The organism is Saccharopolyspora antiqui (assembly GCF_052246905.1).
Lineage (GTDB): Bacteria > Actinomycetota > Actinomycetes > Mycobacteriales > Pseudonocardiaceae > Saccharopolyspora.
Genome location: NZ_JBQQBO010000005.1, coordinates 280,157 through 334,697, shown reverse-complemented (window position 1 = coordinate 334,697; position 54,541 = coordinate 280,157). Strand labels below are relative to the sequence as shown.

General features: G+C 69.9%; 51 protein-coding genes and 1 pseudogene (1 of these 52 only partly in view). 28 read left to right on the top strand and 24 right to left on the bottom strand.

Features of this window, described 5'->3' with window-relative positions; translation table 11 throughout:
* Positions 1-158: 158 nt before the first annotated feature.
* Together ACTWQN_RS12090 and ACTWQN_RS12085 are read right to left on the bottom strand one after the other, a co-directional pair.
* Positions 159-1,331, bottom strand: a complete 1,173-nt coding sequence (locus tag ACTWQN_RS12090; protein WP_443203494.1) for an LLM class flavin-dependent oxidoreductase — start codon at positions 1,329-1,331, stop codon at positions 159-161.
* Between the two features lie 256 nt (positions 1,332-1,587).
* Complete coding sequence (locus tag ACTWQN_RS12085) at positions 1,588-2,247, bottom strand: 3,4-dihydroxy-2-butanone-4-phosphate synthase (protein WP_443203493.1); 660 nt, start codon at positions 2,245-2,247, stop codon at positions 1,588-1,590.
* 252 nt (positions 2,248-2,499) lie between these two features.
* Between ACTWQN_RS12085 and ACTWQN_RS12080 the strand changes: the two genes are divergently transcribed.
* Both ACTWQN_RS12080 and ACTWQN_RS12075 read left to right on the top strand, forming a co-directional pair.
* Positions 2,500-2,580, top strand: coding sequence for a putative leader peptide (locus tag ACTWQN_RS12080; RefSeq protein WP_443203507.1), 81 nt, complete (start codon positions 2,500-2,502; stop codon positions 2,578-2,580).
* A gap of 146 nt (positions 2,581-2,726) precedes the next feature.
* Positions 2,727-4,058, top strand: a complete 1,332-nt coding sequence (locus ACTWQN_RS12075; protein WP_443203492.1) for an MFS transporter — start codon at positions 2,727-2,729, stop codon at positions 4,056-4,058.
* Between the two features lie 13 nt (positions 4,059-4,071).
* On the opposite strand, the gene ACTWQN_RS12070 is transcribed toward ACTWQN_RS12075, so the two are convergent.
* Positions 4,072-4,965: a LysR family transcriptional regulator gene (locus ACTWQN_RS12070; RefSeq protein ID WP_443203491.1), complete on the bottom strand. Its 894-nt coding sequence runs from the start codon at positions 4,963-4,965 to the stop codon at positions 4,072-4,074.
* Positions 4,966-5,087: 122 nt separating this feature from the next.
* On the opposite strand from ACTWQN_RS12070, the gene ACTWQN_RS12065 reads away from it, so the two are divergent.
* From ACTWQN_RS12065 to ACTWQN_RS12050, 4 genes are all read left to right on the top strand, one after another.
* Positions 5,088-6,158, top strand: a complete 1,071-nt coding sequence (locus ACTWQN_RS12065) for an alpha/beta fold hydrolase (RefSeq protein ID WP_443203490.1) — start codon at positions 5,088-5,090, stop codon at positions 6,156-6,158.
* Between the two features lie 125 nt (positions 6,159-6,283).
* On the top strand, positions 6,284-7,573 hold the full coding sequence (locus tag ACTWQN_RS12060) for a flavin monoamine oxidase family protein (protein WP_443203489.1): 1,290 nt from the start codon (positions 6,284-6,286) through the stop codon (positions 7,571-7,573).
* A 159-nt stretch (positions 7,574-7,732) separates the two neighbouring features.
* Positions 7,733-8,353: a TetR/AcrR family transcriptional regulator gene (locus tag ACTWQN_RS12055; protein WP_443203488.1), complete on the top strand. Its 621-nt coding sequence runs from the start codon at positions 7,733-7,735 to the stop codon at positions 8,351-8,353.
* 74 nt (positions 8,354-8,427) lie between these two features.
* On the top strand, positions 8,428-9,609 hold the full coding sequence (locus ACTWQN_RS12050; protein WP_443203487.1) for a macrolide family glycosyltransferase: 1,182 nt from the start codon (positions 8,428-8,430) through the stop codon (positions 9,607-9,609).
* A gap of 29 nt (positions 9,610-9,638) precedes the next feature.
* Here the strand turns inward: ACTWQN_RS12050 and ACTWQN_RS12045 are convergent, their stop codons facing one another.
* Positions 9,639-10,877 carry a cytochrome P450 family protein gene (locus ACTWQN_RS12045; RefSeq protein WP_443203486.1) on the bottom strand — a complete coding sequence of 413 codons (1,239 nt, stop codon included), beginning with the start codon at positions 10,875-10,877 and terminating at the stop codon, positions 9,639-9,641.
* 96 nt (positions 10,878-10,973) lie between these two features.
* Here ACTWQN_RS12045 and ACTWQN_RS12040 point away from each other — a divergent pair, with 96 nt between their 5' ends.
* Positions 10,974-11,567: a TetR/AcrR family transcriptional regulator gene (locus ACTWQN_RS12040; RefSeq protein WP_443203485.1), complete on the top strand. Its 594-nt coding sequence runs from the start codon at positions 10,974-10,976 to the stop codon at positions 11,565-11,567.
* A gap of 323 nt (positions 11,568-11,890) precedes the next feature.
* Here ACTWQN_RS12040 and ACTWQN_RS12035 read toward each other — a convergent pair whose 3' ends face one another.
* Positions 11,891-12,082 carry a hypothetical protein gene (locus tag ACTWQN_RS12035; RefSeq protein ID WP_443203484.1) on the bottom strand — a complete coding sequence of 64 codons (192 nt, stop codon included), beginning with the start codon at positions 12,080-12,082 and terminating at the stop codon, positions 11,891-11,893.
* Positions 12,083-12,375: 293 nt separating this feature from the next.
* Between ACTWQN_RS12035 and ACTWQN_RS12030 the strand changes: the two genes are divergently transcribed.
* From ACTWQN_RS12030 to ACTWQN_RS11980, 11 genes are all read left to right on the top strand, one after another.
* A complete protein-coding gene (locus ACTWQN_RS12030) occupies positions 12,376-13,245 on the top strand; it encodes a HalD/BesD family halogenase (RefSeq protein ID WP_443203483.1) in 870 nt (289 codons plus the stop codon).
* A gap of 30 nt (positions 13,246-13,275) precedes the next feature.
* The gene (locus ACTWQN_RS12025) at positions 13,276-14,076 is read left to right on the top strand and encodes a class I SAM-dependent methyltransferase (RefSeq protein ID WP_443203482.1); all 801 of its coding nucleotides are present in this window, start codon (positions 13,276-13,278) and stop codon (positions 14,074-14,076) included.
* An 8-nt stretch (positions 14,077-14,084) separates the two neighbouring features.
* The gene (locus tag ACTWQN_RS12020) at positions 14,085-15,899 is read left to right on the top strand and encodes a choline/carnitine O-acyltransferase (RefSeq protein WP_443203481.1); all 1,815 of its coding nucleotides are present in this window, start codon (positions 14,085-14,087) and stop codon (positions 15,897-15,899) included.
* Positions 15,900-15,966: 67 nt separating this feature from the next.
* Positions 15,967-19,020, top strand: a complete 3,054-nt coding sequence (locus ACTWQN_RS12015; protein WP_443203480.1) for a sensor domain-containing protein — start codon at positions 15,967-15,969, stop codon at positions 19,018-19,020.
* Between the two features lie 677 nt (positions 19,021-19,697).
* Complete coding sequence (locus tag ACTWQN_RS12010; RefSeq protein ID WP_443203479.1) at positions 19,698-20,075, top strand: ArsR/SmtB family transcription factor; 378 nt, start codon at positions 19,698-19,700, stop codon at positions 20,073-20,075.
* Positions 20,076-20,153: 78 nt separating this feature from the next.
* Positions 20,154-20,639, top strand: coding sequence for an NADH-quinone oxidoreductase subunit B family protein (locus tag ACTWQN_RS12005; RefSeq protein WP_443203478.1), 486 nt, complete (start codon positions 20,154-20,156; stop codon positions 20,637-20,639).
* Positions 20,636-22,651 carry a proton-conducting transporter transmembrane domain-containing protein gene (locus tag ACTWQN_RS12000; protein WP_443203477.1) on the top strand — a complete coding sequence of 672 codons (2,016 nt, stop codon included), beginning with the start codon at positions 20,636-20,638 and terminating at the stop codon, positions 22,649-22,651. The genes ACTWQN_RS12005 and ACTWQN_RS12000 overlap by 4 nt, the downstream gene beginning before the upstream one ends.
* The gene (locus ACTWQN_RS11995; RefSeq protein ID WP_443203476.1) at positions 22,648-23,595 is read left to right on the top strand and encodes a respiratory chain complex I subunit 1 family protein; all 948 of its coding nucleotides are present in this window, start codon (positions 22,648-22,650) and stop codon (positions 23,593-23,595) included. Before ACTWQN_RS12000 ends, ACTWQN_RS11995 begins: the two co-directional genes overlap by 4 nt.
* 15 nt (positions 23,596-23,610) lie before the next feature.
* On the top strand, positions 23,611-24,273 hold the full coding sequence (locus tag ACTWQN_RS11990; RefSeq protein WP_443203475.1) for a hypothetical protein: 663 nt from the start codon (positions 23,611-23,613) through the stop codon (positions 24,271-24,273).
* Positions 24,273-25,742, top strand: coding sequence for a proton-conducting transporter transmembrane domain-containing protein (locus ACTWQN_RS11985; protein ID WP_443203474.1), 1,470 nt, complete (start codon positions 24,273-24,275; stop codon positions 25,740-25,742). Before ACTWQN_RS11990 ends, ACTWQN_RS11985 begins: the two co-directional genes overlap by 1 nt.
* Complete coding sequence (locus ACTWQN_RS11980; RefSeq protein ID WP_443203473.1) at positions 25,739-27,247, top strand: hydrogenase large subunit; 1,509 nt, start codon at positions 25,739-25,741, stop codon at positions 27,245-27,247. Before ACTWQN_RS11985 ends, ACTWQN_RS11980 begins: the two co-directional genes overlap by 4 nt.
* 60 nt (positions 27,248-27,307) lie before the next feature.
* On the opposite strand, the gene ACTWQN_RS11975 is transcribed toward ACTWQN_RS11980, so the two are convergent.
* The gene (locus ACTWQN_RS11975) at positions 27,308-27,550 is read right to left on the bottom strand and encodes a hypothetical protein (protein ID WP_443203472.1); all 243 of its coding nucleotides are present in this window, start codon (positions 27,548-27,550) and stop codon (positions 27,308-27,310) included.
* Positions 27,551-27,636: 86 nt separating this feature from the next.
* On the opposite strand from ACTWQN_RS11975, the gene ACTWQN_RS11970 reads away from it, so the two are divergent.
* Complete coding sequence (locus ACTWQN_RS11970; protein WP_443203471.1) at positions 27,637-29,457, top strand: phosphoenolpyruvate carboxykinase (GTP); 1,821 nt, start codon at positions 27,637-27,639, stop codon at positions 29,455-29,457.
* A 48-nt stretch (positions 29,458-29,505) separates the two neighbouring features.
* Here the strand turns inward: ACTWQN_RS11970 and ACTWQN_RS11965 are convergent, their stop codons facing one another.
* The 3 genes from ACTWQN_RS11965 to ACTWQN_RS11955 form a co-directional block, all read right to left on the bottom strand.
* The gene (locus ACTWQN_RS11965) at positions 29,506-30,393 is read right to left on the bottom strand and encodes a universal stress protein (protein ID WP_443203470.1); all 888 of its coding nucleotides are present in this window, start codon (positions 30,391-30,393) and stop codon (positions 29,506-29,508) included.
* Positions 30,394-30,451: 58 nt separating this feature from the next.
* Positions 30,452-30,961, bottom strand: coding sequence for a universal stress protein (locus ACTWQN_RS11960; RefSeq protein WP_443203469.1), 510 nt, complete (start codon positions 30,959-30,961; stop codon positions 30,452-30,454).
* A 141-nt stretch (positions 30,962-31,102) separates the two neighbouring features.
* Positions 31,103-31,438 (bottom strand): cupin domain-containing protein, encoded by a 336-nt coding sequence (locus ACTWQN_RS11955; protein ID WP_443203468.1) that lies wholly within the window; start codon positions 31,436-31,438, stop codon positions 31,103-31,105.
* A gap of 232 nt (positions 31,439-31,670) precedes the next feature.
* Between ACTWQN_RS11955 and ACTWQN_RS11950 the strand changes: the two genes are divergently transcribed.
* Positions 31,671-32,768 (top strand): isocitrate/isopropylmalate dehydrogenase family protein, encoded by a 1,098-nt coding sequence (locus ACTWQN_RS11950; RefSeq protein ID WP_443203467.1) that lies wholly within the window; start codon positions 31,671-31,673, stop codon positions 32,766-32,768.
* Between the two features lie 226 nt (positions 32,769-32,994).
* On the opposite strand, the gene ACTWQN_RS11945 is transcribed toward ACTWQN_RS11950, so the two are convergent.
* From ACTWQN_RS11945 to ACTWQN_RS11915, 7 genes are all read right to left on the bottom strand, one after another.
* A complete protein-coding gene (locus ACTWQN_RS11945; protein ID WP_443203466.1) occupies positions 32,995-34,605 on the bottom strand; it encodes an ABC transporter permease in 1,611 nt (536 codons plus the stop codon).
* The gene (locus ACTWQN_RS11940) at positions 34,602-35,513 is read right to left on the bottom strand and encodes an ABC transporter ATP-binding protein (protein WP_443203465.1); all 912 of its coding nucleotides are present in this window, start codon (positions 35,511-35,513) and stop codon (positions 34,602-34,604) included. The genes ACTWQN_RS11945 and ACTWQN_RS11940 overlap by 4 nt, the downstream gene beginning before the upstream one ends.
* Complete coding sequence (locus tag ACTWQN_RS11935) at positions 35,506-36,189, bottom strand: TetR/AcrR family transcriptional regulator (protein WP_443203464.1); 684 nt, start codon at positions 36,187-36,189, stop codon at positions 35,506-35,508. The genes ACTWQN_RS11940 and ACTWQN_RS11935 overlap by 8 nt, the downstream gene beginning before the upstream one ends.
* 597 nt (positions 36,190-36,786) lie before the next feature.
* Positions 36,787-37,395 (bottom strand): DsbA family oxidoreductase, encoded by a 609-nt coding sequence (locus ACTWQN_RS11930; RefSeq protein WP_443203463.1) that lies wholly within the window; start codon positions 37,393-37,395, stop codon positions 36,787-36,789.
* A gap of 60 nt (positions 37,396-37,455) precedes the next feature.
* A complete protein-coding gene (locus ACTWQN_RS11925) occupies positions 37,456-38,877 on the bottom strand; it encodes a selenium-binding protein SBP56-related protein (protein WP_443203462.1) in 1,422 nt (473 codons plus the stop codon).
* A gap of 136 nt (positions 38,878-39,013) precedes the next feature.
* A complete protein-coding gene (locus ACTWQN_RS11920) occupies positions 39,014-39,247 on the bottom strand; it encodes a LapA family protein (protein ID WP_443203461.1) in 234 nt (77 codons plus the stop codon).
* 14 nt (positions 39,248-39,261) lie between these two features.
* The gene (locus ACTWQN_RS11915) at positions 39,262-39,870 is read right to left on the bottom strand and encodes an HdeD family acid-resistance protein (RefSeq protein ID WP_443203460.1); all 609 of its coding nucleotides are present in this window, start codon (positions 39,868-39,870) and stop codon (positions 39,262-39,264) included.
* A gap of 228 nt (positions 39,871-40,098) precedes the next feature.
* Here ACTWQN_RS11915 and ACTWQN_RS11910 point away from each other — a divergent pair, with 228 nt between their 5' ends.
* The 5 genes and pseudogenes from ACTWQN_RS11910 (at position 40,099) to ACTWQN_RS11890 (ending at position 45,213) form a co-directional block, all read left to right on the top strand.
* The gene (locus tag ACTWQN_RS11910) at positions 40,099-40,506 is read left to right on the top strand and encodes an Hsp20/alpha crystallin family protein (protein WP_443203459.1); all 408 of its coding nucleotides are present in this window, start codon (positions 40,099-40,101) and stop codon (positions 40,504-40,506) included.
* A gap of 182 nt (positions 40,507-40,688) precedes the next feature.
* Positions 40,689-42,743: an NAD(+) synthase gene (locus ACTWQN_RS11905; RefSeq protein WP_443203458.1), complete on the top strand. Its 2,055-nt coding sequence runs from the start codon at positions 40,689-40,691 to the stop codon at positions 42,741-42,743.
* A 416-nt stretch (positions 42,744-43,159) separates the two neighbouring features.
* Positions 43,160-44,725, top strand: a complete 1,566-nt coding sequence (gene otsB / locus ACTWQN_RS11900; RefSeq protein WP_443203457.1) for a trehalose-phosphatase — start codon at positions 43,160-43,162, stop codon at positions 44,723-44,725.
* Positions 44,726-44,737: 12 nt separating this feature from the next.
* Positions 44,738-45,061, top strand: a pseudogene (locus tag ACTWQN_RS11895) (glycoside hydrolase family 65 protein); the annotation flags it as partial.
* Positions 45,058-45,213: a hypothetical protein gene (locus tag ACTWQN_RS11890; protein WP_443203456.1), complete on the top strand. Its 156-nt coding sequence runs from the start codon at positions 45,058-45,060 to the stop codon at positions 45,211-45,213. The pseudogene ACTWQN_RS11895 and the gene ACTWQN_RS11890, both read left to right, overlap by 4 nt.
* Positions 45,214-45,240: 27 nt before the next feature.
* Here ACTWQN_RS11890 and ACTWQN_RS11885 read toward each other — a convergent pair whose 3' ends face one another.
* From ACTWQN_RS11885 to ACTWQN_RS11870, 4 genes are all read right to left on the bottom strand, one after another.
* Entirely contained in the window at positions 45,241-45,525 is a 285-nt protein-coding gene (locus ACTWQN_RS11885; protein WP_443203455.1) for a DUF1540 domain-containing protein, read from the bottom strand.
* Positions 45,526-45,750: 225 nt separating this feature from the next.
* The gene (locus tag ACTWQN_RS11880) at positions 45,751-46,017 is read right to left on the bottom strand and encodes a DUF3040 domain-containing protein (protein ID WP_443203454.1); all 267 of its coding nucleotides are present in this window, start codon (positions 46,015-46,017) and stop codon (positions 45,751-45,753) included.
* A 229-nt stretch (positions 46,018-46,246) separates the two neighbouring features.
* Entirely contained in the window at positions 46,247-47,338 is a 1,092-nt protein-coding gene (locus ACTWQN_RS11875; protein ID WP_443203453.1) for a lysylphosphatidylglycerol synthase transmembrane domain-containing protein, read from the bottom strand.
* A 250-nt stretch (positions 47,339-47,588) separates the two neighbouring features.
* On the bottom strand, positions 47,589-47,783 hold the full coding sequence (locus ACTWQN_RS11870) for an SHOCT domain-containing protein (protein ID WP_443203506.1): 195 nt from the start codon (positions 47,781-47,783) through the stop codon (positions 47,589-47,591).
* A gap of 314 nt (positions 47,784-48,097) precedes the next feature.
* Here ACTWQN_RS11870 and ACTWQN_RS11865 point away from each other — a divergent pair, with 314 nt between their 5' ends.
* Positions 48,098-49,072, top strand: coding sequence for an Acg family FMN-binding oxidoreductase (locus ACTWQN_RS11865; protein ID WP_443203452.1), 975 nt, complete (start codon positions 48,098-48,100; stop codon positions 49,070-49,072).
* 47 nt (positions 49,073-49,119) lie between these two features.
* Here the strand turns inward: ACTWQN_RS11865 and ACTWQN_RS11860 are convergent, their stop codons facing one another.
* From ACTWQN_RS11860 to ACTWQN_RS11845, 4 genes are all read right to left on the bottom strand, one after another.
* Positions 49,120-50,652: an acyl-CoA synthetase gene (locus ACTWQN_RS11860; protein WP_443203505.1), complete on the bottom strand. Its 1,533-nt coding sequence runs from the start codon at positions 50,650-50,652 to the stop codon at positions 49,120-49,122.
* A 94-nt stretch (positions 50,653-50,746) separates the two neighbouring features.
* Entirely contained in the window at positions 50,747-51,205 is a 459-nt protein-coding gene (locus ACTWQN_RS11855) for a MaoC family dehydratase (protein WP_443203451.1), read from the bottom strand.
* A gap of 9 nt (positions 51,206-51,214) precedes the next feature.
* Complete coding sequence (locus ACTWQN_RS11850) at positions 51,215-52,093, bottom strand: amidohydrolase family protein (protein WP_443203450.1); 879 nt, start codon at positions 52,091-52,093, stop codon at positions 51,215-51,217.
* A gap of 149 nt (positions 52,094-52,242) precedes the next feature.
* The gene (locus ACTWQN_RS11845; RefSeq protein ID WP_443203449.1) at positions 52,243-53,154 is read right to left on the bottom strand and encodes an SDR family oxidoreductase; all 912 of its coding nucleotides are present in this window, start codon (positions 53,152-53,154) and stop codon (positions 52,243-52,245) included.
* Between the two features lie 105 nt (positions 53,155-53,259).
* Between ACTWQN_RS11845 and ACTWQN_RS11840 the strand changes: the two genes are divergently transcribed.
* Together ACTWQN_RS11840 and ACTWQN_RS11835 are read left to right on the top strand one after the other, a co-directional pair.
* A complete protein-coding gene (locus ACTWQN_RS11840; RefSeq protein ID WP_443203448.1) occupies positions 53,260-54,114 on the top strand; it encodes a PaaX family transcriptional regulator in 855 nt (284 codons plus the stop codon).
* 218 nt (positions 54,115-54,332) lie between these two features.
* A protein-coding gene (locus ACTWQN_RS11835) for an IclR family transcriptional regulator (protein WP_443203447.1) crosses the window boundary here: on the top strand, positions 54,333-54,541 show its 5' portion. The gene runs 550 nt beyond the window's last position; only the first 209 of its 759 coding nucleotides appear in the window; it begins with the start codon at positions 54,333-54,335; its stop codon lies beyond the right edge, outside the window.

Genomic DNA, 54,541 nt, shown 5'->3' with positions numbered 1-54,541 from the left:
TTACCCACAAACGACCACATTCAGGTGAGGGGTGAGGGGCACCCTTTACCAAGTAAGTTGGTGAAGGGTGCCCCTCACCCCGTTCCTCTTCATCTTGTGGTGCAACAAAGTGTGGTTGGGGCCAGCACGGTTGAGCACTCACGGCCGTTGGAATGCGGTCAGGACGTGGCTGCGGGCTCGCGCGACACCCCGGCGAACGGGATGCTCGCCGGGCTCGACTCCACCGCACCGGCCGGGTGCCGCCACAGCCCCTTGCGGGCCAGGATCGGCAGCACACCTTCGCCGAACCAGTACGCCTCCTCCAGGTGCGGGTGCCCGGAGAGCACGAACTCGTCGATGCCGAGCGCGTGGTACTCCTCGATCCGCTCGGCCACCTCGGCGTGGCTGCCGACCAGCGCGGTACCGGCGCCACCGCGCACCAGGCCGACACCGGCCCACAGGTTCGGGTAGATCTCCAGGTCCGCCGTCGAGCCGCCGTGCAGGTCCAGCATCCGCCGCTGCCCCTCGGACTCGCTGCGCGCCAAGCCCTCCTGCACCCGCGAAATGGTCGCCGGGTCGAGGGCGTCCAGCAGTCGCCGCGCCTCCGCCCATGCCTGTTCGCTGGTGTCGCGGCTGATGACGTGCAACCGGATCCCGAAGCGCGGCGTGCGCCCCTGCTCGGCGGCCAGCGCGCGGATCCACTTGACCTTCTCGGCGACCTTGCTCGGTGGTTCACCCCAGGTCAGGTACACGTCGGCGTGGTTGGCGGCGACGGTACCGGCGGCCGGTGACGAGCCGCCGAAGTACAGCGTCGGCACCGGATCCGGGGTGCGGGCCAACTCCGCGCCTTCGACCCGGATGTGCGCGCCGTCGAAATCGACCCGCTCCCCGCGCCACAACGCCCGCACGACGTGCAGGAACTCGTCGCAGCGCGCGTAGCGGGCCTCCTTGTCGAGGAAGTCGCCGTAGGCGCGCTGCTCGCTGCTCTCGCCCCCGGTCACCACGTTGAGCAGCAGGCGCTGCCCGGAGTGCCGCTGGAACGTCGCCGCCATCTGGGCGCCCAGCGTCGGCGACAACAGGCCGGGCCGGAAGGCGACCAGGAACTTCAGCCGCTCGGTGACCTCCGCCAGCATCGCCGTCGATAGCCACGCGTCCTCGCACCACGCCCCGGTCGGTGTCAGCGCACCCTCGAAGCCGAGCTGTTCCGCGCTGCGGGCGATCTGGCCGAGGTAGGCCAGCGTCGCCGGGCGGGATCCGGCCGCCGTGTTGGTGGTCGCCACACCGTGGCCACCGCCGACGAGGTACCGGCTGTCGCCGTAGGTCGGCAGAAACCAGTGGAACGTCAAAGACATCTGTTTCTCCAGGGGAAGGCGGGACCGGCGGCGGGGCCAGCTCGTCGGGACGACCGAAGAGTCCAATATGGACAGATATGGCCCGGCGCCGCACCGCTTGCCGGGGCAGTTGGCGGTGCTGTCGGATCAGGGACGACACGCTTGCGACGCCACGCGTTGGAAATCCACGTGGCGACGCTTGGTGAACAACGCCGCAACCAGCACGGATCAATCGCAGCAGAGCCCACCAGGGGTGTCAACCGGCCCTGTGGCCGTCTCACCTGGCGGAACGGCGCGCGGCTGCGATCTCCGCCACCCCGACGGACGCGATGTGCTGCGCGGCGGCGAATCGGCGCAGTTCGTCGTCGGTGGCCATCCTGGTCGCGTCCGTCGGGCTGACCAGGTGGGCGAACACCGCGACCGGCGGTCCACCGGCGAAGCCGACCAGGTCGGCGGCTGCCTCGGCGAGCCCCGGGTGGTCGAGCACTCCGCCGTCGCCGACGGCCACCGGCACGACGTGCCCGGGGCGCGTGAAGTCGGCGGGCACGGCATCCTCGGCCGCGAGCGCGCGGGCGGTCCTGGCCCGATCCGACGCGGAAATGCCGGTGCTCACGCCCACGCTGGCGTCCACCGCGACGCACACCGTCGCACCAGGATCCTCCCCCGCGCGGGGGAAAACCGGCGGCAGCGCGAGCGCGTCGCAGCGCTGCCCGGGCAGCGCGACGCACAGGAAACCGGACGAATGGCGGACGGTGAAAGCTGTCAGCTCGGTGCTCGCTCGGGAAGCCGCGAACACGATACCGCCGTCGCCGTGCGCGAAGCCGTACACGATCGCCGCCCGCCCCGCCGCGATCTCCTCCGCGGCCAGGTCGATCAGTCCGATCCCGCCCGGACGACCGGCATCCAGGACTGCCGCGCTGTCCCGTTGATCGATCAACTCGTCCCCTTCGAAAACCGGGCGCTCGCCCAGCAATGACCCGCGCGAATCGGGCGGGAGCCACCGTCTACATCAGACCGGCCGTGGCACCGCGCGGTGCGGCGCATCCGGTCCCATCAAGGATTGCCACCTCGGCCGACCAACGTCAACGATGTAGGTCGCCGTCCCAACAACTGGAAACCGCACTCCTGGCGGACGTGATGTGCGTGGCCGTGCTTGACACCGCGCCGAACGCCTCCATAGCGTCAACGCGTGCTCCGACCGGTGCTGCTGACCAATCGTCACCACGTGGATCTGCTGCGGGTGACTTCGGCGGCGTGTCCGCTTTCCTGATCGCTCCAGCTCTTCAACACCGCTGCTGATCCGGTTCGGACGACGAGGTCGAAAATCCGGCGCTGATGACGCGCGCCGATCGGATTTCGCGCCCGGCACGACCATTCGCCCGGCGACCAGCGGCGGCCGATTCCCAGGAGGCAGGAATGACCGCGGGTCTGCACGTCGACCCTCCCGCATCGCGGCCGGTGCCGTTGCGGCAGATCCGCACGGTGATCGCGTCCAGCCTGGTGGGCACCACCGTCGAGTGGTACGACTTCTTCCTGTACAGCACGGCCGCCAGCCTGGTGTTCAACAAGCTGTTCTTCCCCACCCAGAACCCCACCGTGTCGACCATGCTGGCGTTCGCGACCTTCTTCGTCGGCTTCGTCGCGCGCCCGCTCGGCGGCATCCTCTTCGGGCACATCGGCGACCGCATCGGCCGCAAGCGGACCCTGGTGACCACGATGCTGCTGATGGGGGTGGCCACCGCCGCGATGGGTGTGCTGCCGACCTACGCCGAGATCGGCCTGTTCGCGCCCGTGCTGCTGGTGCTGCTGCGCGTGGTGCAGGGCCTGGCGATCGGCGGCGAGTGGGCGGGTGCGGTGCTGATGGCCGTGGAGTACGCGCCGCCGGGCAAGCAGGCCAAGTACGGGGCGTGGCCGCAGGTCGGGCTCGCGCTCGGACTCGGCCTGGGCACCGGGTTGTTCGCGCTGCTCGGTCTCGTCCTCGACGAGGACCAGTTCCTCAGCTACGGCTGGCGGATCGCGTTCGGGCTGAGCATCGTGCTGGTCTTCGTCGGGCTGGTGATCCGGCTGCGGGTCGCCGAAACCCCGGCGTTCGAACAGGTGCGCGCGGCGCGGGACACCTCCAGCGCACCGTTCCTGGATCTCTTCCGCGATCGCACCGCCCGCCGCAACACGCTGCTCGGCCTGCTCTCCCGCTGGGCGGAGGGCGCGGCCTTCAACACCTGGGCGGTGTTCTTCCTGTCCTACGCGACCGACACGCTGCGGCTGCCGCGCACCGATGTCCTGGTGGCCGTCATGGTGGCCGCGATCACCTTGGCCGTGCTGCTGCCGGTGTTCGGCCAATTCGCCGACCGGTGGACGCCGCGCCGCGCCTACGCGCTGGGCGCGGCGCTGTTCGCGCTGTCGGTCTATCCGGCGTTCCTGGCGTTCCAAACCCGCGATCCGCTGTTGATCGGCCTGGTGATCGTGCTGGTGCTGGGCGTCATCCACGCGGTCCTCTACGCACCCCAGGGCACCCTGTACGCGCAACTGGCACCGGTCCGGCTCCGGTACACCGGGATGTCGTTCGTGTACCAGTTCTCCGGGATCTACGCCTCGGGCCTCACCCCGCTGATCATCACCGCCCTGCTGGCGGCCAGCGGCGGTTCGCCGTGGTGGGCGTGTGCGTACCTGGTCCTCACCGGAGCCATCGGCACTGCGGCGACGCTGGCCCTGCGGCCCCGCGACCTGTACTTCGGCACCCGGCACTGACAGCTGGACGGCGTCACGGGGTGACGAGTTCCTGGATGATGGTGCGGAAGTTGCGGGCGGCCGGGTTGAGGTTGTCGGGCCGGTGCGCCGCGCCGAGGTGCACGATCCGGGTCGCCGGACGCAGCTGGCGGTACACCACGTCAGGACGACGCTGCCGCGCGACCGATGACGGCACCATCGAGATGCCCAGTCCACCCGCGACGAGCGCCACGATCGTCTGCATCTGCACGGCTTCCTGCGCGATGGTCGGGGTGAACCCGACTTCGTTGCAGTAGCTGAGGATCTGATCGTGCAACCCGGCCCCGAGTTCGCGCGGGAACAGCACGAAGGGTTCGGCGGCGAGCCGCTGCGCGGCGATGCTGCGCTCGGCGGCCAGCGGGTGGTCGGTGGGCAGTGCGACCAGCAGCCGTTCGCTTCCCACCGACTCGACGTCGATGGTCTCGGTGTCCCCCAGCGGCAGCGGCGGACGCAGCAGGCCAACGTCCAGGATCCCGTCGCGCAGCGCCCGGACCTGCTCGGCGGTGGTCATCTCGCGCAGGGTCAGCACCACCCTCGGGTAGCGGTCCCGGAACCGGCGCAGCGCGAGCGGAAGCAGCGTCAACGTCGCGGATCCCACGAAGCCGACGACCAGTTCGCCGGTTTCGCCGCGCCCGGCGTTGCGGGTGACCTGGCGGGCCGACTGAGCCGCCGTCAGTATCTGCCGGGCGGCGGGCAGCAGCGTCGCGCCGGCCGGGGTCAGGCGCACCCGACGGCTGCTGCGGTCGAGCAGCGCCACACCCAGATCGTCTTCCAGGGCGCGGATCTGCTGGCTCAGCGGCGGCTGCTTGATGCCCAACTGCTGCGCGGCGCGACCGAAGTGCAGTTGCTCGGCCACCGCCACGAAGTACCGCAAATGCCTGAGCTCCACGACCTACCCCCTTTCGATATCCACAGCATATCGAAAGGCATGAATTCGCCTATGCCACATATCGATGGGCCGTTTTGCGGCGAACATCGAGGGAGTTCGACTTGGTACCGAGGAGGGACTCCATGCTGCGCAGAATCGCGTCCGTGGCCGTCGCGATCGTCGCGGCGCTGATGCCCGGCACGGGCAGCGCCGAAGAGAGCTTGGTGCGCCGCGACTTCAGCGTGCGCAGCGACCCAGGAGTGCACATCGCGGTGCGCGAGGTCCGCAGCGCTGCGGGCCAGCCGCCGAAGCGTCCCGTCCTGCTGCTGCACGGCGCCCGGGTGCCCGGCATCGCCAGCTTCGACCTACCCGTCGCGGGTGGGTCGCTGGCCGCTGACCTCGCGCTCGCCGGGCATCCGGTCTTCATCGTGGACGCCCGCGGCTACGGCGGTTCCACCCGGCCGCAGGCCCTCGCACTCCCCCCGGACGCGGGTCCACCGGCCGTCCGCTCCGATGCCGTGGTCCGCGATGTCGCCGCCGTCGTCGACCGCATCGCGCAGCACTCCGACGACGGCAAGATCGCGCTGCTCGGCTGGGCGACCGGCGGCCACTGGCTCGGGCAGTACGCCGCCGCGAACCCGGATCGGGTGAGCCACCTCGTGCTGTACAACACCCTGTACGGACCGTCCGACGGGCACCCGACAATGGGCCGCGGCAGCGACTCCGAAGACCCCGACCACCCCGGTCGGTTCAACGCGGCCCGATTCGGCGCCTACCGGTTCAACACCGCCGACAGCCTGCTGCCGTCCTGGGACAGCAGCATCCCCGTCGAGGACAAGGCCGCGTGGCGCGACCCGGCCGTGTTGGACGCCTACCAGACCGCCGCGCTGGCCTCCGACCCCACCAGCGACACCCGCACCCCGGCCAGTTTCCGCGCGCCGTCGGGCGCCATGGAGGACAGCTTCTACCTCACCACCGGCCGCCAACTCTGGGACGCCAGCCTGATCACCGCGTCCACCCTGATCCTGCGCAGCGAAAATGACTTCTGGAGCCGCCCGGCGGACTCCGAACTGCTGGCCTCGCACCTGGTGCACGCCCGCGCGGTCCGCAACGTCCAGCTCGCCGACGCCACGCACTACGTCCACCTCGACCGAGCCGAACGCGGCCGCGCCCAATTCCTCACCGAGGTCCGCGAGTTCCTGGCCAGCCGCTGACGGCGGCCGGTTCCCCCGACGCACTTCCGGGCTGATGCGGGGTTCAACCCTCGACCGGCGGATCGAAGGGCTGCGATCATCCCAACCGGAACGCGCAACGGACAACGCGAAAACCGGGGGCGTGCATGGACTCCTACGACGTCGTCATCGTCGGCGCTGGATTCGCCGGGCTGACCGCCGCGCGCGAGCTGTCGCTGCGCGGCTGGTCGGTGGCGGTGCTCGAAGCCCGCGACCGCATCGGTGGTCGAACCTGGACCGACGAACGGCTGGGCCGACGCCTGGAGATGGGCGGCACCTGGGTGCACTGGCTGCAACCGCACACCTGGAGCGAGATCACCCGGTACGGGCAGGAAATCGAGCCGAGCCCGAGTTCGACGACCGTCCTGTGGATCGCCGACGGCACGGTGCACCGCAGCAGCCCCGAAGAGTTCGACGCCCTGATCGAACGCGGCATGGACCGGCTCGCCGAGGACAGCCGGATCTGGTTCGAGCGCCCCTACGAGCCGCTGCGCCGAGCGGATCTCGACCGGATCGATCACCAGTCCGTCACCGACTACTTCAACGGGCTCGAACTCACCGCCGCCGAGCGCGAGGTGAGCATCGGCGTGTGGGCGGAGCACTTCAACGGCCCGGCCGCGGTTTCCGGTCTCAGCCAAGCCATGCGGTGGTGCGCGGCGGCTTCCGGGAACTGGCGGCTGCTGCACGAGGCCACCTCCGGCTACCGGCTCACCGCGGGCACCGCCGCTTTGGCGGGCGCGATCGCGACCGACGGCACCGCCGACATCCGCCTCGGCACGGTCGTCACCGGCATCGCCCGAACCGACACCGGCACGACGGTCACCACCGCCGACGGCACCCGCCTCGCCGCGAAGCGGGTGATCTGCACCCTGCCGCTCAACGTGCTCGACAGCATCGACTTCCAGCCCGCACTTCCGTCCGCCAAGTTGGCCGCCAGCGCCGAGCGCACCGCATCGCAGGGCCTCAAGACCTGGATCCGGGTGCGCGGCGAAATCCCCGCGTTCACCGGCTACGCGCCGGACGACCACGACCTGACCTTCGTCCGACCGGAGTACACAGTGGACGGCGACACGATCCTGGTCGCCTTCGGCACCCGCGCCCACGACCCCACCGACAAGGCGGGCGTCGCACGCGCGCTGCGCGCGTGGCGGGACGATCTGGAGGTCGTCGACGTCACCGGGCACAACTGGATGACCGACGAGTTCTCCCGGGAGACCTGGCCGATGCAGCGCCCAGGCCAGCTCACCAAGTACCTGGCGGCCCTGCGACGCCCGCACGGCCCGGTGCACTTCGCTGGCTCCGACATCGCGGACGGTTGGGCGGGATTCATCGACGGCGCGGTGGAAACCGGGCTCCGCTCCGCCCGGGAGGTGCACGCCGCGCTGCGCGGCTCGTGACCAACGACCGCAGTCGCGTGCTGGTGCGTCAGGCGATTCCGCCCGAAATCACCGCGTTCGCCGCATCGGACCGAGCCAACCGGCTTGGCCCGTGTGAGCGCCTGCACATTTCATGGGTGAGCATTGCATGAGTGAGCGCTCACTCATAGACTCGACGGCGTGAGCGAAGCGCCCTCCCGGCGCCGGGCACCGGCGATGAGTCCCGACCAACGGCGGTCGGCGATCGTGCGGGCCGTTCTGCCACTGCTGGCCGAGCACGGCGCGAACATCACCACCCGGCAGATCGCGCAGGCTGCCGGGATCGCCGAAGGCACGGTCTTCCGCGCCTTCAAGGACAAGGACGAGCTGCTGCGCGCGTGCGTCGCGGAGGCCTTCCGGACCGACCAGGTGTGCGCGGCGATCCGGCAGGTGCCCCGCGACGGGGATCTCACCGACCGGCTGGGCGAGATCGGGGCGCTGTTCCTCGACCACTTCACGCAGCTCGGCAACCTGATGCAGACCCTGGTCACCTCCGGCTACGACCTCCAACGGCACCGAGCCCACCACGGCCGCAACCCGTCCGACGTCAGGGCGGAGTTCATGCGGAACCTCTCCGGAGCGATCACCGACGCTCTCGCCCCGGACGAACCGCGACTGCGAATCCCCGTCGAGGACTTCGCCCAGCTGCTGCTCGCGCTGGTGGTGGGGGTGCGCTTCGACGAGAAACCCGGCGCAGACCACCAGGAGGGCATCCGCAAGCGCGTCGACGTGCTGCTGCACGGCGCCCTGGCCGAGACCTGATCCGGCGCGCTCACCTCGGGGCGCCCGCCGCCCACCGCAATCGTCCACCGCAGATCGAGAAGTTTGGAACTCCCGTGCACATCACATTCGTCAGCATTCCCGGCTACGGGCACGTCAACCCGACGCTGCCGCTGGTGCAGGAGCTGGTGCGGCGCGGCCACCGCATCTCCTACGCCACGAGCGAGAAGTTCCGCGACGCCGTCGAATCCACCGGCGCGAAGCTGCTGCCCATGCCCGGTGAAATGCCCAACCGTCCGCCGGGCCTCGACCCGGCCGAAATGGCGAAGGTGTTGGAGGGCTTCGTGACCACGGCCCGCGAGGGTGTCGCCGTCCTCGAACAGCAGTTGGCCGGGGACCGCCCGGACGCGCTGTGCTACGACGCGATGACGATGGCGGGCCGGTTCGTCGCCGAGCGCCTGGGCCTGCCCGACATCGCACTGCATCCCACCTACGCCAGCAACGAGCGGTTCTCGCTGCGCGGCCAGCTGATGTCGAACTCGAACCAGGAATTTCCCGCGGAATACGTGCAGCTCTTCCAGCGGTTGCGGGAGATCTGCGATCAACTCGCCGCGGAGCTGGGCGTCAAGCCGGGCAATCCGCTGGAGGGCGCGCCCGCATCGCTGAACATCGTGTTCATCCCCCGGGAGTTCCAGTTCGCCGGTGACACCTTCGACGACCGGTTCCGCTTCGTCGGCCCATCGCTGGGCTCCCGGGTGGTCGACACCAGCTGGCAGCGACCCGACGGCGCCAGGCCACTGCTGTTCATCTCGCTCGGCACCGCCTTCAACAACCGGCCGGAGTTCTTCCGGAACTGCCTGCGGGCCTTCGAGGACGGCCGGTGGCAGGTGGCGATGGCCGTCGGCGAGCAGGTCGACCCGGCCGATCTCGGCCCGATCCCGGACAACTTCGAGATCCGCACCTACTTCCCGCAACCCGCCGTGCTCCAGGAAGCCGACCTGTTCCTCTCGCACACCGGCATGAACTCCACCTTGGAATCGCTGTACTCCGGCGTGCCGATCGTGGCCGTGCCGCAGCAGCCCGAGCAGGAGGCCAACGCGCGCCAGGTCGAGCAGCTGGGTCTGGGACGGCGGCTGGACGGCGACGACCTCTCGGCGGAGGTGCTTCGCCAGGCCGTCGACGAGGTGCACGACGACCAGCGGATCCGGGCCAACATCGCGGAGATGAGCGAGAAGCTGCGGGGCGTCGACGGCGCGGTCGCCGCCGCCGACGCCATCGAAGCCCACCTGAACAGCTAGCGGCCCTGAACAGCTAGAGACCCGAACAGCTAGAGACGCAGTGGCAGGGTTTCCAAGCCCCTGAACACGTTGGCCGCACCACCGGGTCGCCACTGAAGTTCTTCGGGCGGGCAGGCGAGGGCCATGTTCGGGAAGCGCTCCAGCATGGTGCCGATCGCGATCCGGCCTTCCAACCGGGCCAGCGATGCGCCCAGGCAGTAGTGGATGCCGTGGCCGAAGGCGAGGTGCCCGCGGTCGGTGCGGGTGATGTCGAGTCGGCTCCCGTCGGCGATGTGCGCGGAGTCGTGGTCGGCCGAGCCCAGCACGATGGACACGACGCTGCCCGCCGGGATGGTCACGCCGCCGATCTCGACGTCCTCGATGGCGAACCGAGGCGTGGCCCGTTCCACCGGACCGTCGAAGCGCAGCAGCTCTTCGACCGCCGAAGGCAGCAGTTCGGGCTGTTCGCGCAGCAGCTTCAGCTGGTCGGGGTTCGTCAGCAGGGCGAGCATCCCGTTGCCGATCAGGTTGACCGTGGTTTCGTGGCCGGCCAGCAGCAGCAACTGGATGGAGCCGAGCAGTTCCCGCGCGGACAGGCGGTCGTGCTCGTCGGCGGCCACGATCAACGCGCTCACCAGGTTCGGCTGGTCATCCACCGCGACGGTCGGGTCGAGCCGCGCTCGGGTGCGCTCGATCAGGCCGGTGAGGTAGTTCTCCCTCGACACCCGGGCCTGCTCGCGTTGGACAGCGCCTTGCTCGGTGAGCGGAGCGGAGGCGAACACCCTGGCCCAGGAGCGGAAGTCGGCGCGATCGTCGTTGGGCACACCGAGGAGTTCGCAGATCACCGTGATCGGCAGCGGGAAGGCCAGCGCGGCGAGCAGGTCGATTTCCTGCCCCTGCGCTGGCATGTCGTCGACGAGCGCGTCGGTGATCTCCTGGACGCGCGGCCGCAGCTGCTCGATGCGGCTCCGGGTGAACGCCTTGACGACGAGCTTGCGGAGCCTGGTGTGGTCGGGCGGATCGGTGCTGAGCATGTTGGTGCCCAACGGACCTTCGCCCTCGTCGCTCACCACGCCCTGCTCCCGCATCCACTTCGGGGCGTGCGCCATGTTCCGCACCAGCCGCGGATCGGCGAGCGCGGCACGCGCGTCCTCGTAGCGGGTGACCAGCCAGGCTTCGAAACCCATCGGCCCGACCAGCCGGTGGACCGGCGAATTCGCGCGCAATGCCGCGTACGCCGGGTACGGGTTGGCCTGGAACTCCGGACTCCACAGATCTACGTCGGTCATCATGACCCCTCATAGAGACGTATAGTCGCCTAATTGAGGCTATTACCGGTCTATAAGATACGCAATAGTTTCTTAAAAGGGACGTATGATGCTCGCGTGACTTCCGCACCGGAGACCCGTCAACGTCGGCGCGGCCAAGCTCTGGAGACTGCGATCTACGACGCCGTGCTGGCCGAGCTCGCCGCCGTCGGCTACGGACGACTGACCATGGAGGGCGTCGCGGCCCGCGCGCGCACCGCGAAGTCGTCGCTGTACCGGCGGTGGAACTCGCTGGAGGACCTGGTCATCGCGGCGGTGCACCACGAGCTGCCGGACGTCGCCACGGTCGCGGAGACCGGCGACGTCCGCGAAGAGCTGCTCGCCGCCCTGACGTTGATCGCCGACACGCTCACCGGTCCGATCGGGCCAGCGGTCACCTCGATCCTCGGTGGCATGAACCAGTCACCGAACCTGCAGGCCGCAGCCCGGGAGCGGATAGTCGCGCCCCGAGTACGCGCCCTGCAAACCGTCTTCGAACGGGCGGCGGCCCGGGGCGAAATCCGAGCCGGTGCGGCCACCCCGTTCGTCGTCCAGACCGGACCCGCCATCGTGATCCACACCTGCCTGGTGCGCGGCCTGGAACTGTCCACCCAGGACATCGAGGACATCGTGGACCAGGTGATCCTGCCCGCGGTCCGGCCCGCGTCCTGAGAAGCCCGTCGCTGAACTCGTTCTGCCTCGCGGTGCGGATCGGGCCCCCTGGCGGGGAGTTGCCGTCGCCGTCTCGATTCCGCCGAACCCGACTCCGCGCATCCCTGTGCACCACGTCGCGCCTGTCCCCGCGATGACCTCGGCGGGCGTCCCACAATGAACGACGCAATGCCCACAGGTGCGGGGTGTCCCCGCAAGGCGCCGCCCGCGAATTCGCGGCGGCGCAGGCTTCGCGGGTGAGCCACGCGGCGGCGCTGCTTCAAAACCAAGGCCGAAGGCGGGTTTTGAAGCGGCGCAGCGGATTTCGGTCCACCGCGCGACGGCTAGTGCCGCGGCACCGGGATGCCCACGTCGCCGTCCTGCGGTCCTCGTTCGATGTAGTCGGCGACGAAGCGCATGCCCGCCTGGTACGCCTCGACCCGGGCGCGGCCGATCTCGGCGTCGATCTTCTCCGGCTGCAGTTCCTCGGCCAACGACCGCACCTCCACCAGGCGCCTGCGGGTCTCGTCGTCCATGTCGGCTCCCTCCGTCGTCAGCTCGCCACCTGATCCTCGCGCCTCCCGCCGCACCGCGCACAATCAGGTGACAGAGCACGGTCGAGTGAGGAGTGAAGGGCACCTTTGCCCGGCTTACTCGGTCAAAGGTGCCCTTCACTCAGTACCGAACACCGAACACCGAACACCGAATGGGTTGGGCCGATTTGGGCAATAACCGGTGGGGGTGGCGGTCGTTGGTTTGGCGGATGGGTGCGGTTGGGGTTGTGGTGGCGCCGGACCCGGGGTGAGTTCGGCTAGTGGAGAGGTACTTCATGGGCGCAAGCGGAGCTGGGTTGGCGGAGCAGGTCGTCGACACGGGTCGATACCCGCTGACGGATCCGACGAGCAGCGCTTGGGAGGATGCCGTTCGGCAGGCCCGGCAGGATCTGCGGCAGATCGGTTGCAGCGTGCTGCCGGACTTCATCCGCCCCTCCCGGCAGCACGACCTGCGGCTGGAGGGAGTCGAGATCGCGCCGCTGGCGCACTACGACGTCGAAGTGGTCAACGCCTACAACATCGACACGAATGCGCCGCTGCCGGACGGCCATCCCGCACGCACCACCATGACCCGCGGCAACGCGTTCGTGGCCCGCGATCACATCCCCCGGCAGTCCATCATCCACCAGCTCTACACCAGCCCGGTCTTCCAGCGCTTCGTCGCCAGTTGCTTCGAACTGCCCGAGATCCACGAGCTCGCCGATCCGCTGGCCGGGCTCTGCCTCAACGTGGTGCGCCCCGGCATGGACCACCCGTGGCATTTCGACACCAACGAGTTCGCGGTGAGCCTGCTGACCCAGCAGCCGGAAGCCGGTGGGATCTTCGAGTACTGCCCGAACATCAGGTCCGCCCAGGCCGAGAACTTCGCCGACGTCCGGGAGGTGCTGGCCGGGCGCGGCGAGCGACTTCTCCGGCGCCTGACACTGCGCCCCGGCGATCTCCAACTGTTCAAGGGGCGCTTCTCGCTGCACCGGGTCACCACCGTGCGGGGCCAGACGGATCGCCACTCGGCGATCTTCGCCTACAGCGAGCGCCCCGGTGTCATCGGCAGCGTCGCGCGGACCAAGCAGATCTTCGGCCGGGTGCTGCCCGAACACCTCGCCGCCGAAGGGCGCGCGGTGCGGGGCGACCAGCTGCTGGATTGACGGCAGGTCATGCCGAGAGGAGCACCATCCGTGCAGTTCGATGCGACCGGCAAGATCGCACTCGACCAGATCTACACCCAGCGCGATCCGCGCGCCTACTTCAGCACCCTGCGCGAGCTCGACTACCGCATCCCGCAGCTGGCCAAGCCGTACTTCCTGAAGTTCATCCAGGAATATCGGGAAGCGAGCGGGGTCAGCGCGCCGACCGTTGTCGACGTCGGTTGTTCCTACGGCGTCAATGCCGCCCTGCTGCGGTGCGACGCGACCATCGATGAACTCTACGAGCGCTACTGCGGCGTCGACGCCCGCGCACCGAACCGCCGAGAACTGCTGACCCGCGACCGGAATTGGGTCCGTTCACGCGGGCAGCTCAAGAACGTCCGGTTCATCGGGCTCGACAATTCGGCTCCGGCCCTTTCATATGCGCTCGCGGCCGGGTTCCTCGACGACGCGGTGCACGCCGACCTGGAACAGCACGACCCGACCGATCAGCAACGCGAGCAGTTCGCCGCCGCGGACCTGGTCATCTCGACCGGCTGCATCGGCTACGTCGGAGAGCGCACCATCACGAAGATTGCCAGTGCAAGCAAAAAGCCGTGGATGGCGCATTTCGTGCTGCGGATGTTCCCGTTCGAACCGATAGCGCATCGGCTGGCCGAGTTAGGATATGAGACCGTGCCCGTCACCGGTGTGTTCAAACAACGCCGGTTCGCCTCCGCGCAGGAGCAGTCGTTGGTCCTCGACACGCTGTCGACCGCCGGAGTGGATCCGCGAGGTCTGGAAGCCGACGGCTGGCTCTACGCTCAGCTCCACATTTCCCAGCCGCGATGACGACGAGGATGAAATTGAACAGCAGCCAGACGTGGTCCACCCGCACCTTCGGCAACGAGGATCGGCTGCCCCGCGTGCCGCTGCCGACCCTGGAGGACAGCTGCCAGCGGTTCGTCGAATGGTGCGCACCGCTGCTGACCCCCGACGAACTGGCGACGACCGAAGCCGCGGTGGCCGCCTTCCTGCACCCTGACAGCCCGGCTCGCACGCTGCACGCGGCGCTGGAGCGCTACGACGCCGATCCCGACGTGCACAGCTGGCTCGACACCTTCTGGCCGTACCGGTACCTGGGCCGCCGCGACCGGATCGCGCTCAACGCGAACTTCTTCTTCCTGTTCCGGGAATCGGCGCGGCAGCAGGTGGAACGCGCGGCCGACCTGATCGCCGCGGCGGTCGACTACAAGCAACTGCTGGACGCCGAGCGCATCGCCCCGATCTTCCAACGCGGCCAGCCGCTTTCGATGCAGCAGCAGAGATTCCTGTTCTCCACCACCCGAATTCCTGGATCCGTGCAGGACACCGTTCGCGCGCCCTACTCCGAGGAATGGCCCGGCCCGTCCCCGGCCCGCCACATCGCGGTTTTCTTCCGCGGCAACCTGTTCCGCATGGACGTGCTCGGCCCGGATGACCAGCCGTACCCGTCCGAGGACCTCGCGGCAGGCCTGCTCGCGATCATGCAGGCTGGCGCGGTGCGCGCGTCGGAGACATCCGTCGGGCACCTCACGACCAAGGCGCGAGCGGAGTGGGCAGCCAGCCGGAAGGCGCTGCTCGCCCGCGACTCCGGCAACGCGGGCGCGCTGGACACCATCGAGTCCGCACTGTTCTGCCTGTGCCTGGAGGACTTCACGCCCGAGAGCACCCAGCAGGCCTGCGACCACCTGCTGCACGGCGACAGCGGCAACCGGTGGTTCGACAAGGCGGTGTCGCTGATCGTCTTCGAAGACGGCACGGCCGGTATCAACGTGGAGCACTGCGGCCTGGACGGCACCACGATCCTCGCCTTCACCGACGCGTTGCTGGCCGAAACAACGAAAGCCGCCGGAGAATCCCGGGGTTTGCCAGCCGTTGACGCCATCGAGTTCGTGCTCGACGACGAACTGCGCGCCGATGTGGCTGCCGCGGCGAAGTCGTTCGCGGACTACGCCGACAACACCGCCACGCGCACCATGTCGTTCCCGGACTTCGGCGCGAACCGGGCCAAACAGCTGGGCATGTCGCCGGATGCGTTCGTGCAGATGGCCTACCAGCTGGCCCACCAGCGCACCAAGGGCCGCATCGGCGCGACCTACGAATCGATCGCCACCCGGCAGTACCGGTACGGGCGCACCGAGGCCATGCGGGTCGTCACGCCCGAGGTGCTGCGGTTCGTCGACGCCATGGCCGACCCCGCCGCCGACGCGGCGACCCGGCGCGCCGCGTTTCGCGCAGCCGCCGAAAAGCACGTGGCGCGGGCGAAGGAGTGCCAAGCCGGACAGGCACCCGAGCAGCACCTCTGGGAACTCCAGCTGATCCAGCAGCGGCGCGGCGCGGAGCTGGGCGCTACCGAGCCCCTCGACCTGTACGACACACCGGGCTGGCGCAAGATGCGCGACGACTACCTGAGCACCAGCTCGGCACCGTCGACCAACATCCAGTACTTCGGGTTCGGCTCCACCAGCAGCCAATGCATCGGCGTCGCCTACGTGCTGCTGCCGGATCGCTTCAACCTCTACCTGAGCACACCGCAACCGGTGGCCGAGGAGATGTTCGCCTTCGCCGACAACCTCAAGCAGGCAGTGCGCGAACTGCAGGACCTCCTCGCCACCGAACCAAGCGCGGGCTGAACGAGCAGCGTCGTCGCAGCGCTGCATCGACGATTCGATCAGGATCGCCGAGGACATCGCGCTGGCCGTGGACCCGCAGGTCGAGCTCGAAATCAGCGACCAGGCGCCGGGCCCGCGGCGGCTGTCCGCGGAGCTCTCCCTGCTGAGCACCCAGGCGTGCCCGGATTCCCAGCAGGAGGGCAGCGATGCACGCCTGGTGAGGCCGGAATCGCAGGAGTTGCGGTTGGGGTCCCGCCAGCACCGGCTGCCCCAGCCCGCCACCTACCGGACGACCGTTGCGCGTCGCGATCCCGGTTGTGGCATCGTGTGCGACCTGGCATTGCTGGGTAGTCAGAAACCACGAGTTGTGCGGAACGTGATGACCATGGTTTGGCCCTACGATCCCGGTGCGCTCGCGGCGTCTGATCGCGAGCTGGTGGACGCCGCGTGGTCACTGACCGACGCGGTGCACTGGTCGATGAGCTTCACCCACGACCAGGCCTCCTGGGGGCCGGGACTGGACGACCTGCTGGGGATCCTCGGCGCTGCCGATGACGAAGTGCGCGCTCGACTGTCCGAACTGGTGGCTCCGCTGCTGGAGAGGGCCCGAGTGGCCCCGGATTGCCAGATCGACGAGCTGGATCAGCTCTGCGAGGCGCCGGATGGACGGGTTCGGCTCATCCGGTTCCGTGCCCAGCGGCGAGGCGGCGGACTGGTCGGGATCGCCAGCGAGGTGACCGACGAGTTGGAGCGCGAGCAGGAGGCGGCCGAACTCGCCGACCACTACCGGCAGCTCGTGGAACTCAGCCCGAACGCGATCTACGTGCTGCAGGAGGGGGTCGCGGTTTACGCGAACCCCGCCACCGTGCGCTTGTTGCGGGCAGAATCCACCGCGCGGATCGTCGGCCGACCGGTCGCCGACTTCATGTTCGAGAACTCCGCGCCGACCATGCAGGCGCAGCTGGAGTCGCTGTCGACGCCGGGGGCCACCGCCGACCGGGCGCAAGCGGCGCTGCGCTGCTTCGACGGGAGCTCGGTGCTGGTCGAGGCGATAGCGGTGCGAACCACCTGGCAGGGTCGGACGGCGTTCCAGGTCATCATGCGCGACATCACCGCCCACCGAGCGGCCGAGGCCGCGCTGCGCTACCAGGCCGCGCTGGTCGAGAACGTCAGCAACGCCATCATCGCCACGACCAGAAGCGGGATCGTGACCAGCTGGAACCCCGCCGCGGAGGTGATCTACGGCCGCCGCGCCGAGCACGCCGTCGGGCAGCCCGTCGGCGAAGTCGTGGGTGCGTCGCTGGACCCGGCCGCGCTGGCCGCCGCCGGGTGCGTCACCGAGGTCACGCACCGCCGGGCCGACGGCGCAGCCCTGACGATCGGCATGTCGGTCGCGCAGATGGACAGCGGATTCGTGCTGGTGTGCACCGACGAAACGGCCCTGCGACGCGCCCAGCGGCATCACGCCACCGTCGTCGACGCCCTCGTGGAGGGGGTCGTGGTCATCGGCACCACGGGACTGGTCGAATCGGCCAACCCGGCCGCGCTGCAGATCCTCGGCACCCGCGAAGCCGACCTGGTCGGGTCGCTGCCCGCGGCGTGGCCGCTGTTCGACGAGGAGGGCGGGCTGCTGCCGCCGCACACCCACCCGTCGACGTGGTGCCAGCGCACCGGAAAACCCCAGGACGCACGCCTGGTCCGAACCCGGCGCGGCGACGGGCGCAGCGTGTGGCTGTCGTTGACCTCGCGCACCCTCAACCCCGATGACGCCCCGCCGCATCCGATCGTGCTCTCCTTCACCGACGTGACCGAATCCCGCGCCATCCGGGAGCGCCTGGAACGGGACGCGACGCACGACCCGCTCACCGGCCTGGCCAACCGCGCGCTGATCCTGCAACGCCTCGACGCGGAGCTGCGCACCCGGCACCGCACCGGCGACATCGGCGTGCTGTTCATCGACCTGGACCACTTCAAGGTCATCAACGACTCGCTCGGGCACAGCGTCGGCGACGACGTGCTGCGCGTGGTCAGCGGACGGCTCAGCCGCGTGACCCGGCATCACGAACTGGTCGGCCGACTCGGCGGCGACGAGTTCGTGGTCATCTCCCCCGATGAGAACGACACCAGGAAGGTCCGCCTGCTCGCCGAGCACCTGCGCCGCTGCCTGACCGATCCGATCCACGTCGAGGACCGGCAGCTGCACATCGACGCCAGCATCGGCATCGTGCTGGCCCCGCCCGGCGATACCCGCAGCGCCGCCGATGTGCTCCGGGACGCCGATGTCGCCATGTACGAGGCCAAGAAGCTCGGCCGGGGACGTTGCGCCGTCTTCGACGTGCGGCTGCGCAAGCGGGTGCAGCGGCACCTGAACCTGGAGCAGGACCTGCGCCGGGCGATATCGCGGAAGCAGCTCTGGATGGCCTACCAGCCGATCGTCGAGCTGAGCACCAACCAGATCAAGGCGGTCGAGGGGCTGCTGCGCTGGACGCATCCCAGCTACGGCACGATCTCGCCCGCCGAGTTCATCCCGGTCGCCGAGGAGAGCGACCTGATCAACGACATCGGCATGTTCGCGCTGCGGACGGGCATCGAGGAACTCACCGAGCACCGCAAGCGCCACGGCCTGCAGTTGCAGCTCAAGGCGAACCTCTCGGCACGCCAGCTCGAAGACCCGCACCTGCTGGCCACCGTGCAGACGATCCTGTCCGAAGCCGCGCTCCCCCCTGCCGAGCTGTGCCTGGAGATCACCGAGAGCACCCTGATGCAGGATCCGGCGGCCGCCACGGAGATCCTCAGTGGACTGCGCCAGGTGGGGGTCAGGCTCGCCATCGACGACTTCGGTACCGGGTTCTCCTCGCTCGCTCAGCTGCACGACCTGCCGTTGAACACCCTCAAGATCGACCGGTCCTTCACGGCCAGGCTGGGCGATTCCAGCGGCACCGAGGCGCTCATCGCCAGCATCGTCGCGCTGGCGCACACCCTCGACCTGAACGTCGTCGGTGAAGGTGTGGAAACCGCCGAGCAACTCGACACCATCCGACGCCTGGGCTGCGACATGGCCCAGGGCTTCTACTTCAGCAAACCGGTCCCGATCGACCAACTATCGGACACGATCCGGACCAACACCCCAGACACCGACTAACCCCACCACCCGTTCCCCGCTCGGATGACGAGTGAAGGGCACCTTTGACCGACTATGCCGGTCAAAGGTGCCCTTCACCCACCACTCGATCAGTGGGGAGTGGCGAGATGGTGGTGCCCTACCTTGGGTTTGGGGGTGGGCACCTCTGGTTTGGGGGTTGGCACCATCGTGGGTTGGGGGTGGCGGGCTGCATGGTTGCTGGTAACGACCAGTTCCAGGAGTTTTCATGCAGTTGTCGCTTTTCGATCAGCTTCAGGAGGAACTCGCCCGGCTGCGGTTCTTCGTCACCGCCGAGCACACCGAGGCGCAGATCCGCTAGCCGTCGCGGCGGCAGCCGAGGAGCTCGCGGCACTGGAGTCGGCGGGCTGAGCGCCAGCCCACCGGTCGGCGCGTGGACGGGCGATTTCGCGCGAAACCGGCAGCCCTTCCCCATGGTGAGCGCCGATTTCGCGCGAAATCGGCGACCAACCCCGCACCCGCGGGCGAGGCCTGCGCGGTCGCGGACCGACCCGCCGCAAGACACGCACTTCAGCAGTTGCTAAGGTTAGCAACTGCTGAACCTCGCGAGCTGCTCGCGCCGCAACTGGTGCGGGCGGGTGAGGGAGGATCAGCGGTATGACCACGATGGATCGCCACAGTGCGGGCAGCGCGTCGCGAAGTCGCGAGGAGGGGTGTCGATGAGCAGGCCCCTCTACCAAGTGAAGGCGGATTTCTTCAAAACGCTCGGACATCCGGTCCGCATCCGGGTGCTTGAGCTGTTGAGCGAGCGCGAACACTCGGTGGCCGAGATCTTGCCCGACGTGGGCATCGAGGCCGCCAACCTGTCGCAACACCTGGCCGTGCTGCGACGCGCCGGGCTGGTCGTGACGCGCAAGTCGGGATCGACCGTCTTCTACTCCCTGACCAGCCCGCATGTCGCCGAACTGCTGGCGGTCGCGCGACGCATCCTGACCGGGGTGCTGTCCGGACAGGTCGAGTTGCTGGCGGACCTCCGCACGGCGTCGTCGGCCACGACCGACCACGGCCAGCGGAATTCGGGGCCGCCAGCGGAGTGACCCGCGGCCGCCCCGCCTGGTCCCGCACGGGCCGGTTGGCCGCACTTCCCGAGATCGAACCGAGGCAGGAGCGGAAGCGTGCTGGCTTTGTGGCGGAAGATCCGCAGAACGGGGCGGGTGGCCGAGCCCGCGCCAGCACAGCCGGACGGCCAGCGGCCACCGGCTGCGGCGCAGCTCGGGGGTTCGGTGCAGATCCGGCACGTCGACGCGGGTTCGTGCAACGGGTGCGAGGTGGAGATCGGTTCGGCGTTCGGACCGGTCTACGACGCCGAACGCTACGGCGCTCGGCTGGTCGCCTCGCCACGGCACGCCGACGCACTGGTCGTGACCGGGCCCGTCACCCGCAACATGGCCGAGCCGTTACGGCGCACCTACGAGGCGGTCCCGAGCCCGAAGGTCGTGGTGGCGGTGGGTGACTGCGCCCGCGACTGCGGCGCCTTCGCCGGTGCGTACGGGGTGGTCGGCGCGGTGCGCGAAGTCGTACCGGTGGACCTGGAGATCGCCGGATGTCCACCGCGACCGGAGGCGATCGTCGAAGGGCTGCGGAAGCTGACCGGTCGATGAGCTCCGCGGCGGCGGGCGTTGCCTGCGAAGTGGCCATCGGATTGCTGACCGCCTTGGTGGCGTTGGTAGTTCCGGCACGTGCCCGACCGGCTGCGGTAGGTGTGGGCACCGCGCTCACCGGCGCGGCCGGTGCGGTCGCCGGGATCGCGGCCATGACCGGCCAGGGGTTCTCGATCGCGCTGCCCGGGCTGCTGCCGCTGGCCGGGGTGTCGATCGCACTCGACCCGCTGGGCGGGCTGTTCGCAGCGGTGACCGGCGCGGTGGCGGTTGCCGTCGGCGTTTACGGGATCTCCTACGCCCGGTCGCACGAGCTGCGATCCCGTGCCGTGCAAGCCGTGCTCCCGCTGTTCGTGGTCGCGATGTTGCTGGTACCGGCGGCGGCGAGCGTGGGCACCCTGCTGCTCTGCTGGGAACTGATGGCGCTGACCTCGTTGCTGCTGGTGGTGGCTGAGCACCGGCGAGGCGCCGAGGTGGCGCGCGCGGGCCGCTGGTACGCGGTCATGACCCACCTGGGATTCGTGACCATCCTCATCGGAGGGCTGCTGTTCGCCGCCGCCGCGGCGGACGACTCATTCGCCGCGCTGCGCGCCACTGCCCCGTCCCCCGCGCTGCGCGATGTTGTTTTCCTGCTGACGCTGGCGGGATTCGCGTCGAAGGCCGGAATCCTGCCGCTGCACGCCTGGCTGCCACGCGCCCACCCCGAAGCCCCCAGCCACGTGTCGGCGTTGATGTCGGCGGCCATGGTGAACCTGGGTGTGTACGGCATCGTGCGGTTCGGGTTCGATCTGCTCGGCGGCGGCGCCCAGTGGTGGTGGCTGCTGGTCCTGGCGCTCGGGGCGACCTCGGCGGTGTACGGCATCCTGCAGGCGGCGATGAGCACCGATCTCAAGCGCCTGCTCGGACAGTCGACGACCGAGAACATGGGTCTGGTGCTGGTCGGCGTCGGCGCGGCCGGACTGTTCTTCGTGGCTGGCAACCGGGTGCTGGCGGGGCTGGCGCTGGTCGCCGCGCTGCTGCACGTGGTCGGGCACGCGGCGTTCAAGACGCTGCTGTTCCTGGCCGCCGGATCCGTCTTGCACGGCACCGGAACCCGCGATCTGGACGCGCTGGGCGGGTTGCGGGTCGGGATGCCGGTGACGACCGCGACGTTCGGGCTGGGCGCGCTGGCCGCGTCCGCGCTGCCACCCGGGACGGCGTTCGTGTCGGAGTGGCTGCTGCTGCAAGCACTGGTCCACGGGCTTCCGACACCCGGTGCGGCGGCCACGATCGCGATGCCGGTGGCGGTATCGGCGGTCGCGTTGACCGCTGGGCTGTCGGTGGCGACCTTCGCGAAAGCGTTCGGGGTCGGGTTCCTGGCCAAGCCGCGCACGACAGCCGCCGAGCACGCGCACGAGAGCCCGGTCGGCATGCTCGCCGGAATGGGGCTGGCGGGCGTGGCCTGCGCGGTGCTGGCGCTGGCCCCGGCACTCGTGCTGCCCGCGATCGGTGCGGCTGGCGGCGTCGCCCTGCGGATCGATGATCCGGCGGTGGCCGGGACGGTGACGCTGCGGCTGATCGGGGTGACCGGGTCGCTTTCCCCGCTGCTGCTCGCGCTCGCGCTGCTCGCGGCGATGGTGGTGGCCGTGGGCGCCGGGCGCGCGGTGGCGCTGCGGCGGGCGCGGCGGACCGCGCGGTTGTGGGACTGCGGAGCGGGCCCGCTGTCGGCCCGGATGGAATACACCGCGACGTCGTTCGCCGAACCGCTGCAACGGGTTTTCGACAACGTGGTGCAGCCCGAACAGGACGTGGACGTCAGCCACTACGAGGAGTCCCGCTATCTGGTGCGGGCCGTGGCGTACCGGCGGGAGGTGCCCGACCGGATCGAACGCCGCCTGTACGCGCCGGTGCTGGCCGCGGTGTCGGCCTGGGGCCGGTGGAGTCGCCGATTGGCCACCGGCAGCGTGCACCGGTACCTCGGTTACGGGTTCTACAGCGTCTGCGCGCTGCTGGTCCTGCTGGCGGTGACCCGATGAGCGCGCTCGGTCTGGTCGGCGGCGTCGTCCAAGCGGTGCTGATCGTCGGCGGCGCCCCGCTGCTGGTCGGCGTGATGCGGCAGATCCGGGCGAGGCTCGAAGGCCGTCAGGGCCCCGGCGTGCTGCAACCGTGGCGGGACCTGCGCAAGCTGCTCCGCAAGGAACCGGTCACGCCGCGCGGGACGAGCGAGGTGTTCCGCCTGGCTCCGCTGGTGCTGGTGGCCACCGCACTGGTCGTCGCGGTGGTCGGTCCGTTCATCACCACCGCGTCCGCGCTCGCCCCGGTGGCGGATCTCTTCGCGGTCGTCGCGCTGCTGGCTCTCGGCACCGTGGCGCTGGCCCTAGCTGGGCTGGACACCGGCACGGCGTTCGGCGGGATGGGCGCCAGCCGGGAGATGACCATCATCGCGCTGGTCGAACCCACGCTGCTGGTGGCGATCTTCGCGCTGTCGGTGCGGGTCGGTTCGACGAACCTCGGCGCGATCGTGTCCTCGATGCTGCACGAACCGGCCCTGGTGATCTCCCCGGTGAGCCTGCTGGCTGCCGTCGCGCTCAGCGTGGTGATCATCGCCGAGACCGGGCGGTTGCCGGTGGACAACCCGTCCACCCACCTGGAACTGACGATGGTGCACGAGGCGATGGTGCTGGAGTACGCCGGTGGAGATCTGGCGCTGGTCGAGCTGGCTTCGGCGATGCGGTTGAGCGTTTTCCTCGGTCTGCTGGCGAATCTGTTCTTCCCCTGGGGCATCGCGACCGCGCTGACGCCGGTCGCGGTGCTCGTCGGTGTGCTGGCGCTGGTGCTCAAGGTCGGGTTGCTGGGCGCGGTCCTGGCCGCTGGCGAGGTTTTCCTGGCCAAGCTGCGCCTGTTCCGGGTGCCTGAGCTGCTGGCTGGCTCGTTCCTGCTCGCACTGCTGGCCGTCGGCGCCTCGTTCTTCCTGGCCTGACGAGGAGAGAAGCGGATGGACGAGACGCTCTACGGACAACTGCTGGATCTGACCGGTGGCGCCCTGCTGCTCACCGCGGTCCTCGTGCTGTGGCGACGCGAACTGGCCATCGTGATCAGGATCTTCGCGCTGCAGGGCGTCGCGTTGGCCGCGCTGGTCGCGGTCCTGGCCGCCGAGCAGGATTCCTGGGAGCTGGGTGCGGTCGCGGCTGGTGTGCTGGTGCTTCGGGCTGGTGTGCTGCCGCACCTGCTGAGGCGGGCGTTGGCCAATGCCGGTCGGCAGCGGCGGGAAACCCGGCCGCTGGTCAACGTCGCGGCCTCGCTGCTGGCCGCGGCCGTGCTGACCCTGCTGGCCTACGCGGTGTCGCGGCCGCTGGTCGCGTTGGCGCCCTCGCCTGCCGCCCAGGCGATCCCGGTCGGGGTGGCGGTGGCCCTGATCGGTTTCTTCGTGCTGGTGACCCGGCGGCTGGCGCTGTCGCAGCTGATCGGATTCCTGTTGCTGGACAACGGCATCACCGCGGTCGGCTTCCTCACCACCGCCGGGGCGGGGCCGATCGTCGAGCTCGGGGTATCGCTGGACGTGCTGTTCGTGGTGCTGGTGCTGCAGATTCTCACCGCCCGGATGCGCGAGGCCTTCGGCGATACCGACCTGGACGAGTTGCGGGAGTTGCGCGACTGATGACCACCTTGTTGATGCCCGCGCCCGTGCTGGTGCCGCTGCTCGGTGCACTCTCCTACCTGGCGCTGGGCTGGCGGCGTGCGACCGCCTGGATCAGCGCCGCGAGCGCCGTGCTCGTGCTGGCCGCCGCCATCGCCCTGATCCGCTCCGGCCCGGCCACCTCGCTCGGTGGGCTGCTGCGGGTGGATGCGTTGTCGACGTTCATGCTGATCGTGATCGGCACGGTCGGCCTGCTGTCCACAGTGGCCACTCCGAGTCACCTGCGCGGCGAGATCGCCGCCGGGCGGGCCACCACGCGCACGGCGACGCGGCACAGCGTGCTGGTGCAGCTGTTCCTGGCCGCGATGGCGCTGGCGGTGCTGGCCGCCAACCTGGGCGTGCTCTGGGTCGCGATCGAGGCCACCACCATCGTCACCGCATTCCTGGTCGGCCAGCGGCGAACCCGGGCGGCCGTCGAAGCGGCCTGGAAGTACGTGGTGATCTGCTCGGCCGGTATCGCCCTGGCGCTGCTGGGCACCTTCCTGCTCAACTACGCCGCCGCCCACGCCCCGGGCGGCGCCGGGCTGGAGTTGGCCGAACTCGCCGCGCACGCCGCCGAACTCGATCCCGGAGTCACCCGCGTCGCGGTCGTGCTGCTGGTCGTCGGATTCGGCACCAAGGCCGGGCTCGCCCCGCTGCACGCCTGGCTGCCGGACGCGCACAGCCAGGCCCCGGCGCCGGTGTCCGCGCTGATGTCCGGGGTGCTGCTGTCGGTCGCCTGCTACGCGATCCTGCGCGTCAAGGTGATCGCCGACGCCGCGCTGGGCGTCGGCTTCACCCGCGCGCTGCTGGTGGGCATGGCGCTGGCCTCGCTGCTGGTGGCCGCCTCGCTGCTGCTGGCCCAACGCGACTACAAGCGGATGCTGGCCTACTCCAGCATCGAACACCTGAGCCTGGTCGTGCTGGGCGCGGCCATCGGCACCCCGTTCGCGCTGGCCGCCGCGCTGCTGCACATCCTCGGACACGGACTGGCCAAAGCGGTGCTGTTCCTCGGGGCCGGGCGGCTCCTGCAACTCACCGGCACCAGCCGGATCGACGAGGTCCGCGGCCTCGGGGCCCGACATCCCGTGCTGGCCGGGTGCCTGGGACTCGGAGTGCTGGCCCTGATCGGGCTGCCGCCGTTCAGCCTGTTCGCCAGCGAGCTCGGCATCGCCCGAGCCGGGTTCGCCACCGGTCTCGGCTGGCCGACCGCCGCCGCACTGGTCCTGGTGCTGGTGATCGCCGCCGCGCTGATCGGCCACACCAGCCGGATGCTGCTCGGCGCCGCACCGGAAGGGCCCGGTGCGGCCACCGCGCCGGGCCGCCTGCCCGCCCCGACCGCGGTCGCGCTGGTCGGTGGACTGCTGGCGTGCGCGGCACTCGGCGTCACCGCCGGTCCGCTGTCCACCCTGCTGCACCAGGCCGCCGAAATCCTGGGAGGAGCCCGATGACCAGTTCGCCCGGCGAAACGGTCGGTGCCCATCGCAGCGCCGTGACCATCGCGCCCGATCGGTTGCCCGAACAGGCGCGAGCGCTGCTGTCCGAGGGGTTCCGGGTGGCGCTGATCGCTGGCCACGACGACGGCGACGAACTGCGCGCGGTCTACCTGTTCACCGCCGGGGCCCCGGATCGCCGCGTCGAACTGCGGGTACCGCTGCACCGCGACGCGCCGCAGGTGCCGAGCCTGGCGGCGCTGTCGTTCCCGGCCGGGCGGTTCGAACGGGAGATGCGCGACCTGTTCGGCATCGTGCCCACCGACCACCCGCTGCCCCGCCGCCTGGTCCGCCACTTCCACTGGCCGCAGGGCTGGTACCCGATGCGCGCGGACGCCGGTGACCCGCCGGAGTTCGGCGATCTCGCCGGCCCGTACCCGTTCCGCACCGTCGAAGGGCCCGGCGTCTACGAGATACCGGTGGGCCCGGTGCACGCCGGGATGATCGAGCCGGGCCACTTCCGCTTCTCGGTGGTCGGCGAGACGATCCTCAACCTCAAGGCCCGCCTCTGGTTCGTCCACAGAGGACTGGAGAAGCTGTTCCAGGGACGCGGCCCACTCCAGGCGATCGAGCTCGCCGAACGCGTCAGCGGTGACACCGCGGTCGGACACAGCCTCGCCTTCTGCCTCGCCGCGGAAGACGCCCTGGGCATCACCGCCCCGCCGGACGCGCAGCGCGTCCGCGCGGTCCTGCTGGAACTGGAACGGATCTACAACCACGTCACCGACCTCGGCGCACTGTGCAACGACGTCGGCCACGGCGTCCTGAACAGCCATGCCCAACGCATCCGCGAGCAGCTCCTGCGGATCAACGACGAGGTGACCGGACACCGGCTGCTGCGCGGCGCGATCGTGCCCGGCGGGGTCACCGCAGTCACCCTCCCCGATCCCGACCGACTGGCCGCCATCGGGCGCGACATCGCCGAGATCGTGGACCTCGCGCTGGGCCACACCGTGGTCCACGACCGCTTCGCGGGCACCGCGATCCTGACCGCCCAGCAGGCGGTCGATCTCGGCACCCTCGGCTACGTGGCACGCGCCAGCGGCCATCCGGTGGACGCCAGGCAGGACCACCCCGCGCTGCCCGAGGTGCCGCCCCGCACCCAGCACACCCGCACCGACGGTGACGTGCTGTCCCGGTTCGTGGTCCGCGCCGAAGAAATCGGCGCCTCCATCAAGCAGATCGCCAACTTGCTCGATGCGCTCGACGGCACGGCGCGGGTCGCCGCGGCGCCGGAGAGCCGCGCGCCCGGTTCCGGCGTGGGCATCGTCGAGGGCTGGCGCGGCACCATCGTGCACCGCGTCGAACTCGGCGCCGACGGTGCGCTGACCCGCACGAAGATCGTCGACCCCAGCTTCTTCAACTGGCCCGCCCTGCCCGTCGCGCTGGCCGACACGATCGTCCCGGACTTCCCGTTGACCAACAAGAGCTTCAACCTTTCCTACGCCGGTAATGACTTGTAGGCGATTTCGAAATCGCCACCGCACAGACCAAGTCCGGACAGCCTCGTCGCTCACGCACCGTCACGCTGAACTTCCCAGTCCGCAGGCCTTACGACCGGCGGTGACCTGCGGTTCCAGCAAAATCGAGCAGTTGCGAAATTCGTTGAATGCGCAGACGATGTAGTTCGTTCCGCGGTCGACGCGGCCGGGAACTGCGGGGCCGAAAAGCGAATTCGGGATGATCTTGCGAAGTCGGATGGGCGAGATCCGGGGGCGATGGCGGACGCTCGGCGGGGCGGACACGACCGCGAGGTCCAGTTGCACGACGCGCGGCTGCGGGCTCTCCTCAACCTAACCGCGCAGCACGACACCGACACGACCCGCCACGTATCGCTGCGAGGAGAAGCATCATGACCACCACCGCGATCCCCGGCTTGGACCAAGCGCCCACCACCCACCGGGCCCTCGTGGCATGGGTCCGGGAGGTCGCCGACCTCACCACCCCGCAGCGGGTGCTGTGGTGCGACGGCAGCGACGAGGAATGGCAGCGGTTGACCGCCGAACTCGTCAAGGCGGGCACCCTGGTGCGCCTGCCGAAGAAACCGAACTCGTTCTGGGCGGCCTCCGACCCCAGCGACGTCGCGCGCGTCGAGGACCGCACCTTCATCTGCTCCCAGCGCGAGGAAGACGCCGGGCCCACCAACAACTGGCTGGACCCGACCGAGATGAAGGCCGTCATGGCCGAGCGCTACCGGGGCAGCATGGCCGGGCGCACCATGTACGTCATCCCGTTCTGCATGGGTCCGCTGGACAGCAGCGATCCCAAGCTCGGCGTGGAGATCACCGACTCCGCCTACGTGGTGCTCTCGATGCGGGTGATGACGCGGATGGGCACCCGCGCATTGGCGGAGTTCACCGCACCCGACGGCGGCGAACGCGAGTTCGTCAAGGCGCTGCACTCCGTCGGGGCGCCGCGCAAGGCTGGCGAGGCGGACGTGCCGTGGCCGTGCAACTCGACGAAGTACATCACCCACTTCCCCGAGGAGCGCACCATCTGGAGCTACGGCTCGGGCTACGGCGGCAATTCGCTGCTCGGCAAGAAGTGCTACTCGCTGCGGATCGCGTCGGCCATTGCCCGCGACGAGGGTTGGCTCGCCGAACACATGCTCATCCTCAAACTCACCGCGCCGCACAACGCGGTGCACTACGTGGTGGCCGCCTTCCCCAGCGCCTGCGGCAAGACGAATCTGGCGATGCTGCAACCAACCGTGCCCGGCTGGCGGGCCGAAACGCTCGGTGACGACATCGCCTGGATGCGCTTCGGCGACGACGGTCGGCTCTACGCGGTCAACCCGGAGTTCGGATTCTTCGGCGTGGCGCCGGGAACCGGCTACCACACCAATCCCGTCGCCATGCGCACCATCGAGCCGGGCAACACGATCTTCACCAACGTCGCGCTGACCGATGACGGCGACGTCTGGTGGGAAGGCATGACCGAACACCCACCGGCACACCTGACGGACTGGCGGCGGCGTGACTGGACACCTGGTTCGGGCGAGCCGGCCGCCCACCCGAACTCCCGGTTCTGCACGCCCATCGCGCAGTGCCCGATCATCGCCCCGGAGTGGGACGACCCGGCAGGTGTGCCGATCTCCGCGATCCTCTTCGGCGGTCGCCGCGCCACCACCATCCCGCTGGTCACCGAATCCCGGGACTGGCAGCACGGCGTGTTCATGGGCGCCACGCTCTCCTCGGAGACCACCGCCGCGGCCACCGGCCAGGTCGGAGTCGTCCGCCGGGACCCGATGGCCATGCTGCCGTTCATGGGCTACCACGTCGGCGACTACTTCGCGCACTGGCTGACCATCGGCGAGCGCACCGACGCCGCGAAGCTGCCGAGGATCTTCCACGTCAACTGGTTCCGCCGGGGCGCGGACCGGCGCTTCCTCTGGCCGGGGTTCCGGGAGAACTCCCGAGTCCTCGAATGGATCATCGGCCGCATCGAAGGCACCGCCGACGCCGCCGACACGCCGATCGGACTCGTGCCCGCCGCGAACGACCTCAACCTGGGCGCCATCGATCCCTCGGACGTCGCCGCCGCGCTCGCGGTCGACCCCGCGGAATGGCGAGCGGAGCTGCCGCTGATCGAGGAGTGGTTCGCCAAGGTCGGCGACAAGCTGCCCGTGGCGCTGCGCGACGAACTGGCCGGTCTGCGACATCGCCTCGCCTGACGGCGACCCGCGACATCGTCAGTCCACAATGGTCAGTCGATGCGGCGGTCAGCCCGCCCGGAGCACCGCGACGGGGCACGGGGCGCGGTTGACCACGGCGTGGCTGACCGAACCGAGCAGCGCGCGCCGGATGCGCCCCCGACCGTGGCTGCCCACGACCAGCAGACCTGCCTCCTGCGCCTCCCGGAACAAGGCCTGCGCGGGCCGTTCCGGTGTGACCGCCCGCCGAACTTCCACATCGGGATACTTCTCACCCCACCCGGCCAGCGATTCGGACAGCGTCTCCGCCGCGTCGTCGCGCACCTCGCTCCACGGCAGCTCCCACTGCTGCACCCGCGCGAACGGGTCCAACGGCAGATCGCTCCAGGCGTGCACGGCCACCAGTTCCCAGCGGTGGCGGGACGCGAAGTCGTAGGCGAAGCCGATCGCGAGCCTGCTGGTCGGTGAACCGTCGACGCCCACCACGACCGGTCCCGAGCCCGGTTCATCGCGGTCCCCGCGGACCACGACGACCGGCGCTCCGGAGCGCCGCGTGAGCAGTTCCGCCGAGGTCGAACCCAGCACGCCCAGCTGCTCTTCGATCCGCGGTCCGCCGAGCACCAGCAGGTCGGCCTCCGCCGCCTGCTCGCCGAGCACCTCGACGGGATCCCCGTACGGCAGGTAGCTGCGCACCTCCAGTTCGGCGTCGATCTCCCGGCAGCTGGTCACCAACGCGTCGAGTTCACGCCGAAGGGCCTGCTGGAGCGGTTCCCGCAGGCCGTCTTCGCCTGGCATCCGGATCGAGGCGTGCTCCTCGAACGGCCAAGCGAGCACGTGCACGAGCAGCAGCGGCCGACGGCGCGCGGACGCCTCGCGCGCCGCCCACCTGACCGCCCGCCGAGAACCATCCGAGAGATCGAATCCCGCCACGATCGCCTTGCGGCCTGCCTCCGCCATACCAATCGCCCCCTGCGCGACGCTTCTCACGATGTACTGAGCCCGGCGCCGGACGAAGTCAGTCCAGCACCGGATCGATGGCGGCCACGCCGCCCTGTTCGGCCGCATCGGTCTCCGCTGTCGCCATGCCGGTCGGCACGACCAGCACCGGGGACCGCGCCCGGTGGATGCAGCGCAATGCCGTGCTGCCCTGAACCGCATCGGCGACGCGCCCGTGCCCCCGGTTGCCCAGCACGAGCATGGCGGCCCCCGCCGATTTGGCGGTCAGCACCTCGGCGGCATCGCCCTCGACGAGTTCGGCGTGCACTTCCGGTGTCGACGCGTCGCCCATGCAGCTGCGCACCATCCGGTTGAGGTCCTGCCAGTGCTGCTCGCGCTGGTGGTGCGGGGCCAGTTCGGGCCGCATCAGCACCGGGGCCGGGCCGCCCAGGACCGCGTGCGACCGCCACGCCATGATCGCGTGCACCGGCGCAGCACGCCGCCGACCTTCGCCCAGGGCCCAGCGCAGTGCCCGGGCGCTGGCCTCGGATCCGTCCACACCCACCACGAGCGGCTCGCTGCGCGTCATGAAACCCACCCCGCCCTCGGGTCGCACGCCACTTCGCCGACGACGGATTCAAAGGTTGCTGTCCGGGCCCGCGACGGATAGAGCCGTTCGTCACCGGTAGGCCTGGCGAGTGGTTGATCCGGTGCGAACCGGGATCTTCGCTCAAGACGGCGTGCCGCGGCGGTGCTCGGCGTCGACGCGGGCGGTGACGCCGGTTTCGACGATGGTGCGGGTCGCGTCGACCGAGGCGTAGGTCCACAGGATGCGCATCGGCTCGGTGGCGGAGGCGTTGCGGAAGCGGTGCGGCACTCCGGCGTCCACATAGGTCGTGTCCCATGTGGACAGACGGTGCTTGGTGCCGTCGATCTCGACGATCGCGGTTTCCTGGAGGATCACGACGCTTTCCGCGCAGTTGTGGGTGTGCAGCGCAATTCCCGCACCGCCGCTGAACAGCGTCATGCCGTTGAGGAAGACCGGCGCGCCCCGATCGCTGGTCACCAGCGGGATCGTGCTCGCGCCGCTGCCCGGGAGAACGCGGTGAGTTCAGCGTTATAGCCCATGGCCAGCCGCGCCCGCTCCCGCCGTCCGGGCAATTCTGCGCGCAGTACAGCGACTGATCCGTCGAGACCGGTGACCAGCGCATAACGGAGCCAGACCGCCGAGTCCCCTTGACTCGCGAACGTTATAACCTCCACGATGTCCGGGGCACGCCCGATCCGGGAAGGACACCATGACCACGCACCCCAACCCATATCGGCTCGGCGTCCTGGCAGGCGACGGGATCGGCCCGGAGATCGTGCCCGTCTCGGTGCGGATCGTCGACGCGGCGCTGGACGCCGTCGGCGCCGCGGGCATCGAGTGGCTGCCGCTGCCCCTCGGGCGCGCGGCTATCGACGAGTTCGGCTCCCCGCTGCCGGACGGCACGTTGCGCACGCTCGCCGAACTCGACGGGTGGCTGCTGGGCCCGCACGACAGCGCCGCGTACCCGCAGCCGCACCGGTCGCGGCTCAACCCCAGCGGCACGATCCGCAAGCACTTCGACCTCTTCGCCAACATCCGCCCGGCGAAGGCCTTCGAGGCGGCGAAGGCCATCGTCCCCGGCACCGACCTCGTAATCGTCCGCGAGAACACCCAGGGCTTCTACGCCGACCGCAACACCCACACCGGGACCGGCGAGTTCATGCCCACCCCCGATGTGGCCATCGCCCACGGCATCTTCACCCGCGAGGCCGTCGAGCGGATCGCGCACGTGGCGTTCGACCTGGCCCGGCGCCGCCGCAACAAGGTCACCATCGTGCACAAGGCCAACGTGCTGCAACTGACCAGCGGCCTGTTCCGAGACGTCTGCCGACAGGTCGCCGAGCAGTACCCCGAGGTGGCGGTGGACGACCAGCACATCGACGCCATGACCGTGCACCTGCTGCGCCGCGCCGACGAATTCGACGTGATCGTCACGGAGAACATGTTCGGCGACATCCTCTCCGACCTCACCGGCGAGATCGCGGGCTCGCTCGGCATCGCGCCCGCGATCAACGCCTCCCACGAGCGCGCCATGGCGCAGGCCGCGCACGGTGCCGCGCCGGACATCGCGGGCCGCGACCTGGCCAACCCGGTGGCGATGATCCTCTCCAGCGCGATGCTGCTGGACTGGCTCGGCACCAGGCACTCCGACGACGCACTGCGGCGAGCCGCGCGGCTCGTGGAAAGCGGTGTCGCGCGGACCATTCGGCGAGGCATCGCCACCGCCGACATCGGCGGCTCGGCCACCACCAGCGGATTCGGCACCGCGGTCACCGAGGCCATCGCCAGCGGCGAGATCCGGGGTTGAGCAACACCGTCGAGGGGCGGTGCGAGCGTTCAGTCGGCGACGTGGCCCGCCGCGTGGACACCGGAGGGTTCCGTTGTACGGGCGCATGATTGCGGAGGCGCTTCGGGATCTTCCCAGCGGATTGGATGAGGTGCGTGGTCGTGAGGGAAGTCCCGGTTCGCACCGGAACGACCCCCACGAACCCCGGCCTCGCACGCCGATCCGCGCAACTTCCACAGTGGACAGTTCAGCCGACCGGCATGTCTCGGCGGCGCAGGCCGAACAGCCCGAGCGCGGCGAGCACCGCCGCGATCGCGGTCAGCACGACCAGCGGCGGCACCTCCAGGACACCGCCGGGAAGCTGCGGGACGTGGTTGAACACCGACAGGTCCAGCACCCACTGGTCCAACTGGAGTTCCCCGCCCAACCAGCCGAGCAGCAGGCTGACCAGCAACACGGCGAACGCACCTGCCGCGAGCCGGGGCAGCAGCCCGAAAAGCGCGAACGCCAGCCCGACGAACACCCACACCGCGGGCAGCTGCACGACGGCGGCGCCCAGCACGCGGGGCAGTTCCCGACCCACCTCGCCGGTGTTCAGCCCGTGCGCGAGACCGGCCGCCGCGCCGAACAGGACCAGCCAGGCGGTCGGGCCGAGCAGCGCGAAGGCGAGGTGGCCGCCCGCCCAGTGCAGTCTGTCGACCGGCGCGGCCAGCAGGGGTTCGGCTCGGCCACCGCTCTCTTCGGCCCGCAACCGCAGCGCGGCCTGGATGCCGAACCCGGCGCAGATCACGCCGATCATGGTCATCATGCCCACGAAGTACTGGTCGACGACGGTGCCGGGCCCGCCCAGCCGCGCGAGGACCTCTCGCGCCGCCGGGGTGCTGTTGTTCATCAGCTCGCCGATGCTCGTGGCGATGCCGCCGAGCCCGAGCCCGACCACCGCGAAACCCGCCGCCCGGGCCGCCAGCGATCCGCGGTGCAGTCGCCAGGCCAGTGCCAGCGGGGTGCGCAAGCCGGGCGCCGCCTCGGCCGCGCCTGGTCGGGACTGCAACAGGCCGCTGCCGAGGTCCCGCCGCTCCGCGAGCGCGACCGCCACCGCGGTGAGCGCGGCGAGGGCACCCACCGCGAGTCCGAGGACCCACCAGCGTTCGCCGCTGAACGGCCGGAACTGGCCCGCCCAACCGATCGGCGACAGCCAGGAAACCCAGCCGAGCCCACCACCGCTCTGCCCGCTGACATCACCGATACCGCGCAGCAGGAACGCGACGCCGAGGACGATGCTCCCGAGACCGCGAGCGCTCCCGGCCCCGCTGGTGAGCTGGGCGGCCACCGCGCCCGCTGCGGCGAAGACCCAGCCCGCGGCCACCAGTCCGAATCCGTAGGCCAGCGAACCGGCCGCGGGCAAGCCCCTGCTGATCAACCCCAACGCCGAAAGCACGCCCAGGACCGCAACGGCCCCGCAGGTCACGATCATGGCGGCGGCCAGGCTCGCGTGGCGTGACGTCGCGGTCGAGCCGATCAGTTCGCGGCGGCCCGCTTCTTCTTCGGAACGGGTGTGCCGGATGACCGTGAGGAGGCTGGCCAGCCCGATCACCACCGGCACGAATCCGGCGCGCCAGGCGACCAGCTCGCCGAGGCTCGCCCCGTGCAGCGCCCCGTACGCCACGGTGAAAGCCGCGTTGTGGGTGCTGGTTTCGGCGTATTCCCGCAACGCCTGCGGGGTGGGGTACGCCCCGGTGAACGCGGCGACGAAGACCACCGGGACCACGGCGGCGATGAGGATCCAGATCGGCAGCAGCACGCGATCCCGCCGCAGCGCGAGGCGAATCAGCTTGCCGGTGCCGGTGAGCGCGTTCATCGCGTCGCCCCCGCGGTGGCACCGGTGCGGTCGTAGTGCCGCAGGAACAGTTCCTCCAGCGTGGGCGGCTGGCTGACGAGACTGCGCACGCCCACCGCGGTGAGGTAGCGCAGCGCGGTGTCCAGCGCTGCGGTGTCGACGTCGAAGCGCACCTGGCCGTGTTCGGTGCGCAGGTCGTGCACGCCGGGCAGGTCGGCCAGCCCGTCCGGCGGGCCGACCAGCTCGGCCTGGATCGAGGTGCGGGTGAGGTGGCGCAGGTCGGCCAGGGTGCCGCTTTCGACGGCGCGGCCGTCGCGGATGATCGTGAGCCGGTCGCACAGCGCCTCGACCTCGGCCAGGATGTGGCTGGACAGCAGCACCGTGCGGTCGCCGCGCCGCTGCTCCTCCCGGATCGTCTCGCGGAACACCTCCTCCATCAACGGGTCCAGGCCGGAGGTCGGCTCGTCCAGGACGAGCAGTTCGACGTCCGAGGCGAGCGCGGCGACCAGCGCCACCTTCTGCCGGTTGCCCTTGGAGTAGGTGCGGCCCTTCTTGCGGGGGTCTAGGTCGAAGCGGGCCAGCAGGTCGTCGCGGCGCCGCCGGTCCAGCCCGCCGCGCAGCCGACCGAGCAGGTCGATCACCTCGCCACCGGAGAGGTTGGGCCAGAGCGTGACGTCACCGGGCACGTAGGCCAGTCGGCGGTGCAGTGCGGTGGCATCCCGCCACGGGTCGCCGCCGAGCAGCCGCGCGGTGCCCGCGTCCGCGCGCATCAGGCCCAGCAGGACGCGGATCGTGGTGCTCTTCCCCGCGCCGTTGGGGCCAAGGAAGCCGTGCACCTCGCCGGTGCGCACGGCGAGGTCGAGTCCGTCCAGCGCCCGGGTCGAGCCGAAGGTCTTGACCAGCCCGGCCACCGAAATGGCGTCAGTCATCGTGGTGTTCCTCTTGTTGGTGGCGCGGCTCTGCGGTCGCGGGGTGCTGGATCTTGTCGAGGGCGGCCCGCCCCAGGGCGGCGTCTTCGAGGCTGAGCATCGGATGGGAGTAGATGTCGATCAGCGTCCGGGCGAGCAGCTGGTCGCCCTCGGGGCTGAACAGGTCGACGCCCATCCCGCGGGATATGTGCTGGTGCAGGACCGTGACCGACAGCGCCATCGCGGTGATCACCGTCGCCCGGATCTTGCGGTCGACATCGGGCGGGTCGGGACGGTCCCGGTCGGCGTCGGCGAGCCATCGCTGGCTCAACTCGACGATCTCGTCGAACAGCGGCGCCGCCGAGCCGTCGGCCAGGGCGCGCGCCAGATACGGCTGGTACGGGCCCACCGCGGCGCGTGCGACGGCCACGTAGTTCACGTCCGCGGGGGTGGGGTCGGCACGGGCCCGGTCGTTGAGCCGACGCAGCACCTTGGCCAGGTGCTCGTCGCAGGCCTCGCGCAAGGCCTGCTTGGAGCCGAAGTGGTGGCGCACCAGCCCCGAGGACACGCCAGCGGTTTCGGCGATCCCCCGGATCGTCGCCCGCTCGAACCCGTGCTCGCCGAAGTGCCGCAGGGCGGCGTCCCGAATGCGAGCGCGGGCGGTGAGATCTTCCGGATCAAGTCCGGTCACGGCCATCAGCCCTATCCATGCGTGCAGCCAATTACACTTGCGAGATGGATGCTACACGTGTGTGTAGTCACCAGGCCAGCGTGACCCCGCTCATGGTCGCGCCACAGCCGATCACCTCTGACACGCCAGCACGGATCCGCCGGACGACGACGCGTCGCCGCACCCAAGCCCAACGCACGCCAGTGGCCGCACCCCGGGCCACATCCGGCCACTCGAATCCACCGAGCTTTGTTCATCCACAATGGACAGCATCGATCCGGGGAACGCGCGGTCGGATGTCAATTGCGGGAGCTGCGGCGAGAGCGGCGGAGTCGCAGCGGATCGCTTCCAACATGCACCGCCCGGTCACCGATCCACCAGGACCACAGCGGCGTTTTCGCGGGAACAAGGCACTTTTCGCGATGTGGGACGGTCTTCGCCGCGAGGCGGCGGTGGCATGGCAAGCCGCGTTCGGGTGCAGCGCTCCCGGCGGCACGTCGACGCCTGCCGGATCACCAGCGCCGCATGTCGCGCAGCCCAGTGGCCCTGACGGTCGTGCTCGCGGCCTACGAGGTGCGCAACCGCGCCGCACACCACCCACTTTGTCCACCGCGGACAGACGTGTCAGCGCGGGATGGAGGTGTGCTTGAACTCGTTGAGGTCGGTCCACCCGGTCAGCAGGTCCACCACGCGTTCGACGGCCCGGATGGACGGGGCCGGATCGGACCCCAGCGGGGCGCGGTTCATCAGCCGGACGAACACCGCCTGATCGTCGGCGATGAAGGTCGGCACACCCCAAACGTTGTGCGAGGCAACGAACCGCTCGTGCTCCGCCCGCACCTCCTGCAACGCGGCACCGTCGTCGATGCGCGCGAAAACCGCGTCGGCGGGCAAGTCGTGGTCGGTCAGAACGCGTTCCAGCAGCGCGCGGTCCTCCAGGTGCAGGCCAGCGTCGTGGCGCGCGGCGAACAGCGCGCGGTGCACCGCCGGGAACCGTTCCGGGAACTCGTCCCGGACCACCACCCCGACTTGCAGGGCGAGGATGCCGGAGTCCTGCTCGGGCTTCTCCCAGACGCTGGGCTGGCCCTCTTCGACGTGCGCCTGGCCGAGGGAGAACGGCAGGTACCGGACCTGCCAGTCCGCGCCCGCGGCCAGACCGGTGAGCAGGTGCTCGTGCGCGTTGCGGGCGAACGGGCACCGGTAGTCCCAAGTGACAGCGAATGTGGAGGTCATAGTGGGGTCAACATCCTCGTGCGGTTTCGTTGTTCCCAGCGGCTGGAGCGCGGCTGGCGGTCATGGGAAGCAGTACGAGTCCGAGGAGGCGTCGCCGCCTTCCAGGCGGACCTGGTGGACCCGCAGCCCGTTGAACTGCTCGCCGCGCGGGAAGAACCGCTCGTCGACCGCCAGTCCGCCACCGGCGTCCGGATCGGTGTCGAGCTTGGCGAACCACGCGCCGACGCCGTCGGGGTAGAACTGGTCGTCCCACGAACCGTAGAGCGAGTTGGTCAGGTAGATGCGCCGACCGTCGCGGCTGACCTCCACCATCTGCGGCCCACCGGACAGCGGCTCGGCCGGGGCCGCCGGGTGGGCGACGCGCCCGGTGATGCCGCCGAGGCGCACCGAACCTGTCTCGCGGGGCCGCGCCGGGTCGCTGACGTCGTACTGCTTCAGCTCACCGGTGCCCCAGCACGAGACGTACAGGAACCGGTCGTCGACGGACAGGTTGATGTCGGTCACCAGGGGCGGCACCGCGCCGAAGGGTTGCAGCGCGGGCGGCAGCCGGTCCGCGGGCGCCGGTTCCGCCGGGATGGTGATCACCTTGTCGGCCTGCCAGCTCCCGCCTTCCCGGTGCCAGCGCCAGACCGACGCGGACAGGTCCTCGGTGCTGATGACCACCCCGACGAAACCCCAGGTGGCGCCCGGATCGTGTGACGGGCGGAGTTCGAGCACCATCTGGTGCTGCGCGCCGAGGTCGACGCGCTGCAGGTGGCGCCCGCTCGCCAGGTCCCAGAAGTGCAGGGCGTGACCGTACTCGTTGCCCAGCAGCAGTTCCGGGATGATCCCGTTCTCCACCATCGAGGGCGTGCCCCATTCGCTGGTGATCAGGGTGTTCTGGTTGAGGTGCCACCAGGCGTCGTAGGCCAGGTGCTGGGGGCCGCGGTCGGTCTCCCACGCGCGCACGACGTCGAACGTGTCGTGGTCGAGCACGGCGATACCGCCCGGACCGTCGGCGCCGTCCGCGCCACCGAGGCAGGACAGGTAGATCCCGTCCGGCCCGCAGTGCAGCGTGTGCGGCCGGGAGTAGCCCGCCTTCGCCGCGAGTTCGGCCGCGGTGATGGTCCGCAGCAGCCGCGGCTGGCGCGGGTCGGGGTAGGTGTCGTAGACGTGCACGTTCGACGAGCGCAACCCGGGAAGCAGCAGGTAGCGGCGTTGCAGGCCGTCGGTGTGATGACCGGCGTGCGCGACGGCGCTGCTGCACGCGTTCCACCCGAAGTGGTGCAGTTCGTCGCCGCGGGTCGGCAGGTCGGCCCAGCCGACCACCTCGGCGAACTCCGGCGACTCCGGGTCCGTGTCCACCACGGCCAGCGCGTCGGGCCGCCCGGCGGTGCGGTCGAAGGCGACGACGTAGGCCAGGCGTTCCGGTGGTGCGGCGATGGCATCGCCGGGACTGCGGTAGAAGGTGGGGTCGGGCTGGTGCTCGACTGGAGAGCTCATCGTGTCTCCTCGACCAGACGGCGTCGTCACTCAGCGTCTCCGACTCGCAGCGCAGCGTCGAGCCGGTTCACATGGTGAGACCCGTGCACCACCTCGACCGGTCATGACTCCGAATCGCGAAATCGCCACGACGCCGTCACTTTCGGGGACGGGCCACCAGGAACCCGATGATGACGCCGATGATCAGCAGCACGGCCAGCGCGGTCCAAAGCGGCATGGTCACCAACGGCACGAAGAGCCTGATTTCGACCAGCTGCCGGTTCTCGACCGCGAGCACCACCGCCAGGACGGCGAGGATCAGGCCCGTCACGGCACGCGGCGACAGCCAGCGGCGGCGGGCCGGTGTGACGGGTGAATGCTGGGTCCCCATGGCTCCACCCCGAGTTACGCCGGTGCCGGACCTGGGTGCGCGGGAGTGGCCGCGGCAGCCGCGCGCGGGCGCATCTGGACGGCGCGGATCGCCGCGATGCCCCCGTAGACCACCAGCCAGATGCCGAGGGTGTAGGTCAGCACCACGAGACCGAGGCCCGGGTAGACCAGCAGCACGATCCCGGCGAGCACGCTGAGCACCCCGGCGGCGATCGCCCAGCCCCGCGCGGGCACGTGTTCGCGGACGATGGCGTGGAAGGTCTCGATGACTCCGTTGACCGTCCAGAACAGACCGAGCACCAGCGGCAGCAGCAGCGCGGTCGCCACCGGGGACCGCAGCACCACGACACCGGCGACGATGGCCAGCACGGCGAGCAACACCTGCACCAAGCCGCCCTCCCGGTGCGAACCCACCGCCTGGACGAACCAGAAGATCCCATCGACGAACAGTTGGACGCCGAAGATGATGGCCACCGTCACGATCGCTGGTCCGGGCCAGACCAGCGCCAGGATTCCCGCGATCAGGGTCAGGATCCCGAACGCCAGCAGCCATCCCCACGACCGCCCGAGCTTGGCCAGCGGTTCGGCGGCAGCCGGGGCGACCTGCTCTTGTGCGTTGGACATGATCGACCTCGCATGGGCATCTGAACACCCGCCGATGACGGCCTGTACATCTCCAGGTTGCGAGCCGCCGGGACACCGCCCAAGGGCCGAACGACCTGCCGGTTTCACCTGCGGCGGCGGACGGGTACCCGCGACGCGTCCGGGGGCGATGGTGCCGATGGGCGCCACCACTCGTCGGCAGGCCTCCCGGACGCAGCACGCCGAAACCCTCATTCCTGGGAGGACACCATGAGCAGCTTGATGCCGCGGCCGAGCCTCGGATTGCCGGACATCTTCCAGATGTTCGAGACGGAGTGGCCCTTCGGTGAACGGCACACGATGCGGGTGGAGACCTTCACCGACAAGAACGACTTCGTGATCCGCAGCGAGCTGCCCGGCATGGATCCCGACGAGGACATCCACATCAGCGTCGAAGGCAACCAGCTCAAGATCAACGCCGAGCGCGAGCACGAGGAGCGCACCGACCGGCACACCGAGTTCTCCTACGGCTCGTTCAGCCGCACCATGCTGCTGCCCGCCAGCTGCAACACCGAGGACATCAAGGCCGAGTACGAAGCGGGCATCCTCACCATCCGCGTCCCGCGACGCGAAGCCGAGATCAGCAAGGAGATCCCGGTGGCCCGCAAGGGGAAGTGAGCCGATCGCCGCGGCGGAGGGCGATCTCGTCACCGACGCGCTATCCGGGGGTCCGGCGGCGTGCCCGCCGGACCCCCGTTGCACTGCGCGGGCCCGAGGTGCGGCCGATGATGGGCTGGTCCGGGTTCCTTTCGACGAGGAGCACCCCATGCCTCGGGACCGCTGCACCGACGTGGTCGGCCATGGCTGATTTCGAATCGCTGTACCGGCACGGCTTCGTGCGGATGGCGGTCGGCATACCGGTGGTCGGCGGCGTCGACCCGGAGCTCAACGCCGACCGCACCCTGGGGTTGGCCCGCCGGGCTGCCGCGGACCACGCGGTCCTGGTGCTGTTTCCGGAACTCGGTCTGTCCTCCTACACCGCCGACGACCTGTTCCACCAGGACGCCTTGCAGGACGCGGTAATCGCCGCGCTTGGGCGGGTGGTGCGCGGGAGTGCCGAGCTGGGCAGCGTGCTCGTCGTCGGTGCCCCGTTGCGCTGCGGCGGGCGGCTGTTCAACTGCGCCGTGGTCATCCACCGGGGCGAGGTGCTCGGCGTGGTGCCCAAGAGCTACCTGCCCACCTACCGGGAGTTCTACGAGCGGCGCTACTTCGCCGCCGCCCGGGACGCGACCGCGCGGCAGCTGACCCTGTTCGGCTCCGAGGTCCCGTTCGGCAACGACCTGCTGTTCGACGTCCCCGCGTTCGACGGTTTCACCTTCCACGTGGAAGTCTGCGAGGACCTGTGGGTTCCGGCGCCACCGAGCACCTGGGCGGCGTTGGCCGACGCGACCGTGCTGATCAACCTCTCGGCCAGCAACATCACCATCGCCAAGGCGGACTACCGGCGCCAGCTGTGCGCGGCGCACTCGGCCCGATGCGTCGCCGCCTACCTCTACGCGGCGGCGGGACCGGGCGAATCCACCACCGACCTCGCCTGGGACGGGCAGGCGCTGATCTACGAGAACGGCGAACGGCTCGCCGAGGGCGACCGGTTCAGCAGCGGCGAGCAGCTGGTCACCGCCGACGTGGACCTGCAACGCCTGGTGCAGGACCGGATGCGCACGACTAGCTTCGCCGACTGCGCGCACGACCACCAGGAACGACTGCGCGGCCTGCGCCGGGTCCGCGTCGACCTGCCCGTGCCGGACGCGACCGTCGCGCTGCGCCGCGAGGTGCCGCGTTTTCCTTACGTGCCAGCCGATCCGCGCACGCTCGGCGAGCGCTGCGCCGAGGTCTACCACATCCAGGTGCAAGGCCTCACCCGCCGACTCGCCGCCACCGGGACCAAGAAGGTGGTGATCGGGGTCTCGGGTGGACTCGACTCGACCCAGGCGCTCATCGTCGCCGCGAAGAGCATGGATCGGCTCGGCCTGCCCCGCGGCAACGTGCTCGCCTTCTCACTGCCCGGTTTCGCCACCAGCGAACGCACTCGGCGCAATTCGCACCGGCTGATGGCCGCGCTGGACGTGACGGCGGGCGAGATCGACATCCGGCCGTCGGCGATGCAGATGCTGCGCGATCTCGACCATCCGGCCGCCTGCGGTGAACCCGTCTACGACATCACCTACGAGAACGTGCAGGCCGGTGAACGCACGTCCCACCTGTTCCGGCTGGCCAACCAGCGCGGTGCCCTGGTGGTGGGCACCGGTGATCTCAGCGAGATCGCCCTGGGCTGGAGCACCTACGGCGTCGGCGACCACATGTCGCACTACAACGTCAACGCCTCGGTGCCCAAAACGCTCATCCAGTACCTGATCCGGTGGACCGCCGACACCGGCGAGCTGACCGGCGCCGCAGCCGCCGCGCTGGAGTCCATCTTGGACACCGCCATCTCACCGGAACTGGTGCCACCGGGCGAGGGTGATCGCGGCGAGCCCGCGCAGCATTCGGAGGCCGTCGTCGGCCCCTTCGAACTGCAGGACTTCCACCTCTACTACCTGCTGCGGTTCGGCTACCGGCCCAGCCGCATCGCCTACCTCGCGCAGCACGCGTGGGCCGACCGGACGCAGGGCAGCTGGCCCAGCCTCATCCCGCCGGGCAAGCGCAACGAATACGACCTGGCCACCATCAAGCGGTGGCTGGCGGTGTTCCTGCACCGGTTCGTCCAGAGCAGCCAGTTCAAACGCTCCGCACTGCCCAACGGTCCCAAGGTCGGCTCGGGCGGGGCGCTCTCGCCGCGCAGCGACTGGCGGGCACCCAGCGACGCCACCGCCCGCGCCTGGCTCGAAGAACTGGAGCGCAACGTCCCGGGTTAGAGGGTGTAGGTGGTGGCTTAGAGCTCGCGCGGATTGGGTGTAGCCGGGGGTGGCCGTCAGGCAAGCGGCGTGAGCCGCTTCCTCCCACGTTCGCAACTCGCACCGCCGCGGGTTCTCAGAGGTCTTCTCGCGAGGACAGCCACGACGCTGTGTATCGGACATACATGAGTCGGGGATCCCGGAGTCGAGAAGGCCTCTGAGGTTCCGCTACCCGCACCGCCACGCAAACCAACCCGCGCCCTCGCTTACCCGCGGGTGGTCAATCTGCGTACGTGGGAGGGAGAAAGCGGCTTCCACCGCTCGCCTGGCGCAGGCGTCGCGCTGGCGAACCTCGCACCCCAATCCGTGCGAACTCGGCTAATCGGCCCGGCACGCGGGTATCCCACGAACACGTCGCAACCGGGCTTGGAGTCAGCATGGCTGCCACGAACATCGATCCCCGCCGCCACCGCGCGGTGCTGTTCGACATGGACGGCGTGGTCACCGACACCACAGCGGTGCACGCCGACGCGTGGAAACAGCTGTTCGACCGGTACCTGGCGGATCGGCCGACGGCGGCGGGCGAAGATCACCGCCCCTTCACCGACTCCGACTACACCCAACACGTCGACGGCAAGCCCCGGGTCAACGGCGTGCTCGACTTCCTGCGCTCGCGCGGCATCGAACTGCCCAGGGGGCTCGCGGACGACGAGCCCGGCCAGGAAACCGGTCACGGACTGGGCAGGCTCAAGGACCGCTACTTCCGCGATGCCCTCGCCGTCCGCGGTGTCGAGGTGTTCGCCGACGCGATCGCTCTGATCGAGTCGTTGCGCCGCCACGACGTGCGCACCGCTGTCGTCTCCAGCAGCCGCAACTGCTCACCCGTGCTCGATCGGGCCGGGATCGCAGATCTGTTCGCCGTTCGCGTGGACGGCCTGGCCGCCGAGGAACTCGGGCTGCCCGGCAAGCCCGATCCCGCGATCCTGCTCGAAGCCACCCGGCGGCTCGGTGTCCCGCCATCGGCATCCGTGGTCGTCGAAGACGCCCCGGTCGGAGTGGCCGCGGCCCGCGCGGCGGGCTTCGCGCTCATCGTCGGCGTCGCCCGCGGCCGACCGCCGAGCCGACTGCTGGACGCCGGGGCCGACGTGGTCGTGTCCACGTTGGCCGACGTCTCGGTCACGGCATCCGAGGAGCACCACCTCTCCGGGGTGCCCGACGCCCTGGACCACTGGGACGAGATCGCCGAGCGCCTCCGGGGGCGCCGACCGGTGCTGCTGCTGGACTTCGACGGCACCCTCGCGCCGATCCGCAACGACCCGACCAAGGTCACGATGCCCGTTGGGAGCCGCCAGGTGCTGCAGGCGCTCGCCGAGCTGTGCCCGGTGGCGATCCTCAGCGGCCGGGATCTGCAAGACGTGCGCCGCCGGGTCCGGGTGGACGGCCTGTGGTACGCGGGCAGCCACGGATTCGAGCTGGCCGGACCCACCGACGAACCGATCGTGCAACACGACGGCGAGTTGGCGCTGCCCGATCTCGACGAAGCCGAACGGCTCCTCACGATCGAACTGGAAACCGTCGCCGGGGTGATGGTCGACCGCAAGCGGTTCGCACTCGCGGTGCACTACCGCAACGTCCGGCCCGATGTCGTCGACCACGTGATCGCCACGGTGCACCGCATCGGTGACGCACTGCCCACGCTGCGCACCACGCACGGCCGACGCGTGGTGGAACTGCTGCCGAACATCGCCTGGGACAAGGGGCGAGCGCTGCGCTGGCTGCTGGCCCGGCTGGGGTTCACCGGGCCTGATGTCACCCCGGTCTTCGCCGGGGACGACTACACCGACGAGGACGCCCTCCACGAGATCCACGACGACGGCATCGGCGTCGTGGTGCACAGCGCCGAACACGGCGACCGGCTGACCTGGGCCCACTACTCGGTCGACGGTCCGCGCTCGCTGCGCGCGCTGCTGGCCCGCGTGTCGTCCTCGGTGCAGCCGACATGAACCCGTGGCGCCGGGATCCGCGTCGCCGAAGCGGCGCGCTGCCGGGTGTTCGCGGCCGACCGGTTCATCGACGCCGACCGGTCGCTGATCCAGCAGGACGACCTGATCGCCCACGACGTGGTGGTCGATCTCGTTCGGAATGCCGAAGTGCGCGTGGAGAAGATCGTCGCACTGCACACCTCCCGGGACCGGGCCAGCACCGAACCGGTCGCGGAGGCCGTCGACCAGGTGCGAGATGCCGCCGGATTCGACGAGCCGCGCCTCTCGCACGACCTGGCCTGGACCCGACTGCACAAGAAGTTCCACTGTGGACTGTCAACCAGCGACAGCCCATGACCGTCGAGGTCAGCGGCCGCACCGCCACGGTCCGGGCCGCACCGGACCCCGCCCGCTGGCCGGTGACCTGCGCCTGCGGCTCCCGAACCGTCCAGCTCTGGCCAGGTGAAACCGCGCGGTTCTCGCTGGAACCGCACCGCAGCGGGGCGTGATGCTCGGGAGGCCGCTCGGCGCGGGCGTCAGGCGGGTTGGTAGGTCAGGCAGTCCACGATTTCCTGCTCGTATCCCACGGTGATGCCGGGCGCCTGGCACTCCAGGCCGACGTTGTACCGGCAGTCGGACATCTTGCACGCGCCGACGTGGCCGACGGCGTCGGGATCACCTCCGGCGACCGGGGCCCGGCAGAAGGTGTCGCACTGCGCGCGTGCCGGGTCGCCGATGGTGATGGCCAACGCGTGGCAGGTCTGGTCGTGGTTGAAGGCGCACTCCTCGGCCGTGCACTTGTTCACCAGCGGCATCTTCATCGCCATCACCCCAGGTTCTGCGTTGCGCTGTCGGACCTTCACTGTCCCGCCGACCAGTGCGCGCGACAGGTCGCAGCGCGTGGGAGTCACCTGATGAGGTTCCGATGCCGGTGGATGCGTAAGGATCGCCGGGGCGACGCAACAACAACCGTGCCGCGTCACAAGAGCTATCTGCGGCCACTCGGTCAACGCCTGCACCGGGCTTGTCCGGCGCCGGGGTTTTCGTCATTCGGTCTGGATCTTCCAGTCCGCGAACACCAGCAGCGCGGCGGCGAACAGCGCGGCCACCAGGAACCCCGCCCCCTCGTCGAGGAACAGGCACAGCACCGCGAGAACGGCAGCTACGACCCCGACCGCCCGGCAGACCGTCAGCCACGCGAAGACCCGCACCAGCGGGCGCAGCTGGGTCATCTTGCGGACGAAATCCGGATCCTCGGCGTACAGCCGCCGCTCGATCTCGTCGAGGAGGCGCTGTTCGTAGCGTCGGAGCATCGCAACCTCCCGAAGTCGACCAAACTGCGAACGAACCCGCTTGGGGAAAGCGTTGCCAGCCGCGGCGCGAACAACTAGAGCCCATCGGCCCCCATCGCCCCAGCGCGGAATCCGCACGCGAACCGACCCGCCACGGCCCGCAGCCATTCGACTGGCCTATCCCTACCACGACCGTCCACAGAGGAGCATCGCGCACCAATAGGTGCTCGGTTTGATCCGCATTGGGGTGCTAGGTCATCCAGCGGCGGCGTGCCGGGCGCCTCGGCGTACCTGGCCCGGTCGAGGCGAATGCCGGTGCGTGCTGGTGCTCGTGCAACGGAGCGAGGTGGATCTGGACGGCGTAGACCATCCAGCCCAGCGCCGCCAAGCCGAGCCAGTTGATCAGCCGGTAGACCAGGACACTCGCCAGAGCCGGGGCGACCGGTACCCCGGAGGCGGTCAACACGCCGAGCAGCCCGGCCTCGGCGAGACCGGCCCCACCCGGGAAGACCTGCAACGCGATGCTGCCCTGCACCACCAGGAACCCCACCACCAGCGTCGACCACGGCACCGGTGGACCCAGCGCGGCGACGCTGGTGGTCAGGCTCAGGTAGTCCAAAAGCCAGCTCAGCACCGCGAGCGCGGTGATGACCAGCCACTGGAGCCCGTTGGGGCGCAGCAGCCGGATCCGCTCGGAGATGCGGCGCGCGGTCGCGTCCGGGTCGTTCGCCCAACTCCGGCGGCAGGTGCGGCAGACTCCCGGAAACCGCCGGGCCAGCCACGTCAGAGCCCGCAGGAAGCGGTGCAGCACCGACGGCCGGGTCACCACGCCCCAGCACAGCCACGACCCGAGCGCGACGCCTGCCGCGAGCCCCACCGCGACCAGCACCGGCACCTTCCCGGCCCAGCCCAGGCCGAGCAGGCCCAGCACGATCAACGTGATCGTGGCGACCGTGCCCGCCAGCACCAGCGACCACGCGGCCAACGCGACTTCGACGTGGCGCTTGCGCAGCTGGTAGGTCGCGTAGACGAAACCGGCCGCGTTGCCGACCGCGGGCAGCGTGGTCGACAGCGCGTTCTGGGAGAAGTTGATCGCCTGGATGGTCGACACCGGTAGCAGCGCACCGCCCGCGGCCAGCAAGCGGCGGTGCAACTCCCCGTACACCACCAGTGCGCCGATGCCCAGCACGACGGCCGCGCCGACCCATCCCCACCGCAGTTGTGCGAGTTCGGCACCGAGGTCGTTGGTCTCCCGCGCCAGTGCGGGCAACTGCCAAAGCATCACGCCCGCGCCGCCGAGCACCACCGCCCACTGCACGATCGTGCGCACTCGTCCTCGCATGTCCCTTCCCCCGCTGTGGACCGTCAGCTCGCCCAAGCCCGCAGCCTGACGAGGTCAGCCGAAACCGACCGGCGGACGCGCGTGCGACCTCGGTCGGCAACCTCGTCGAGGGTGCACAGCGGCGCTCGTGCCGCATCAGAGTCGAACGTCCTCGTCAGCTGTCACCGGGACCACACCACGGAGCGGGGGTGTCATGCCCCACACTCCCGCGCACAGCGGCTGTCACCGGGACCGAATGCCCGACCTTCCGTCAGGTCCGGCGTCTGCCCTCCGACAACGTCGCCAGCCTGCGGCGGTATTCCTCTTCATCGATTTCACCGCGAGCGAACCGCTCCGCCAGCAGCTCTTCGGCCGACACGGTGCCCCGCTCGACCCGACCGGTGCGCTGCAAGTAGCGGACCAGCGCGATGATCGCCGCGATGACCAGGGCCCAGAACAGCACCATGCTCACCGTCATCATCGTCAGTCCCCAGACACCAAAGCCGTAACCGCCCCAATGGTGCATCGCGCCCCTCTTTTCCGTTGTCTCCGCTGTGCGCGCCGCGAAATGCGCGGACGACCCACCTGGCAGAACCGTCGCGCACCCACCAAGTCCGCGGCCAGAGCCGATGGTCACCAGGCGACCACGACAAACCGGTCAAACCAAATTGTCCTTTTTGGATGGCCGGGTGCGGGCAGGTGACCATCGGCTCTATGTCGCTGCTCATCAGCCCGACAGCCTGGAATCGCGGGAAGTCGCTGGCGACGAAGGGGGGTGCGATGAACACCACCATCATGCCCGTGGGACACCTGACCGCCGACCAGGTCCGGCAGGTTCTGCTCGCGGCCGTCGCCGCGCCGTCCCTGCACAACAGCCAACCGTGGCGGTTCCACTGCACCGCGGCCGTCATCGAGCTGCAGGCGGATCGTTCGCACGCGGTCCCCGTCGCCGACCCCGAACACCGGGAACTCACCCTCGCTTGCGGAGCCGCCCTGCTGAACCTGCGGCTGGCGATCCGGACGACCGGGGTTTACCCGGACGTGCGGATGTTCCCCGATCACGGGAACCCCGATCTGCTCGCCACCGTGCGGCCGTCCGGCCGCCGCCCCGCCACCCCGATCGACCGCGCACTGGCGGCCGCGATCCCGCAACGCCGCACCAACCGCCGCCCGTTCCTGCCCCTGCCGGTGTCGGCAGCGCTGCAGGCCGAGTTGCGGCAGGCGGCCGAAGCCGAGCGGAGCTGGCTCGCCATCCTCGACCGGACCCAGCGCCCCAAACTGCGGGCCCTGCTGCGGCGAGCGCACGACAGGCAGCTCGCAGACGCGGATTTCGTCGCCGAATGGCGGCGCTGGACCGGACACGACCGGGACAACGGTGACCGAGTGCCCGCGCGCAACGGGCCGTTGCCGGAGCCGCGGGACGAATGGGTGCTGCGCGAGTTCAGCGACGGCACCGCGGCCACCGAAGCGGCGGGCAAGGGCTTCGAACCCGAACCGCTGATCTGCGTGCTCGGCTCGTTCCAGGATTCCCGGCAAGCGCAGCTGCAAGCCGGAGTGGCCATGCAGCGCGTGCTGCTGACCGCCACGGCCGCCGGACTGGCCACGTCGTTCCTGTCCCAAGCGGTCGAGGTGCCAGCGACCCGCAAGGAGCTGCGCACCCTCATCGGCGGCGGTCTGTGGCCGCAAACCGTGCTCCGCATCGGCTACGGACCACCGGTACCGATCACCCCGCGGCGATCCCCGAAGACGTCGTGAGACCGCACCGGTCGGATCGGTCGCCGGAAGCGCCCGCGAATTGTCGGCTAGTTCTCGGGCGTGCCGGTGAAACCTTCGCGCAGGCGGGCTTTCTGCACCTTGCCCGAACCGGTGCGCGGCAGCCGCTCGACGACCTCCAGGTGCACTGGGATCTTGTACTTCGCCAGCCTGCCGCGCAGGAATTCGCGCAGCTCGTCGCGCGTCAGCGCGGTGTCCGGTCGACACACCACGAACGCCCGACCGACCTCGCCCCAGCGCTGGTCCGGAACCCCGACGACGGCCACCTCGGCGACCGCCGGATGCGCGAAGATGGCGTTCTCCACCTCGGCCGGATAGACGTTCTCCCCGCCGGAGATGAACATGTCCTTGACCCGGTCGACGATGTACAGGTGGCCTTCGTCGTCGACCTTCGCGATGTCGCCGGAGCGGAACCAGCCGCCGTCGGCCAGCGAATCCGCCGTGGCCGCCGGGTTCTGCCAGTATCCGGGACTGACGTTGCGGCCCTTGATGAGCACCTCGCCCGGCTCGCCGGGCTCGACGTCGGTTAGGTCCGGCCGCACCACCCGCACGCTGCTGAAGAACACCGGCACACCGGCAGACCCGACCTTGCGGGTGCTCTCCGCGGCTTCCAGGAACGTCGCGCCGGGCGCGGTCTCGGTCATCCCGTACCCCTGGCAGAACACCAGGCCGCGCTCCTGATAGGCGCGGATGAGCGGTTCGGGAATGGCGGCGCCACCGCTCATCACCGTTCGCAGCGAGGACAGGTCGGCATCGGCCCAGCGCGGCGACTGGGCGAACTCGGCGAACATGGTCGTCACCCCGAACATCAGGGTGATGCCGAATTCCTCGACGAGGTCGTAGCAGACGTCGACGTCCCAAGTGGACGTCAGCACCGAAGTGTCGCCCTTGATGAAGGTGGGCAGCAGCGTCTGGTTGAGCGCGGCCACGTGGAACAGCGGGGCGCTGATCAGGGTCACCTCGTCACTGGCCAGATCGACACCGACGAGGAGGTTGTAGGTGTTCCAAACGAGGTTGCCGTGGGTCAGCATCGCGCCTTTCGGGCGGCCCGTGGTGCCCGAGGTGTAGAGGATGAGCGCGGTGTCGTCGAGCCGCACCGGGAGATCGATCGGGGTGTCCTCGCCAGCGGCCAGCCAAGGTTCGTAGTCCCGCTCCCCCGGCGCGGGTTCGGCGAGCGCCACGATTTCGCGCAGCCCGGCGAGTTCGCCCAGTTCCCGCACCACCGCGGCGCGTTCCGGTGCGTAGACGAGCACGACGGCACCCGAATCGCCCAGCATGTATTCGATCTCGGCGGCGGTCAGCCGGAAGTTCAACGGGACGAAGACGCCGCCGACCATGTGCGTGGCGAACATGGTCTCCACGAACGCCGGATGGTTGGTGCCCAGATAAGCGATCCTGGCGCCCGGTTCGACACCGGCGCGGCGCAGTTGGGCGGCGAGCCGAGTAGTTCGACGGGCCAATTCGGCGTAGCTGACCGACTTGCCGCCGAACACGAGCGCGGTGCGCCCCGGGGTCATCCGCGCCCGCCGAGCAGGCCAGCCGCCCAGGCCTTCGTTGTGCATCGGCACGTTTCCTCCTCGTCCGCCACGGTGATCTCGTCGAGGCCAGCTGCTCCCCGGGTGGTTTCCCCGCGGATGCGGCAGTCCTGGAGCTCGCTCAGGCGTAGTGCCGGTAGACCGCTCGCGCGACGCAGGCCGGTTTGGCGGAACCGTCGATCTCGACGGTGAAGTCGAGGACCATCTGCACCCCGTTGCCGGTGACCTCCTCGACCGAGACGACCTTCCCGGCCAGCCTGATCTTGCCGCCGACCGGCACCGGGCTCGGGAATCGCACCTTCTCCAGGCCGTAGTTGACGCTCATGCCCACGCCCCGGATCTCCAGCAGCTCGGTGTACATCGGGATGAGCAGCGCCAGCGTGAGGTAGCCGTGGGCGATGGTGCCGCCGAACGGGCCGCTCTTGGCCCGGTCGACGTCGAGGTGGATCCACTGGTGGTCGTCGGTGGCGTCGGCGAAGGTGTTGACCCGGCCCTGGGTGATCTCCAGCCAGTCGCCGGGTCCGAGTTCCCGACCGACGAGCCCCTTGATCTCGTCCAGCCCGTTGACGGTGGTGGTCATGGCACACTCCTAGCTGGTCAAGGCGAGCAGCTTCGCCGCGTTGTCCTTGAGGATCTTGGGGCGGACTTCGGGCTTGATGTCGAGCTTGTCGAAATCGGTGAGCCAGCGGTCCGGGGTGATGACCGGGTAGTCGGATCCGAACAGCACCTTGTCCTGCAGCAGCGAGTTGGCGTAGCGCACCAGCTGCGGCGGGAAGTACTTCGGCGACCAGCCGGACAGGTCGATGTAGACGTGCGGTTTGTGGTTGGCCACGGCCAGCGCCTCGTCCTGCCACGGGAACGACGGGTGCGCCAGGATGATCTTCAGGTCGGGGAAGTCCACCGCGACGTCGTCGACCAGCATCGGGTTGGCGTATTTCAGCCGGATGCCGCCACCGCCCGGCACACCGGCGCCGATCCCGGTCTGTCCAGTGTGGAACAACGCGATGCCGCCCAGCTCCTCGATCACCTCGTACAGCGGGTACGCCATCGGGTCGTTGGGCGAGAAGGCCTGGATGCTGGGGTGGAACTTGAACCCGCGCACGCCGTGCTCGGTGACCAGCCGACGCGCTTCGCGCACCCCGGCCCGGCCCTTCCACGGGTCGATGCTGGCGAACGGGATGAGCACGTCGGAGTGTTCGGCGCAGCTCTCGGCGATCTCCTCGTTGGCGATGCGCGGATGTCCGGTGGCGTGTTCGGCGTCCACTGTGAACACCACGGCCGCCATCTTGCGCTCGCGGTAGTAGTCGGCCATTTCCGGGATGGTCGGCTGCCGGTGCCCCTGCGCCTTGAAGTACTTCTCCGACGCCCCGAACAGTTCGGGGCTCAACGAGCCGTGGCCGTCCTTGGAGATCTCGGCGTGGGTGTGGACGTCGATCGCGACCAGTTCATCAACGTTGATGTGCGTCATGTCAGCACCTGTCCTTGAACTCGTCCTGCATGCCGGTACGGGGAGCAGTTCGGGCGAGGGGTGAAGGGCACCTTTCGCCAACTTACTTGGTAAAAGGTGCCCTTCACCCCGCTCTCATCGCTTCGGAGCACACCCCCGAGGGGAGCCGCTCAGGATTCTGGGAGTTTCGGTGCGGGGACTCCGTAGGTTTCGGGTTCGGCGCCGACGCCGCCGTGCCACGACGCGGCGATGGCGTCGGCCGTCCAACCACCGTCGGCGTAGGCCGGGGTCTTCTCGTGCGGATGCGACCACAGCGCGAGCTTGTCGCCGCCGATGCCGATGGCCTGGCCCGTGACGCCCTTGGCCGCATCGGAGGTGAGGAAGACGATCAGCGACGCGACATCCGCCGCGGTCCCGAAGCCTTCGTCCTTGCGCAGCCACTGCGGGAACGGCTGACCGGTGCGCTCGGCTTCCTCGATGATCGGCCCGAACGCGGGGATGGTCTTGGTCATCTCGGTCGCGGCGACCGGGACCACGGCGTTGACCGCGATGTCGGCCCTGGCCAGCTCCATCGCCCAGGTGCGCGCCATCGCGACGATCCCGGCCTTGGCGGCGGCGTAGTTGGTCTGGCCGAAGTTCCCGCGCTGCCCAGCTGGCGAGGAGATCAGGATCAGGCGACCGCCGGTGCCCTGCTCGCGCATCCGCACGGCCGCCGCGCGGGCGCAGGTGAACGTGCCGCGCAGGTGCACGTCGATCACCGCGTCGAAGTCCGCGTCGGACATCTTCCACAGCACCCGGTCCCGCAGGATGCCCGCGTTGGTCACCATCGCGTCGAGCTGGCCGAACTCCGCCACGGCGGTGGCCACCAGGCGGTCGGCGACCTCGGCGCTGCCGACCGGCGCGGCCACCGAGACGGCCCGACCACCGGCGGCGGTGATCGCCTCGACGACCTGCCCGGCCGCTTCGGCGTCCACGTCGTTGACGACGACGGCCGCGCCCGAGGCGGCGAGGGCTTGCGCGTACGCCCGCCCGAGCCCGCGACCGCTGCCGGTGACGACCGCGACTTTCCCGGATAGATCCATGGAGGCGTCCTTTCCCGCAAGCGAGCCGAGGCCCGGCCAACATAAGGCCATCTCGTGACCGCCGTCAATATTGTGCCCAACTTCAGGACGACTACGCTTGGCCTCGTGACCGGCAACCCGACCGACGGTGACGCGCTGACCTACTCGGCCCGACCGCAGTCGCTCATGCTCAGCTTCCTGGGCATCTACGTGCTCGGTCGAGGCACGGCGGTCTACTCCGGCAGCATCATCGACGTCTTCGAACGCGTTGGCGTGTCCGAGGAAGCGGTCCGTTCGACGCTCACCCGGATGACCAACCGGGGCCTGCTGACCCGGCACCGCCGGGGCCGCCGCGTCTACTTCGGACTGACCCCGCACGCCACCGGCGTGCTGGAGGACGGCGAGCGGCGGATCAAGGACACCGGCGCGGTCAACCGGGACTGGGACGGCAACTGGACGCTGGTCAGCTTCTCGCTGCCGGACAGCAGGCGAAGCGATCGGCACGACCTGCGCTCCCAGCTGATCTGGGCGGGCTTCGGCATGCTGCAGAACGGCCTGTGGATCGCACCGGGCATCAAGGACGCCGCCTCGATCGTCGCGGACCTCGGGCTCGCCGAGAACGTCACGGTGTTCACCGCCCAGCAGGCCGAACCGACCGAATCCGCCGACCTGGTCCGCCGCGCCTTCGACACCGAGGCGATCGCCACCCGCTACCGCGCCTTCCTGACCCGCTGGGACACCCCCCGACCGCTGCCGTCGGCCCCCGACGACCTGGCGCGGCAACTGGTCCTGCACACCGACTGGCTGCAACTGGTGCGCCAAGACCCCCACCTCCCGGCCGAGCACCTGGCACCCGACTGGCCAGCGATCCAGGCCGAACGCCTGTTCCGCAAGCTGGAACGCCGCTACCGCCCCAAAGCAGCCCGAACAGCGGGAGCAACGATCGACGAGATCACCACCGATGACCCGTCGCGGAGCTGACCCCAGCGAAACCGTCGCGGAGCTGACCCCGGTCGATGGGCGGCCGATTACCCCGCCGGGTGTCAAGTCCGATCGGTGAGTCGCGTGGTGAGCTGCCGCTCGCAACAGTTGCGGTCCACCGGGTCGTTGGCAGAGGGTCTAGCCGTGCATCCGCTCGTCCGCTTCGTACCGACGCATCCGGTGGTCGGGGCTTCGGCCCGGTCCCGCGGGGTGCTGTCGTGAGCCCGGGCCGCGCGCCGGGGCCGACCGGCTCGGTGCTGGGCCGCGCGCTGCGCCTCCTGGACGCCTTCACCGTGCAGCGACCGGCCATGACGTTGAGCGGCCTCGCGCGGCACTCCGGGCTGCCGCTTTCGACCGTGCACCGGATGCTCGGCGAACTCGTCGCCTGGGGTGGGGTGGAGCGCGACGAGGACGGCTACTACCGGGT

Excerpts from the sequence above, each read along its gene's own strand:
- ACTWQN_RS12090 (WP_443203494.1), bottom strand. The coding sequence starts at position 1,331 with ATGTCTTTGACGTTCCACTGGTTTCTGCCGACCTACGGCGACAGCCGG.
- ACTWQN_RS12075 (WP_443203492.1), top strand. The coding sequence starts at position 2,727 with ATGACCGCGGGTCTGCACGTCGACCCTCCCGCATCGCGGCCGGTGCCG.
- ACTWQN_RS12065 (WP_443203490.1), top strand. The coding sequence starts at position 5,088 with ATGCTGCGCAGAATCGCGTCCGTGGCCGTCGCGATCGTCGCGGCGCTG.
- ACTWQN_RS12060 (WP_443203489.1), top strand. The coding sequence starts at position 6,284 with ATGGACTCCTACGACGTCGTCATCGTCGGCGCTGGATTCGCCGGGCTG.
- ACTWQN_RS12045 (WP_443203486.1), bottom strand. The coding sequence starts at position 10,877 with ATGACCGACGTAGATCTGTGGAGTCCGGAGTTCCAGGCCAACCCGTAC.
- ACTWQN_RS12035 (WP_443203484.1), bottom strand. The coding sequence starts at position 12,082 with ATGGACGACGAGACCCGCAGGCGCCTGGTGGAGGTGCGGTCGTTGGCC.
- ACTWQN_RS12030 (WP_443203483.1), top strand. The coding sequence starts at position 12,376 with ATGGGCGCAAGCGGAGCTGGGTTGGCGGAGCAGGTCGTCGACACGGGT.
- ACTWQN_RS12020 (WP_443203481.1), top strand. The coding sequence starts at position 14,085 with ATGAAATTGAACAGCAGCCAGACGTGGTCCACCCGCACCTTCGGCAAC.
- ACTWQN_RS12010 (WP_443203479.1), top strand. The coding sequence starts at position 19,698 with ATGAGCAGGCCCCTCTACCAAGTGAAGGCGGATTTCTTCAAAACGCTC.
- ACTWQN_RS12000 (WP_443203477.1), top strand. The coding sequence starts at position 20,636 with ATGAGCTCCGCGGCGGCGGGCGTTGCCTGCGAAGTGGCCATCGGATTG.
- ACTWQN_RS11995 (WP_443203476.1), top strand. The coding sequence starts at position 22,648 with ATGAGCGCGCTCGGTCTGGTCGGCGGCGTCGTCCAAGCGGTGCTGATC.
- ACTWQN_RS11990 (WP_443203475.1), top strand. The coding sequence starts at position 23,611 with ATGGACGAGACGCTCTACGGACAACTGCTGGATCTGACCGGTGGCGCC.
- ACTWQN_RS11985 (WP_443203474.1), top strand. The coding sequence starts at position 24,273 with ATGACCACCTTGTTGATGCCCGCGCCCGTGCTGGTGCCGCTGCTCGGT.
- ACTWQN_RS11980 (WP_443203473.1), top strand. The coding sequence starts at position 25,739 with ATGACCAGTTCGCCCGGCGAAACGGTCGGTGCCCATCGCAGCGCCGTG.
- ACTWQN_RS11970 (WP_443203471.1), top strand. The coding sequence starts at position 27,637 with ATGACCACCACCGCGATCCCCGGCTTGGACCAAGCGCCCACCACCCAC.
- ACTWQN_RS11965 (WP_443203470.1), bottom strand. The coding sequence starts at position 30,393 with ATGGCGGAGGCAGGCCGCAAGGCGATCGTGGCGGGATTCGATCTCTCG.
- ACTWQN_RS11960 (WP_443203469.1), bottom strand. The coding sequence starts at position 30,961 with ATGACGCGCAGCGAGCCGCTCGTGGTGGGTGTGGACGGATCCGAGGCC.
- ACTWQN_RS11950 (WP_443203467.1), top strand. The coding sequence starts at position 31,671 with ATGACCACGCACCCCAACCCATATCGGCTCGGCGTCCTGGCAGGCGAC.
- ACTWQN_RS11945 (WP_443203466.1), bottom strand. The coding sequence starts at position 34,605 with ATGAACGCGCTCACCGGCACCGGCAAGCTGATTCGCCTCGCGCTGCGG.
- ACTWQN_RS11940 (WP_443203465.1), bottom strand. The coding sequence starts at position 35,513 with ATGACTGACGCCATTTCGGTGGCCGGGCTGGTCAAGACCTTCGGCTCG.
- ACTWQN_RS11935 (WP_443203464.1), bottom strand. The coding sequence starts at position 36,189 with ATGGCCGTGACCGGACTTGATCCGGAAGATCTCACCGCCCGCGCTCGC.
- ACTWQN_RS11930 (WP_443203463.1), bottom strand. The coding sequence starts at position 37,395 with ATGACCTCCACATTCGCTGTCACTTGGGACTACCGGTGCCCGTTCGCC.
- ACTWQN_RS11925 (WP_443203462.1), bottom strand. The coding sequence starts at position 38,877 with ATGAGCTCTCCAGTCGAGCACCAGCCCGACCCCACCTTCTACCGCAGT.
- ACTWQN_RS11920 (WP_443203461.1), bottom strand. The coding sequence starts at position 39,247 with ATGGGGACCCAGCATTCACCCGTCACACCGGCCCGCCGCCGCTGGCTG.
- ACTWQN_RS11915 (WP_443203460.1), bottom strand. The coding sequence starts at position 39,870 with ATGTCCAACGCACAAGAGCAGGTCGCCCCGGCTGCCGCCGAACCGCTG.
- ACTWQN_RS11910 (WP_443203459.1), top strand. The coding sequence starts at position 40,099 with ATGAGCAGCTTGATGCCGCGGCCGAGCCTCGGATTGCCGGACATCTTC.
- ACTWQN_RS11905 (WP_443203458.1), top strand. The coding sequence starts at position 40,689 with ATGGCTGATTTCGAATCGCTGTACCGGCACGGCTTCGTGCGGATGGCG.
- otsB (WP_443203457.1), top strand. The coding sequence starts at position 43,160 with ATGGCTGCCACGAACATCGATCCCCGCCGCCACCGCGCGGTGCTGTTC.
- ACTWQN_RS11890 (WP_443203456.1), top strand. The coding sequence starts at position 45,058 with ATGACCGTCGAGGTCAGCGGCCGCACCGCCACGGTCCGGGCCGCACCG.
- ACTWQN_RS11885 (WP_443203455.1), bottom strand. The coding sequence starts at position 45,525 with ATGAAGATGCCGCTGGTGAACAAGTGCACGGCCGAGGAGTGCGCCTTC.
- ACTWQN_RS11880 (WP_443203454.1), bottom strand. The coding sequence starts at position 46,017 with ATGCTCCGACGCTACGAACAGCGCCTCCTCGACGAGATCGAGCGGCGG.
- ACTWQN_RS11875 (WP_443203453.1), bottom strand. The coding sequence starts at position 47,338 with ATGCGAGGACGAGTGCGCACGATCGTGCAGTGGGCGGTGGTGCTCGGC.
- ACTWQN_RS11870 (WP_443203506.1), bottom strand. The coding sequence starts at position 47,783 with ATGGTGCTGTTCTGGGCCCTGGTCATCGCGGCGATCATCGCGCTGGTC.
- ACTWQN_RS11865 (WP_443203452.1), top strand. The coding sequence starts at position 48,098 with ATGAACACCACCATCATGCCCGTGGGACACCTGACCGCCGACCAGGTC.
- ACTWQN_RS11860 (WP_443203505.1), bottom strand. The coding sequence starts at position 50,652 with ATGCACAACGAAGGCCTGGGCGGCTGGCCTGCTCGGCGGGCGCGGATG.
- ACTWQN_RS11855 (WP_443203451.1), bottom strand. The coding sequence starts at position 51,205 with ATGACCACCACCGTCAACGGGCTGGACGAGATCAAGGGGCTCGTCGGT.
- ACTWQN_RS11850 (WP_443203450.1), bottom strand. The coding sequence starts at position 52,093 with ATGACGCACATCAACGTTGATGAACTGGTCGCGATCGACGTCCACACC.
- ACTWQN_RS11845 (WP_443203449.1), bottom strand. The coding sequence starts at position 53,154 with ATGGATCTATCCGGGAAAGTCGCGGTCGTCACCGGCAGCGGTCGCGGG.